Source organism: Metalysinibacillus jejuensis (genome assembly GCF_003057615.1).
Lineage (GTDB): Bacteria > Bacillota > Bacilli > Bacillales_A > Planococcaceae > Metalysinibacillus > Metalysinibacillus jejuensis.
Genome location: NZ_QAFW01000001.1, coordinates 114146 through 171816 on the forward strand (window position 1 = coordinate 114146; position 57671 = coordinate 171816).

General features: G+C 40.2%; 63 protein-coding genes (2 of these 63 running past the window's edge). 60 read left to right on the forward strand and 3 right to left on the reverse strand.

Annotation, left to right across the window (positions count from 1 at the left end):
• The 6 genes from pknB to DDE80_RS00620 form a co-directional block, all read left to right on the forward strand.
• A protein-coding gene (gene pknB / locus DDE80_RS00595; RefSeq protein WP_108305749.1) for a Stk1 family PASTA domain-containing Ser/Thr kinase crosses the window boundary here: on the forward strand, positions 1–1403 show its 3' portion. The gene continues 577 nt to the left of window position 1, outside the view; 1403 of the gene's 1980 nt are visible here — the last part of the coding sequence; the start codon falls outside the window, past its left edge; it ends in the stop codon at positions 1401–1403.
• 11 nt (positions 1404–1414) lie between these two features.
• Complete coding sequence (rsgA, locus tag DDE80_RS00600; RefSeq protein ID WP_108305750.1) at positions 1415–2299, forward strand: ribosome small subunit-dependent GTPase A; 885 nt, start codon at positions 1415–1417, stop codon at positions 2297–2299.
• 2 nt (positions 2300–2301) lie between these two features.
• Complete coding sequence (gene rpe / locus DDE80_RS00605; RefSeq protein WP_108305751.1) at positions 2302–2967, forward strand: ribulose-phosphate 3-epimerase; 666 nt, start codon at positions 2302–2304, stop codon at positions 2965–2967.
• Positions 2964–3611 (forward strand): thiamine diphosphokinase, encoded by a 648-nt coding sequence (locus tag DDE80_RS00610; RefSeq protein ID WP_108305752.1) that lies wholly within the window; start codon positions 2964–2966, stop codon positions 3609–3611. Before rpe ends, DDE80_RS00610 begins: the two co-directional genes overlap by 4 nt.
• 3 nt (positions 3612–3614) lie before the next feature.
• Entirely contained in the window at positions 3615–4754 is a 1140-nt protein-coding gene (locus tag DDE80_RS00615; protein ID WP_108305753.1) for an MFS transporter, read from the forward strand.
• Between the two features lie 238 nt (positions 4755–4992).
• Positions 4993–6528 carry an AbgT family transporter gene (locus tag DDE80_RS00620; RefSeq protein WP_108305754.1) on the forward strand — a complete coding sequence of 512 codons (1536 nt, stop codon included), beginning with the start codon at positions 4993–4995 and terminating at the stop codon, positions 6526–6528.
• An 89-nt stretch (positions 6529–6617) separates the two neighbouring features.
• On the opposite strand, the gene rpmB is transcribed toward DDE80_RS00620, so the two are convergent.
• Positions 6618–6806, reverse strand: a complete 189-nt coding sequence (rpmB, locus tag DDE80_RS00625) for a 50S ribosomal protein L28 (protein ID WP_036141262.1) — start codon at positions 6804–6806, stop codon at positions 6618–6620.
• Positions 6807–7053: 247 nt separating this feature from the next.
• On the opposite strand from rpmB, the gene DDE80_RS00630 reads away from it, so the two are divergent.
• Together DDE80_RS00630 and DDE80_RS00635 are read left to right on the forward strand one after the other, a co-directional pair.
• The gene (locus DDE80_RS00630; RefSeq protein ID WP_108305755.1) at positions 7054–7416 is read left to right on the forward strand and encodes an Asp23/Gls24 family envelope stress response protein; all 363 of its coding nucleotides are present in this window, start codon (positions 7054–7056) and stop codon (positions 7414–7416) included.
• A gap of 16 nt (positions 7417–7432) precedes the next feature.
• Positions 7433–9067, forward strand: coding sequence for a DAK2 domain-containing protein (locus DDE80_RS00635; protein ID WP_108305756.1), 1635 nt, complete (start codon positions 7433–7435; stop codon positions 9065–9067).
• A gap of 37 nt (positions 9068–9104) precedes the next feature.
• On the opposite strand, the gene DDE80_RS00640 is transcribed toward DDE80_RS00635, so the two are convergent.
• Positions 9105–9419, reverse strand: coding sequence for a DUF5713 family protein (locus DDE80_RS00640; RefSeq protein ID WP_108305757.1), 315 nt, complete (start codon positions 9417–9419; stop codon positions 9105–9107).
• 130 nt (positions 9420–9549) lie between these two features.
• Here DDE80_RS00640 and sdaAB point away from each other — a divergent pair, with 130 nt between their 5' ends.
• The 20 genes from sdaAB (at position 9550) to ylqF (ending at position 28237) form a co-directional block, all read left to right on the forward strand.
• Positions 9550–10212 (forward strand): L-serine ammonia-lyase, iron-sulfur-dependent subunit beta, encoded by a 663-nt coding sequence (sdaAB, locus tag DDE80_RS00645; RefSeq protein ID WP_108305758.1) that lies wholly within the window; start codon positions 9550–9552, stop codon positions 10210–10212.
• An 11-nt stretch (positions 10213–10223) separates the two neighbouring features.
• Positions 10224–11120, forward strand: coding sequence for an L-serine ammonia-lyase, iron-sulfur-dependent, subunit alpha (gene sdaAA / locus DDE80_RS00650; RefSeq protein WP_108305759.1), 897 nt, complete (start codon positions 10224–10226; stop codon positions 11118–11120).
• Complete coding sequence (recG, locus tag DDE80_RS00655; RefSeq protein WP_108305760.1) at positions 11113–13158, forward strand: ATP-dependent DNA helicase RecG; 2046 nt, start codon at positions 11113–11115, stop codon at positions 13156–13158. Before sdaAA ends, recG begins: the two co-directional genes overlap by 8 nt.
• 86 nt (positions 13159–13244) lie before the next feature.
• Positions 13245–13817, forward strand: a complete 573-nt coding sequence (gene fapR / locus DDE80_RS00660) for a transcription factor FapR (RefSeq protein ID WP_108305761.1) — start codon at positions 13245–13247, stop codon at positions 13815–13817.
• On the forward strand, positions 13814–14800 hold the full coding sequence (plsX, locus tag DDE80_RS00665) for a phosphate acyltransferase PlsX (RefSeq protein WP_108305762.1): 987 nt from the start codon (positions 13814–13816) through the stop codon (positions 14798–14800). The genes fapR and plsX overlap by 4 nt, the downstream gene beginning before the upstream one ends.
• Before the next feature lie 14 nt (positions 14801–14814).
• Complete coding sequence (fabD, locus tag DDE80_RS00670) at positions 14815–15756, forward strand: ACP S-malonyltransferase (protein ID WP_108305763.1); 942 nt, start codon at positions 14815–14817, stop codon at positions 15754–15756.
• Positions 15756–16490 carry a 3-oxoacyl-[acyl-carrier-protein] reductase gene (gene fabG / locus DDE80_RS00675; RefSeq protein ID WP_108305764.1) on the forward strand — a complete coding sequence of 245 codons (735 nt, stop codon included), beginning with the start codon at positions 15756–15758 and terminating at the stop codon, positions 16488–16490. The genes fabD and fabG overlap by 1 nt, the downstream gene beginning before the upstream one ends.
• Positions 16491–16548: 58 nt before the next feature.
• Positions 16549–16782 (forward strand): acyl carrier protein, encoded by a 234-nt coding sequence (gene acpP, locus DDE80_RS00680; RefSeq protein ID WP_427901783.1) that lies wholly within the window; start codon positions 16549–16551, stop codon positions 16780–16782.
• Between the two features lie 177 nt (positions 16783–16959).
• Positions 16960–17718 (forward strand): ribonuclease III, encoded by a 759-nt coding sequence (rnc, locus tag DDE80_RS00685; protein WP_108305766.1) that lies wholly within the window; start codon positions 16960–16962, stop codon positions 17716–17718.
• A complete protein-coding gene (gene smc / locus DDE80_RS00690; RefSeq protein WP_108305767.1) occupies positions 17719–21276 on the forward strand; it encodes a chromosome segregation protein SMC in 3558 nt (1185 codons plus the stop codon).
• Positions 21276–22523 (forward strand): signal recognition particle-docking protein FtsY, encoded by a 1248-nt coding sequence (ftsY, locus tag DDE80_RS00695; RefSeq protein WP_108305768.1) that lies wholly within the window; start codon positions 21276–21278, stop codon positions 22521–22523. Before smc ends, ftsY begins: the two co-directional genes overlap by 1 nt.
• A gap of 74 nt (positions 22524–22597) precedes the next feature.
• Complete coding sequence (locus tag DDE80_RS00700; RefSeq protein WP_108305769.1) at positions 22598–22930, forward strand: putative DNA-binding protein; 333 nt, start codon at positions 22598–22600, stop codon at positions 22928–22930.
• A 12-nt stretch (positions 22931–22942) separates the two neighbouring features.
• A complete protein-coding gene (gene ffh / locus DDE80_RS00705; protein ID WP_108305770.1) occupies positions 22943–24301 on the forward strand; it encodes a signal recognition particle protein in 1359 nt (452 codons plus the stop codon).
• A 94-nt stretch (positions 24302–24395) separates the two neighbouring features.
• Entirely contained in the window at positions 24396–24668 is a 273-nt protein-coding gene (rpsP, locus tag DDE80_RS00710) for a 30S ribosomal protein S16 (protein ID WP_108305771.1), read from the forward strand.
• Between the two features lie 15 nt (positions 24669–24683).
• On the forward strand, positions 24684–24914 hold the full coding sequence (locus DDE80_RS00715) for a KH domain-containing protein (protein WP_108305772.1): 231 nt from the start codon (positions 24684–24686) through the stop codon (positions 24912–24914).
• A 57-nt stretch (positions 24915–24971) separates the two neighbouring features.
• On the forward strand, positions 24972–25490 hold the full coding sequence (gene rimM, locus DDE80_RS00720; protein ID WP_108305773.1) for a ribosome maturation factor RimM: 519 nt from the start codon (positions 24972–24974) through the stop codon (positions 25488–25490).
• The gene (gene trmD / locus DDE80_RS00725) at positions 25491–26213 is read left to right on the forward strand and encodes a tRNA (guanosine(37)-N1)-methyltransferase TrmD (protein WP_108305774.1); all 723 of its coding nucleotides are present in this window, start codon (positions 25491–25493) and stop codon (positions 26211–26213) included.
• Between the two features lie 129 nt (positions 26214–26342).
• A complete protein-coding gene (rplS, locus tag DDE80_RS00730) occupies positions 26343–26687 on the forward strand; it encodes a 50S ribosomal protein L19 (RefSeq protein ID WP_108305775.1) in 345 nt (114 codons plus the stop codon).
• A 100-nt stretch (positions 26688–26787) separates the two neighbouring features.
• Positions 26788–27330, forward strand: a complete 543-nt coding sequence (gene lepB, locus DDE80_RS00735) for a signal peptidase I (protein ID WP_108305776.1) — start codon at positions 26788–26790, stop codon at positions 27328–27330.
• A 46-nt stretch (positions 27331–27376) separates the two neighbouring features.
• Positions 27377–28237 carry a ribosome biogenesis GTPase YlqF gene (gene ylqF, locus DDE80_RS00740; protein ID WP_108305777.1) on the forward strand — a complete coding sequence of 287 codons (861 nt, stop codon included), beginning with the start codon at positions 27377–27379 and terminating at the stop codon, positions 28235–28237.
• Positions 28238–28260: 23 nt separating this feature from the next.
• On the opposite strand, the gene DDE80_RS00745 is transcribed toward ylqF, so the two are convergent.
• Positions 28261–28602, reverse strand: coding sequence for a hypothetical protein (locus DDE80_RS00745; RefSeq protein ID WP_108305778.1), 342 nt, complete (start codon positions 28600–28602; stop codon positions 28261–28263).
• 103 nt (positions 28603–28705) lie between these two features.
• Between DDE80_RS00745 and DDE80_RS00750 the strand changes: the two genes are divergently transcribed.
• From DDE80_RS00750 to fliP, 32 genes are all read left to right on the forward strand, one after another.
• Positions 28706–29485 (forward strand): ribonuclease HII, encoded by a 780-nt coding sequence (locus DDE80_RS00750; RefSeq protein WP_108305779.1) that lies wholly within the window; start codon positions 28706–28708, stop codon positions 29483–29485.
• On the forward strand, positions 29482–31335 hold the full coding sequence (locus DDE80_RS00755; protein WP_108305780.1) for a hypothetical protein: 1854 nt from the start codon (positions 29482–29484) through the stop codon (positions 31333–31335). Before DDE80_RS00750 ends, DDE80_RS00755 begins: the two co-directional genes overlap by 4 nt.
• Positions 31332–31622 (forward strand): EscU/YscU/HrcU family type III secretion system export apparatus switch protein, encoded by a 291-nt coding sequence (locus tag DDE80_RS00760; RefSeq protein ID WP_108305781.1) that lies wholly within the window; start codon positions 31332–31334, stop codon positions 31620–31622. The genes DDE80_RS00755 and DDE80_RS00760 overlap by 4 nt, the downstream gene beginning before the upstream one ends.
• 200 nt (positions 31623–31822) lie before the next feature.
• The gene (sucC, locus tag DDE80_RS00765) at positions 31823–32983 is read left to right on the forward strand and encodes an ADP-forming succinate--CoA ligase subunit beta (RefSeq protein ID WP_108305782.1); all 1161 of its coding nucleotides are present in this window, start codon (positions 31823–31825) and stop codon (positions 32981–32983) included.
• Positions 32984–33000: 17 nt separating this feature from the next.
• Positions 33001–33903: a succinate--CoA ligase subunit alpha gene (sucD, locus tag DDE80_RS00770; RefSeq protein WP_108305783.1), complete on the forward strand. Its 903-nt coding sequence runs from the start codon at positions 33001–33003 to the stop codon at positions 33901–33903.
• Between the two features lie 65 nt (positions 33904–33968).
• The gene (dprA, locus tag DDE80_RS00775; protein ID WP_108305784.1) at positions 33969–34859 is read left to right on the forward strand and encodes a DNA-processing protein DprA; all 891 of its coding nucleotides are present in this window, start codon (positions 33969–33971) and stop codon (positions 34857–34859) included.
• 81 nt (positions 34860–34940) lie between these two features.
• On the forward strand, positions 34941–37025 hold the full coding sequence (gene topA / locus DDE80_RS00780; RefSeq protein WP_108305785.1) for a type I DNA topoisomerase: 2085 nt from the start codon (positions 34941–34943) through the stop codon (positions 37023–37025).
• Positions 37026–37043: 18 nt separating this feature from the next.
• The gene (gene trmFO, locus DDE80_RS00785; RefSeq protein WP_108305786.1) at positions 37044–38354 is read left to right on the forward strand and encodes an FADH(2)-oxidizing methylenetetrahydrofolate--tRNA-(uracil(54)-C(5))-methyltransferase TrmFO; all 1311 of its coding nucleotides are present in this window, start codon (positions 37044–37046) and stop codon (positions 38352–38354) included.
• Positions 38355–38555: 201 nt separating this feature from the next.
• Complete coding sequence (gene xerC, locus DDE80_RS00790) at positions 38556–39455, forward strand: tyrosine recombinase XerC (RefSeq protein ID WP_235612242.1); 900 nt, start codon at positions 38556–38558, stop codon at positions 39453–39455.
• Between the two features lie 14 nt (positions 39456–39469).
• Entirely contained in the window at positions 39470–40012 is a 543-nt protein-coding gene (gene hslV, locus DDE80_RS00795; protein WP_108305788.1) for an ATP-dependent protease subunit HslV, read from the forward strand.
• Complete coding sequence (gene hslU, locus DDE80_RS00800; protein WP_108305789.1) at positions 40013–41404, forward strand: ATP-dependent protease ATPase subunit HslU; 1392 nt, start codon at positions 40013–40015, stop codon at positions 41402–41404.
• A gap of 88 nt (positions 41405–41492) precedes the next feature.
• Positions 41493–42272 carry a GTP-sensing pleiotropic transcriptional regulator CodY gene (gene codY / locus DDE80_RS00805; protein ID WP_108305790.1) on the forward strand — a complete coding sequence of 260 codons (780 nt, stop codon included), beginning with the start codon at positions 41493–41495 and terminating at the stop codon, positions 42270–42272.
• Positions 42273–42660: 388 nt separating this feature from the next.
• Positions 42661–43053, forward strand: coding sequence for a flagellar basal body rod protein FlgB (gene flgB / locus DDE80_RS00810; protein WP_108305791.1), 393 nt, complete (start codon positions 42661–42663; stop codon positions 43051–43053).
• Positions 43054–43055: 2 nt separating this feature from the next.
• The gene (gene flgC / locus DDE80_RS00815; RefSeq protein WP_108305792.1) at positions 43056–43517 is read left to right on the forward strand and encodes a flagellar basal body rod protein FlgC; all 462 of its coding nucleotides are present in this window, start codon (positions 43056–43058) and stop codon (positions 43515–43517) included.
• A gap of 16 nt (positions 43518–43533) precedes the next feature.
• On the forward strand, positions 43534–43842 hold the full coding sequence (fliE, locus tag DDE80_RS00820; RefSeq protein ID WP_108305793.1) for a flagellar hook-basal body complex protein FliE: 309 nt from the start codon (positions 43534–43536) through the stop codon (positions 43840–43842).
• Positions 43843–43902: 60 nt separating this feature from the next.
• A complete protein-coding gene (gene fliF, locus DDE80_RS00825; protein ID WP_108305794.1) occupies positions 43903–45492 on the forward strand; it encodes a flagellar basal-body MS-ring/collar protein FliF in 1590 nt (529 codons plus the stop codon).
• 17 nt (positions 45493–45509) lie between these two features.
• Positions 45510–46526: a flagellar motor switch protein FliG gene (gene fliG / locus DDE80_RS00830; RefSeq protein ID WP_108305795.1), complete on the forward strand. Its 1017-nt coding sequence runs from the start codon at positions 45510–45512 to the stop codon at positions 46524–46526.
• Complete coding sequence (gene fliH / locus DDE80_RS00835) at positions 46510–47298, forward strand: flagellar assembly protein FliH (protein ID WP_345788839.1); 789 nt, start codon at positions 46510–46512, stop codon at positions 47296–47298. The genes fliG and fliH overlap by 17 nt, the downstream gene beginning before the upstream one ends.
• Before the next feature lie 5 nt (positions 47299–47303).
• Positions 47304–48629: a flagellar protein export ATPase FliI gene (fliI, locus tag DDE80_RS00840; RefSeq protein WP_108305797.1), complete on the forward strand. Its 1326-nt coding sequence runs from the start codon at positions 47304–47306 to the stop codon at positions 48627–48629.
• A complete protein-coding gene (gene fliJ / locus DDE80_RS00845) occupies positions 48629–49072 on the forward strand; it encodes a flagellar export protein FliJ (protein WP_108305798.1) in 444 nt (147 codons plus the stop codon). Before fliI ends, fliJ begins: the two co-directional genes overlap by 1 nt.
• A gap of 4 nt (positions 49073–49076) precedes the next feature.
• Positions 49077–49664, forward strand: a complete 588-nt coding sequence (locus tag DDE80_RS00850; RefSeq protein ID WP_108305799.1) for a MotE family protein — start codon at positions 49077–49079, stop codon at positions 49662–49664.
• 15 nt (positions 49665–49679) lie between these two features.
• Positions 49680–50894, forward strand: coding sequence for a flagellar hook-length control protein FliK (locus tag DDE80_RS00855; protein WP_108305800.1), 1215 nt, complete (start codon positions 49680–49682; stop codon positions 50892–50894).
• A 2-nt stretch (positions 50895–50896) separates the two neighbouring features.
• Positions 50897–51610 (forward strand): flagellar hook assembly protein FlgD, encoded by a 714-nt coding sequence (flgD, locus tag DDE80_RS00860; protein ID WP_108305801.1) that lies wholly within the window; start codon positions 50897–50899, stop codon positions 51608–51610.
• A gap of 23 nt (positions 51611–51633) precedes the next feature.
• Positions 51634–51996 carry a TIGR02530 family flagellar biosynthesis protein gene (locus DDE80_RS00865; protein WP_427901786.1) on the forward strand — a complete coding sequence of 121 codons (363 nt, stop codon included), beginning with the start codon at positions 51634–51636 and terminating at the stop codon, positions 51994–51996.
• Positions 51997–52084: 88 nt separating this feature from the next.
• Complete coding sequence (flgG, locus tag DDE80_RS00870) at positions 52085–53074, forward strand: flagellar basal body rod protein FlgG (protein ID WP_108305803.1); 990 nt, start codon at positions 52085–52087, stop codon at positions 53072–53074.
• 62 nt (positions 53075–53136) lie between these two features.
• Positions 53137–53361 (forward strand): flagellar FlbD family protein, encoded by a 225-nt coding sequence (locus DDE80_RS00875; RefSeq protein WP_108305804.1) that lies wholly within the window; start codon positions 53137–53139, stop codon positions 53359–53361.
• Positions 53348–53791 (forward strand): flagellar basal body-associated FliL family protein, encoded by a 444-nt coding sequence (locus DDE80_RS00880; RefSeq protein ID WP_108305805.1) that lies wholly within the window; start codon positions 53348–53350, stop codon positions 53789–53791. Before DDE80_RS00875 ends, DDE80_RS00880 begins: the two co-directional genes overlap by 14 nt.
• Before the next feature lie 32 nt (positions 53792–53823).
• On the forward strand, positions 53824–54819 hold the full coding sequence (gene fliM, locus DDE80_RS00885; protein WP_108305806.1) for a flagellar motor switch protein FliM: 996 nt from the start codon (positions 53824–53826) through the stop codon (positions 54817–54819).
• Positions 54812–56086, forward strand: a complete 1275-nt coding sequence (gene fliY / locus DDE80_RS00890; RefSeq protein WP_108305807.1) for a flagellar motor switch phosphatase FliY — start codon at positions 54812–54814, stop codon at positions 56084–56086. The genes fliM and fliY overlap by 8 nt, the downstream gene beginning before the upstream one ends.
• A gap of 20 nt (positions 56087–56106) precedes the next feature.
• The gene (locus DDE80_RS00895) at positions 56107–56469 is read left to right on the forward strand and encodes a response regulator (RefSeq protein ID WP_108305808.1); all 363 of its coding nucleotides are present in this window, start codon (positions 56107–56109) and stop codon (positions 56467–56469) included.
• Between the two features lie 4 nt (positions 56470–56473).
• Positions 56474–57139, forward strand: a complete 666-nt coding sequence (locus DDE80_RS00900) for a flagellar biosynthetic protein FliO (RefSeq protein ID WP_108305809.1) — start codon at positions 56474–56476, stop codon at positions 57137–57139.
• Positions 57136–57671: the 5' portion of a flagellar type III secretion system pore protein FliP gene (gene fliP, locus DDE80_RS00905; protein ID WP_201261473.1), read on the forward strand. It continues 136 nt past the right edge of the window; only the first 536 of its 672 coding nucleotides appear in the window; its start codon is at positions 57136–57138; its stop codon lies off the right edge, out of view. Before DDE80_RS00900 ends, fliP begins: the two co-directional genes overlap by 4 nt.

Consider the following 57671-nt stretch of genomic DNA (forward strand, 5'->3'; position numbering starts at 1 on the left):
TTTATGCATTAGGGATAGTACTATATGAACTGTTAACAGGGGAACTCCCTTTCTCAGGAGAGTCAGCTGTAGCCATTGCATTGATGCATTTGCAAAGTCAAACACCTTCTGTGCGTGAGATTGATGCAAGCATTCCACAAAGCTTAGAAAACGTTGTACTACGTGCAACTGCCAAGGATCCTTTTAATCGTTACGCATCGGTAGAAGCAATGTATGAGGATTTAGAAACGGTCTTATCACCATCCCGTGAGCATGAAGCGCCGTTTGCTGTAGCGGTAGATGATGATGAAACTAAGGCTATGCCTGTTATTAAAGATGTACCTGTTAATAAAACAACCGACTTAAGTAAAACGGTTGAGCTTGAAACAACGCCGCCAGCAACGGAAGAACCTAGCCATAACAAAAAACGTTGGCGCTTTATTTTAATCGGTTTATTTATTGCGATAGCGCTACCGCTTATTGCGGCATTCTTCTTTACGGACACGTTTCAGCCGAAAAAGACACCTGTACCAGATGTCGCTGACTTAACTGTAGAGGCTGCGACAAAACTGATTGAAGAAGCAGGTTTTTTAGTAGGAGAGACAACTGAGCGCCATGATGCAGAAATCGAAGAAGGTAAAGTGATTGAAACATCACCTAAGGCTGGTACATTACGCATGAAAAATGCAGATGTTGACCTTATTATTAGCAAGGGCGAGGCGCTAGTAGAAATGCCGGATTATACAGGACGGAAGTATGAGCAATTGAAAAAGAGCATAGATAAAGAAAACTTCAAAAGTGTACGCATTGAAGAAACCTATGATGATACCGTAGTCGCTGGCGTTATTATTACGCAAGATCCGATGCCAGGTAAGGAAGTATCGATTAAAAATACTGATGTTGTACTAACGGTGAGTAAAGGTCAAGATAGCATTACAGTAGCGGATTTAACGGGCTATAATCATGCAGGGCTCGAAAATTATGCGCTAACATCAGGGCTTAAAGTACATGTTGGTAGTGAAGAATTTTCGGATAGTGTTCAAAAGGGGAACGTCATTCGACAGTCACCACAAGCAGGTTCTAGCTTAGCTAAAGGTTCTACCATTAGTGTTACTTTATCAAAGGGTCCAGCAGCTAAACCGACAAAAACGTATATTCAGACGATTGAAATCCCATATGAAATGAATGTGGACGAGGACAATGACGATGAGGAGGAAAAGCCAAAAGCACCGAAGCAAAAGGTAGCGATTTATGTGCAAGATAAAACACATACGATGGCAGATCCACTCGAAACTATTGAAATTGATGAAACAACAAAGTACCGTGTTCGTATGGAAGTTGAACAAGGGCAAAAAGCAAGTTTCCGTATTATTAGCGATGGTAAAGTTATCGCTGAAGAAACGGTAGCTTATGATGATATTTAAGGAGGAGTTAAATGGCTAAAGGACAAATTCGTAAGGCATTGAGCGGGTATTATTATGTTTACGATGACGGCGAGCTTATACAGTGTCGTGGTCGCGGTATTTTTCGTAATAGAGGCGAGTCGCCACTTGTAGGAGATATAGTGGAGTACAGCAACGAAACCGCAGGCTCAGATGGTGCAATTGAAGCGATACTACCACGTCATAATGCATTAGTGCGCCCTCCAATTGCCAATGTAGATCAAGCGATATTGGTATTTTCAGTGAAAGAACCTGATTTTAATACCATTTTACTCGACCGTTTTTTGGTCGCGTTAGCGTCCTACCAAGTAACACCTATAATTTGTTTAACTAAAATGGATTTATTAACAGCGGAGGAAAAGCAACAAATTAACGTATATCAGCAAGCTTACGAGAAAATTGGCTATACGGTTATTACTGCCTACAAAGATGAGCCTCATTTATTGGAGAAGCTTAGCCCACTATTAGCGCATAAAACGACTGTACTCGCTGGACAATCAGGGGTTGGCAAATCCACATTATTAAATACCTTATTGCCACAGCTTGCTTTGAAAACAGGAGAAATCTCGCAAAGCTTAGGGCGCGGTAAGCATACGACGCGCCACGTTGAGCTAATTGAAGTAGCAGACGGTTTACTCGCTGATACACCGGGATTTAGTTCATTTGATTTTAATACGATTGAACGTGAAGCATTAACGTATTGCTTTCCCGAAATTGCGCATTACGCAGAAGATTGTAAATTTAGAGGTTGTTTGCATAAGCAAGAACCAAAATGTGCAGTAAAAGTTGCCGTAGCAAATGGCGATATTGAAGCATATCGCTTTAAACATTACGAACAGTTTTTGCAAGAAATTATGGACAGAAAGCCGAGGTACTAATCATGATAAAAATTGCCCCTTCTATTTTAGCAGCAGATTTTGGGAAATTAGTAGAGGAAGTAAAAGATGTAGAGCGTGCAGGCGCTGATTTAATTCACGTAGATGTAATGGACGGTCACTTTGTACCAAATATTTCATTTGGCGCTATCGCTATGGATGCAATTCGTCCGCATACTGATTTACCGCTAGATGTTCATTTAATGATTGAAAATCCCGATCAATATATCGAGCAATTTGCTAAAGCGGGTGCTGCTTATATTACGGTGCATGTAGAAGCATGCAAGCATTTACACCGTACGATTCAGTTAATTCGTTCATTCGGGGTAAAGCCAGGTGTGGTATTAAATCCACACACACCAATCGAGTCAATTCAGCATGTGCTAGAGGATATTGACATGGTGTTATTTATGACGGTTAACCCTGGTTTTGGTGGTCAGAAATTTATTCATTCCGTGGTGCCTAAAATTGCAGCACTTTCTGCCATTATTAAAGAACGTAACCTTGACATTGCTATTGAAATTGACGGTGGTATTAATGAAGAAACAATTGTACCTTGTGCCAAAGCAGGTGCAACTATTTTTGTTGCAGGTTCAGCAATTTATAATAAAGAAGACCGCGCCAAAGCATTACAAACCATTCGTCAAGCAGGAGAGCTTGCGTTAGTATGACGCGCGTTGTCATTTGTGCGGGAGGTCCAGTTGAAGAACTGTGTGACCTCCTTTCTTATGTAGATAAAGAGACGATTGTAATTGGCGCAGATCGTGGTGTTCTTTATTGTTTAGCCCAAGGGATTACTCCGCACGATAGCATAGGCGACTTTGATTCAGTAACGCCTGAAGAATGGCAACAACTTAAACAAACGACAACGAATATTACGCGTTACCCAGCTGAAAAAGATGAGACAGATACTAATCTCGCTTTACAAAAAGCTTTACAGTATAACCCGATGGAAGTAATGGTAACGGGTGTTACAGGTGGGCGTTTGGATCATTACGAAGCTGTTTTACGCAAGATTTATGCGTTGCAATTGCAGTTTCCTCATGTCATCTGGCGTATTGTAGCTAAGCATAATGAAGTGCGATTTTTGCTACCTGGCACAACACATATTAAACCGAGCAAATTTCCATACGTCTCGTTTTTTGCGTATGGTGGCGATGTGCAAGATGTAACAATTCGTGGGTTAAAATATGAAACAACGAATGAACGAATGCCAATGACGAGCGGTTTATTTACGAGTAATGAATTTATTGCGAGTAGCGCAACGGTGACTTTTCACCAACAAACAATTTTAATGATTATGAGTGGAGATTAATTTATGCAAGCACATCAGCGTTTAAAAGGATTTAACCTTGTATATTTCGGTATGCTTGCGTTATTTATTCCCTTTTTACCAGTTTTTCTAAGTGAACAAGGACTAACAACGAAGCAAATTGGTTTTATTGTAGGTACAGGCGGTTTTGTCACAATTATTACGCAACCTTTATGGGGGATGATTAGTGATAAAACAAAGGCGATGCGTCGTGTTATGCTATTGCTTTTATTGCTTGCGACGATCCTTGGCTATTTATTGTTTACTGCCGAACAGTTCGGATGGCTCATTGCTTATTCAATGGGTGTGTATTTTTTCTTGATGGCATTAGACCCTTTAACCGAAAGCCTTAATTTTACGATTGCTGAACGCGCTCAAACGAGTTACGGAGCTATTCGTACATACGGTGCCCTCGGCTATGCTTTAGCCTCTCTCACAGCTGGTTATGTAATGAACTGGTTTGGGATGAATAGCATCGCCATCTTTTTTGTTTTACTTGGGATGGTAGGGTTGCTTATTATGGTAACGATGCCGAATGTAGCTGGCTCTTCATCACCTGTCACATTCGGCGCTTTGATGACATTTTTCCGCGATAAAAAAACGATGTTATTTTTACTATTAGTATTTATTAGTTCGGTGCCTGCACGCATGAATGATACATTTTTAGGCGTGCATATTCGAGCGTTAGGTGGTACAACAGAGCAAGTAGGTCAAGCATTTTTCTTTGCGGCAGGTAGTGAGATTTTAGTGTTTGCTTTAAGCTTTTGGTGGTTGAAAAAGGGGAAAGAGTTATTAACGATTACGATAGCGGCCTTTTTCTTCTTCTTGCGTTTTTTACTATCGGCCTTTGTAGCTGATCCGCAAATTATTGCTTTTTTACAAGTGTTACAAATGCTAACATTTCCCGTGTTTTATACAGCAGCAATTCAGTATTTATACCGTATTGTGCCTGAGGAGTGGCGTGCTACCGGCCAAACGATTTTAGCTTTATTGTTCTTTGGTGTCTCAGGTATTATTGCATCGTATGCAGGTGGTATTTTATATGATGTAGTAGGAGGCAAGCTTTTCTATTTAACGCTTGCTAGTCTGTCCTTAATTGGCACATTATTTGGTAGTTTGTTATACAGAAAATTTGAATTTCATTAAAATATTTTGCTATCTTATCTGCGGATAAGGTAGCTTTTTTTATATGATATTTGGTTTTTATGTTAAATTTTCGGTTGTTAAAAGGTAGAATTATCAAAAAAACGACTTATAAGAGAAAAAATTAAGAATAATAAGCATTTTTTGAATAAATAAAGTAATTCGGGGAGAGGAAATATCATGCTATATTGGATGATGATAAAATTCGACACTATGTTGAAGTAATTAAAGGAGGCCGTTTATGGAAACGGAAAAAAGAAGTTTTTTTCAAAAGTTCCTCAATGTAATTGAGAGGACGGGTAACCGTTTACCTCACCCTGTCACACTATTCTTTTTATTAGCTGTTGGTGTGCTAGTTTTATCAGCAGTTGTATCTTGGCTCGGTATTTCAGTTGAGCATCCTGGTAAACCGGGTGAGACGGTTGAAGTTGTTAACTTACTAAATGGTGAAGGTATCCATTATATCTTTACAAATTTAGTACCAAACTTTACAGGCTTTAAGCCGCTAGGTGTTGTACTTGTAACGATGCTTGGTATTGGTGTAGCTGAAGGTTCAGGCTTAATTAGCGCAATTTTACGTGGCTTTGTCATGTCAGTGCCAAAACGTTTTATTACACTCGGTTTAGTATTTGCGGGAATTATGTCATCTGTAGCTTCAGATGCAGGTTATGTTGTATTGCCACCATTAGGTGCGATTTTGTTCCTCGCTTTAGGACGCCATCCAATCGCTGGTTTAACAGCAGCATTTGCTGGGGTATCAGGTGGTTTTAGTGCCAACTTATTATTATCTGGCACCGATGCATTACTTGGTGAGTTTACGATTATGTCAGCTGAGATTATTGACCCAGCTTACGCAGCCAATATGACGATTGCAATGAACTATTACTTCATTGCAGCATCTGTGCTTGTTTTAACATTCGTAGGTGCTTGGGTAACAGAACGTATCGTAGAACCTCGTTTAGGTGAGTATCAAGGTAAACATACGGAAACAATGGATAAACTAACACGTGCAGAAATTAAAGGTATTGTATGGGCATTTGTAGCCGCACTTGTTGCATCAGTGCTATTTGCCTTACTTGTGTTAGTACCAGGCGCACCGCTACGTGGTGTAGAAGGTGAGATGCCAATTGTTAAGTCACCATTTATGAAAGATGGATTAGTGCCAATCTTAGCGATTTTATTCCTTATCCCAGGTATTGTTTATGGTATAGTTACAAAAACGATTCGTAGTGATAAAGATGTAGCTAAAATGATGGCAGATACGATGTCTTCAATGGGTATGTTTATTGTACTATCATTTGTTATCGCACAATTTGTAGCGTACTTTACAACATCAAACTTAGGTTTAGTGCTTGGTGTTTACGGCGCAGAATTTTTACAAAGTATTAGCTTAACGGGCATCCCGTTACTTATTCTCTTTATTTTAATTGCGGCATTTATTAACTTATTTATTGGTAGTGCTTCAGCTAAGTGGGCAATCATGGCACCTGTTTTTGTGCCAATTATGATGCGACTTGGTTATTCGCCAGAGCTTACACAAATGGCTTACCGTATTGCTGACTCATCGACCAATATTATTTCGCCGTTAATGACGTATTTTGCGATGGTTATTGCCTTTGCTCAGAAGTACGATAAAAAAATGGGAATTGGTACATTAATTTCGGTAATGTTCCCGTATTCAATGTTCTTCTTATTATTCTGGACAATTACACTAATTGTATGGATGCTTCTAGGTATTGACTTAGGACCAGGTGCACCAATTTACTATACGCCATAATAAAAATGAGCTGCGTGCATGCAGCTCATTTTTTGTACAACGAAAAAAGACGCAGCGACTAATCGCTACGTCTTTTTTATAAGCGTCTATTAAACGCGCTCTACTTTACCTGATTTTAATGCACGAGCAGAAACCCATACACGTTTCGGTTTACCATCAACTAAGATACGAACTTTTTGAAGGTTGGCACCCCAAGTACGTTTGTTAGCGTTAAGAGCGTGCGAACGGTTGTTACCAGTACGCGCGCGACGTCCAGTAATGACACATTGTTTTGGCATGTTGTGTTCCCTCCTTACTGTAAATGCTGAAAAGTTTTCAGTTCGATATTTCACATACCATAATAATTTAACATACAGTTAAAATCAGTGCAAGACATTTTACACAACCTTTCAAGAAAAAAGCCTTTACACCATAAAATTGTGACAGCAAACTATCGCGAATAATGGTGTGACGTGTTATATTGCTTAAAGCAAAATGAAAATGGTACAATAGATTTTAGTGAAAATGAGTCAAGGAGGCATTATTATGGCAATCGAACTGAAAAGTGAATTTGGCCAAATTGATATTTCTAATGATGTAGCTGCACAAATTGTAGGTAGCGCGGCAATTGAATGTTACGGTATTGTAGGTATGGCGTCTAAACATCAAATCAGAGATGGCTTAACAGATATTTTACGTAAAGAGAATTTTGCTAAAGGGGTTATTGTACGCCCACAAGCGGATGGCTTACATATTGATATGTATATTATCGTAAGCTACGGCACAAAAATTTCTGAAGTCGCTTATCAAGTACAATCCAAAGTAAAATATACAGTAAATAAAACACTAGGCATGGACGTAAAAGCAGTAAATATTTATGTGCAAGGCGTACGTGTTATGAACGTGTAAGGAGGAACTTTTACTAATGCAGTTTTTAGACGGAATAAAGTTTGCTGAGATGGTACAAATGGGTGCGCATCATTTATACCAAAATGCAAACTACGTAGATTCTTTAAACGTATTTCCAGTGCCAGATGGTGATACAGGTACAAATATGAATTTATCAATGACTTCAGGTGCTAAAGAAACAGAGGCGCAAGCAAGCTCACATATTGGTAAAACAGCGCAAGCTTTATCAAAAGGCTTATTAATGGGTGCGCGTGGTAACTCAGGCGTTATTTTATCACAGTTGTTCCGCGGCTTTGGTAAAGCGATTGAACAAGCTGAACAAATTGATGCGAAACAATTTGCACAAGCTTTCCAAGCAGGTGTTGATACAGCATATAAAGCGGTAATGAAACCGGTTGAAGGTACAATTTTAACAGTGGCACGTGTAGCAGCGGAAAAAGGCATGCAATTAGCTGAAACAGAGACAGATATTGTTGCTTTAATGGAAGGCTTTACAAAAGAAGCAAAAATTGCACTAGATAGCACACCAGATTTATTACCTGTACTAAAAGAAGTCGGTGTAGTAGATAGTGGTGGTCAAGGGCTATTATTCGTATATGAAGGTTTTTTAGCCTCATTAAAAGGCGAAGCTTTACCTGCTAAAAACGATGCATCTTTAAATGATTTAATTAATGCAGAGCATCATCGTGTACAAGACTTTATGAGTACAGAAGACATTGAGTTTGGGTATTGTACAGAAATTATGGTGCGCTTCGAAGACGATAAAGAACCATTTAATGAAGACGATTTCCGTAATGCATTAGCAGAACTAGGTGACTCGTTATTAGTAATTTCTGATGATGAAGTAGCAAAGGTGCACGTGCATACCGAAACGCCAGGTAACGTTATGACAATCGGTCAAAAATACGGTAGTTTAATTAAAATTAAAGTAGATAATATGCGTGAGCAACATTCAGCAATCGTTAACGAGGAGCAACCTGTAGCTAAAGAAACACATCCTTATGCAATTGTTACGATTGCAATGGGCGAGGGTGTAGCTAATTTACTGCGTAGCATTGGTGCATCTTATGTTATTGAGGGCGGCCAAACGATGAACCCTTCAACAGAGGATATTGTAAAAGCTGTTAAAGAAATTAACGCAGAGCGCGTATTGATTTTACCAAACAATAAAAATATTGTGATGGCAGCGGAGCAAGCAGTAGAGTTACTTGATATTGAAGCTGCAGTTGTCACAACGAAAACGATTCCACAAGGTATGGCAGCTATTTTAGCTTTCAACCCTGATGCGAGTGTAACAGAAAACAAAGAAACGATGACTGAAGCTTTTGCTGATGTAAAAACAGGTCAAGTGACATTTGCTGTGCGCGATACATCGATTGATGGTGTCGAGATCCATAAAGATGATTTTATGGCATTAGCGGAAGGCAAAATTGTTGCCTCTACTAAAACAATGGCAGAAGCGGCACAAACAGTAGCGACGCAACTAGTGGATGAGGATGCCGAAATTGTAACGATTATTTTCGGTGAGGATGCAACGGAACAACAGGCAGCTGATTTAGCCACATTCATCGAGTCGTTAAATGAAGATGTTGAAGTAGAACTGTTTAACGGTAAGCAGGCACTATACCCATTCATCATTTCAGTAGAATAAGACCAACAAGCGGTGACGTCATGTCACCGCTTATTTTTTACCAATCACGCTCACGCAATGCTTCCTCGATGTCTAGTGTAATGCTATAGTAATCAAGCATTGTCATTACAGTCTCCGCAATATCCTCACGTGCCACCGTTTCAATTTCACTATTATGCGCGTAAAATGTTTCAGCCAAATCGTTGATACTACTAACAGCCACATCAAGTGCTTGTTGCACACGTACTAAATCCTCGCTGTGATGTTGTATGATTTGCTCAGCTGTTTGTAAATAACTTTTAATGCGATCCACCAAAAAATTAGGGTAGTAATCATCCCGATACATATCTACTAAATAAAGTTCTTCCTTCATAAGCTAACCTCCCCTATAACCTGTCTATTATTTGTATCATAAACGCAAAATTTCGACAATATACACAAAAGTTCTTATTTTATTTGTTTCGTGATAAAATAATCGCAATGAAAATGAAGGAGGGTGCAAGATGAAATTTACATCCGTGTTTGATATTATTGGGCCTGTTATGATTGGCCCGTCATCATCGCATACAGCAGGCGCCGCACGTATTGGTCGAGTGGCACGTGATTTATTTGGTCGTCAACCAAAGCGCGTAACTATCCATCTTTTTGGCTCGTTTGCTGAAACGTATAAGGGGCATGGCACAGACGTAGCTATTATTGGCGGTCTGCTGGACTATGATACGTATGATGAGCGCATTAAAACCTCGTTTGCCGATGCAGAGGCGCAGGGGCTAGCGTTTGAGTTTATTCCTGAGACGGCGCATACAGAGCACCCGAATACAGCGCGTATTGTGATGGAAGACGATAAGGGTGAAATGTCTGTTGTTGGGATATCCATTGGCGGTGGTAAAATTGAGGTAAGTGAAGTGAACGGCTTTAAGTTACGCTTAACAGGTGGTATGCCAGCTATTTTAGTCGTGCATGATGACCGAGCAGGTTGCATTGCCAATGTAGCTAACTGTTTAGCGATGCATAGCGTTAATATCGGTCATATGGAAGTATCACGCATTGAACGCGGTTTAACAGCATTAATGGTCATTGAAGTAGATCAAAATATAGAAGACAGAGTGTTGCAACAAATATCCTTAATTCCGAATATTAATAAAGTATCAAAAATCAATACGTAGGGGGCACAACGATGGATGTATTATTTCACAACGTTAGAGAGTTAGTAGAGCGTGCCGAAACGGAACAGAAGTCAATTGCTATGCTTATGCAAGAACAGGAAGCAGCGATTAGTGGACGCACTGTAGCAGAGATTCGTGCTCAAATGAAAAATAACTTAACGGTTATGGCAACAGCTGTTGAAAGAGGTTTACAAGGCGTGCAATCTGTCACAGGCCTAACAGGTGGTGACGCTGTGCTGTTACAAAATTATATTGCGAGCGGCAAAGGCTTAGCAGGGGATATGCTACTAGATGCGGTAAGTAAAGCAGTAGCGACAAATGAAGTGAATGCGGCGATGGGAACGATTTGTGCAACGCCAACGGCAGGTTCCGCTGGTGTAGTGCCAGGGGTATTATTTGCCGTTAAGCATAAGCTTAATCCTACAGAGGAGCAGATGATTGATTATTTGTTTACAACAGGGGCATTCGGTTTTATTGTAGCGAATAATGCTTCCATTTCTGGTGCAGCTGGCGGGTGTCAAGCGGAGGTCGGTTCCGCTGCAGCAATGGCAGCTGCAGGTGTAGTAGAAATGGCGGGAGGAAGTGCGCAACAAAGTGCAGAAGCCTTTGCGATTACGATGAAAAATATGCTAGGCTTAGTATGTGATCCTGTTGCAGGTTTAGTCGAAGTGCCATGTGTTAAACGTAATGCAATGGGAGCGGCTAATGCTATTGTAGCTGCTGATATGGCGTTAGCAGGTATTACGAGTCGCATTCCGTGTGATGAAGTAATTGGTGCAATGTTCCGCATTGGACAATCGATGAGCCCAAATTTAAAAGAAACGGCTCGAGGCGGTCTAGCGGCAACGCCAACCGGTCGTGCAATAGCAGCAAAAATATTTGGAGGAGCTGTTATGCAAGGTGAGTGAAGGCATACAACAATCGATAACTGTCCTTAAAGGTGTGGGTAAGGAAACAGCGGATAATTTACAGGCGTTAGGTATCGAGACGATTGAGGATTTACTATTTACCTTTCCTGCAAGGCATGAGGATGTGCGCTTAAAAGATTTGGCTGAAACACCCCATAATGAAAAAGTAACGGTAGAAGCACGCGTTGAGAGTGAGCCTACCGTTTTTTATACGGGAAGAAAAAATCGGTTGCAAGTGCATATTTTAGCGGGGCGTTATTTGGTAAAAGCGGTATTTTTTAATCAAGCCTATTTAAAAAATAAACTACACGTAGGGGATACCGTAACTATTACAGGTAAGTGGGATAAAGGTAGACAAAGCATAAGTGCAAGCCGTATCGAATTTGGCCCGAAAACGCAGCAAATGGATTTTGAGCCTGTTTACGCTTTGCGTGGCAAAGTAACAAAAAAGCGCTTTACTACGTTTATTCAAACGGCATTGCAAACTTACCAAGAGGTTATCCCAGAAACGTTACCTTTATTTTTACGTGAAAAATACCGTTTATTGCCGATTGTAGATGCCTTATATGCTGTACACTTTCCTAAGAGTGTACAGCATGCCAATCAAGCGCGACGCCGCTTCGCCTATGAAGAATTACTTCACTTCCAATTGCGCATTCAAGCGTTACGAAAACTGCGCTTAAATGAAGAAGGCGGTAGAGCAATTTCTTATAATTTACCACTTGTTAAAGCGCTCATTACACGTTTGCCGTATGAGTTAACAGGTGCACAAAAACGTGTGGTCAATGAAATATTTCGTGATATTAAATCCCCTTATCGTATGAATCGACTTTTGCAAGGGGATGTTGGCTCTGGGAAAACCGTCGTAGCAGCACTCGCCTTATATGCTGTTGTAACGGCAGGTTATCAAGGTGCATTAATGGCGCCTACCGAAATTTTAGCAGAACAACATAGCGTTTCTTTAGCAGAGTGGCTCGCCCCTTTAGGCGTTCGACTCGCTATGCTTTCGGGTTCTACTAAAACAAAAGTACGTCGTGAAGTATTAGCGCACTTAGCGAGCGGAGAAATTGATATCGTCATCGGTACACATGCGTTAATTCAACCAGATGTCGAGTTTAAACAATTAGGTTTAGTCATTACGGATGAACAGCATCGGTTCGGCGTGTCCCAGCGACGTATACTGCGTGATAAAGGAGAACAACCCGATGTGCTTTTTATGACAGCAACCCCGATACCGAGAACGTTAGCTATTACAGCTTTTGGGGAGATGGATGTATCAGCCATTGATGAAATGCCTGCAGGGCGTAAAGTAATTGAAACTCATTGGCTACGCCCTGAGAAGATGTCCGCTGTTTTTGAAAGGTTAACATTAGAACTACAAGCGGGGCGTCAAGCGTATGCCATCTGCCCACTAATTGAAGAGTCAGATAAACTTGATGTGCAAAATGCGGTAGAGTTATATGAGCAACTCGCTAGCTTTTATGAAGGTAAATTTACAGTAGGATTAATGCACGGACGCTTGCCTACAGATGAAAAAGAGCGTGTTATGCGAGATTTTTCGAACGGTGATATTACGGTATTAGTCTCAACAACAGTAGTAGAGGTAGGTGTAAACGTACCAAATGCAACCTTTATGCTTATAACAGATGCCGAACGTTTTGGCTTAGCACAACTGCATCAGTTGCGCGGACGGGTAGGTCGTGGTGAGCACCAGTCGTATTGTGTATTATTAGCTGATCCTAAAACGGATGAAGGCAAAGAGCGTATGATGGCTATGACAGCTACGAACAACGGTTTTGAATTAGCTGAAAAAGACTTAGCACTTCGCGGACCGGGTGACTTTTTTGGGCGTAAACAGAGTGGATTGCCTGAATTTAAGATGGCAGATCTTGTGGAAGACTACCGTATTTTAGATGTAGCAAGGCAAGATGCGGTAGATTTATTACAGCGTGATGATTTTTGGCAAAACCCTCTCTATACCCCACTACAAGAAATGCTAAAGCAGAGCGGGGTGCTAGATGGTGAGCGATTTGATTAAAAAATGGCTTGCAATCTAATTTATGAATTATTATACTGATGTTAGTACCAAGTGCTAATATCTGATAAAAGAAGGTGGCAGTTGACGTGAGAAAACCGAAGAAAGAACGTCAGCAATTGTTAGTAGAAACGATTACTGACAATCCATTCGTTACAGACGAGCAGTTAGCCACGCAATTTGATGTTAGCGTGCAGACGATTCGTTTAGATCGTATGGAGTTAGCAATACCTGAGTTACGTGAGCGAATTAAGGATGTAGCGGCAAGGACATATGAGAACGAAGTAAAATCTTTACCGCTTGACGAAGTAATCGGGGATATTATCGATATTGAGCTTGATAAACGAGCGTTATCTATTTTTGATGTGGGCGAGGAGCATGTATTTCAGCGTAATGGCATTGCTAGAGGGCACCATTTATTTGCCCAAGCGAATTCATTAGCGGTAGCAGTCATTGACGATGAATTAGCATTAACCGTATGTGCTGAAATCTTCTTCACAAAGCCTGTACGTGCAGGTGACCGCGTGATTACAAAAGCGGTAGTAACTAAACAAAACAGTGAGAAAAACCGAACGCATGTAACGGTAACTTCTACTGTGGATAATAAAAATGTCTTTAAAGGCGAATTTGAAATGTATCGTACAAGAGGTGACAACGAATGATTATTGCAGTAGATGGCATGGGTGGCGATAATGCACCACAAGCCGTAATTGAAGGCGTATACCAGGCATTAGAGGCGTTCCCTGAATTAACGATTCATTTATATGGACAGCAACAAGTGATGCAACCGTATTTAAAGGCACATGAACGAATCCAAATTGTAGCGTGTTCGGAAGTTGTTGAGGCAACGGATGACGCGGCACGTGCGGTACGCCGTAAAAAAGATTCTTCAATGGCGCGCATTTTACAAGCGGTTAAAGAAGGGCAAGCGGACGCTTGCTTATCAGCGGGGAATACGGGTGCATTAATGGCAGGTGGGCTATTTCAAGTAGGGCGTATTGAAGGTATTGCACGACCTGCATTAGCGACAACGCTTCCTACAATTGATGGTAAGGGCTTTTTAATGCTAGATTTAGGTGCTAATGCTGACCCAAAACCCGAGCATTTAGCGCAGTATGCAGTGATGGGCAATGTTTATGCACAAAAGGTACGTAAACTAGCTACACCACGTGTTGGGTTACTCAATATTGGTACAGAGGAACAAAAAGGCAATGAGCTAACTAAGGCAGCATTTCCGTTAATTCAACAAGAAGCACTTAACTTTGAGGGCAATGTGGAGTCACGTGAGTTATTAAACGGTGTAGCAGATGTGGTTGTGACAGACGGCTTTACTGGCAATATGGTGTTAAAGTCTATTGAAGGTACAGCTGTAACTATGTTTACGATGCTAAAAGAAGCCTTCACGTCTTCTACTAAAGCTAAGTTAGGTGCTGTGTTAGCCAAGGACGGTTTACGCGGTATTAAAACCAAAATGGATTATACCGAGTATGGTGGTGCAGCGCTATTTGGTTTAAAAGCACCTGTTATTAAAGCGCATGGCTCATCAAACGCCAAAGCAATTTTTAGCGCGTTACGTCAAGCTAAAGAAATGGTGGAGTATGATGTAACAGCTACAATTCAACAAACGATTGCAAAATCAAACTAAAGGGGTTTTTTATAATGGCAACAATCGCATTTATTTTTCCGGGGCAAGGCTCACAAACTGTCGGGATGGGGCAGCAATTTGTAGCGGAGCATGAAGATAGTAAAGCAATTTATGAGACAGCAAACACGGCGCTAAATTATGATTTAGCTAAGTTAATGCTTGAAGGACCTCAAGAAGAGCTAACATTAACGTATAATGCACAGCCTGCATTACTAACAACAGGTGTTATGGTAGCAGAGCGCTTAAAGCAAGCTGGTATCGCGCCTCACTATGTTGCAGGGCACTCATTAGGAGAATATAGCGCACTTGTTGCGTCAGGTGTTATGCAATTTACAGATGCGGTTGTTGCTGTACATAAGCGCGGCTTATTTATGGAAGAAGCCGTACCAGCAGGTGAGGGCGCAATGGCAGCCATTTTAGGTATGGATGCTGACAAGTTAACAAGTGTGACAGAGCGCATTACTAAACAAGGTGATACAGTGCAACTGGCTAACTTAAATTGCCCAGGACAAATTGTAATTTCTGGTACTAAAGCTGGTGTGGATAAGGCTTGTGTTTTAGCGAAAGAGGAAGGCGCAAAGCGTGCGATTCCATTAGTAGTGAGTGGACCTTTCCACTCGTCGTTAATGACACCAGCAGCAGAAAAACTAGGTGCGGTACTTGCACAATTGCCATTAACAGAAGGAGCTGTGCCGCTGATTGGTAATGTGACAGCAGATGTTGTAGCGGTGAGTGATATGCAACAAGAGCTTGTCGCGCAAGTTTATAGCCCTGTACGTTGGGAAGAAAGTGTGCGCAAAATGATTGACTTAGGCGTGGATACTTTTATTGAGTGCGGGCCTGGTAAAGTATTATCAGGTTTAGTGAAAAAAGTAGACCGTTCTGTAACAACATACTGCGTGTATGATGAAGCGAGTTTACAAGCAGTAGTAGAAGCGGCAAAGGAGTGGGCATAATGACAAAAACAGCAGTAGTAACAGGTGCATCGCGCGGTATTGGTCGTGCGATTGCATTAAAGTTAGCACAAGACGGCGCCAATGTTGTCGTTAACTATAGTGGCTCACAAGCAAAAGCTGAGGAAGTTGTAGCAGAAATAAAAGCGCTTGGACAACAGGCAATTGCTGTGCAAGCTAACGTGGCAGATGCAGATGAAGTAAAAGCGTTGATGGGTGCTGCAATGGATGCTTTCGGTTCAATTGATATTTTAGTTAACAATGCAGGTATTACACGTGATAATTTGTTAATGCGTATGAAGGAAGACGAGTGGGATAGCGTAATGGCTACGAACTTAAAAGGCGTATTTTTATGTACAAAAGCTGTAGCACGTCAAATGATGAAACAGCGCGCAGGCCGTATTATTAATGTTGCTTCAATTGTAGGCGTTGCAGGTAATGCGGGTCAGGCAAATTACGTAGCAGCTAAAGCAGGTGTTATCGGTTTAACAAAAACGACAGCAAAAGAGCTAGCTGCACGTAATATTTTAGTGAACGCTGTAGCCCCTGGCTTTATTGCAACCGATATGACAGAGGAGTTACCACAAGATGTTAAGGATGCGATGCTTACGCAAATTCCTCTAGCTAAACTTGGGCAACCAGAGGACGTTGCTAATGTGGTTGCTTTCTTAGCGTCAGAAGGCGCAAACTATATGACAGGCCAGACGCTTCATATCGACGGCGGCATGGTAATGTAAGTAAAGCTGTTAAAATCACACGATTTTTATTATACTCAATTGAGGGGAGGTGAATGACTTGACAGTATTAGAGCGCGTAACTAAAGTAATCGTTGACCGTTTAGACGTTGAAGAGAACAAAGTAACACCAGAAGCTTCATTCCGTGAAGATTTAGGTGCTGACTCTTTAGACGTAGTAGAACTAGTAATGGAACTTGAGGACGAGTTTGAGATGGAAATCTCGGACGAGGACGCAGAAAAAATTACAACAGTAGGTTCTGCGGTATCATACATCGAAAGCAAATTAGGCTAATATAGTCTTGCGAGGCACTTTACATCGACGTGTTCGATAGGGAGTGCCTCTTTTGTCGCTTTATGAGTGTTAAGGGCTATAGGAAAAGTAGTTGACAAAGTGACGAAATACTTTTGCACTATTACATTAGAAAAGGTACACTTAACGTTAGAAACTGAGTAGAAAGGTAGAATGTGTATGATTAATAAAAGAAGAGGAACGGCCCAAAAACCAGGTGTCATTCCAGAAAAAGCACGCATGCAATTTGATTTATTACAACAGAAGTTGGCAATTTCTTTTGCAAATAAATCATTATTATACCAAGCATTTACACATTCCTCTTATGTAAATGAGCATCGCAGAAAATTATTTACGGACAACGAGCGCTTAGAGTTTTTAGGGGATGCCGTATTAGAGCTATCCGTCTCCAAGTATTTATTTGAAAAATATCCAAATATGAGCGAAGGAGAATTAACGAAATTACGTGCTTCAATTGTATGTGAACCTTCATTAGTTATTTTCGCCAATGAATTAAATTTCGGTCACTATGTATTGCTCGGTAAAGGTGAAGAGTTAACAGGTGGTCGTGAGCGTCCTGCGTTACTGGCAGACGTCTTCGAAGCATTCATCGGCGCATTATACTTAGATCAAGATTTAGATACAGTTGTGCAATTTTTAGCACGAGTTGTCTTTCCTAAAGTAGATGTTGGTGCATTTTCGCATGCGATGGACTTTAAAAGTCAATTGCAAGAAATGGTGCAACAAGCGAGTAGTGGCACATTGAGTTACGAAATTATCGATGAGCGAGGTCCTGCGCATAATCGTACGTTCGTATCGAGTGTCTTATTAAATGACCAAGAGCTAGGTGTAGGGCGTGGCAAATCGAAGAAAGAAGCAGAGCAACAGGCAGCTCAATGCGCGATGCTCGTTATTAAAGAACAGCAAGGAGAAGGCTAAATGTATTTAAAACGCTTAGATATGGTAGGTTTCAAATCATTCGCTAAGCGTACGAGTATTGATTTTGTACCAGGGCTTACAGCAGTCGTTGGTCCAAATGGTAGTGGTAAAAGTAATGTTACGGATGCGATACGTTGGGTATTAGGTGAGCAGTCCGCTAAATCTTTACGCGGCGCTAAAATGGAAGATATTATTTTTTCCGGTAGCGATGCGCATCGTTCGGTTAACGTAGCAGAAGTAACGCTCATTTTAGATAATAGCGATGAACGCGTAAAGCTACCGTATAATGAGGTTAGCGTTACGCGTCGTGTACATCGCTCGGGCGAAAGTGAGTATTTACTTAATAATCAAGCTTGTCGCTTAAAAGATATTACAGACCTCTTTATGGATTCAGGCTTAGGAAAAGAAGCGTTCTCTATCATTTCGCAAGGCCGTGTCGACGAAATATTAAACAGTAGGCCGCAAGATCGCCGTGCGATATTTGAAGAGGCTGCGGGAGTTTTGAAGTATAAGCTACGAAAGAAAAAAGCGCAGCATAAATTATTCGAGACGAGTGAAAATCTTCTGCGTGTGTTAGATATTTCAAAAGAGTTAGCGCTACGCCTTCAACCATTAGAAGAGCAAGCAGTGAAAGCACGCGACTACTTACAAATGACAGAAGACGTAAAAGAATATGATATTGCAGTAATGGTAGCAGATGCTACTAACCATTTAACAGCTATGCAAGAAGCGAAGCAACTTGTAGACAATTATGAAGGTAAAGCGCTAGCCTTAGCTAATCAAATAGAAGAAATCGAAAGTGAATTATCACAGCTAACAGCTAAGAGAGAAGAGATGGCTACACAGTATGATGTAGTTAATGCTACATTAATGGAGGCTAGCACAGAAGTAGAGCGTTTAACAGGTTATCAAGCTGTTAGTGCAGAAAAGGAACAAAACCGCAAACAGCGTCTTGATGACTTAACAAAAGCTAAGCAAACATTACGTGAGCAACTCTTAGAATGGCAAGATAAGAAGCAACAGGCGAATGATGAGTATGCCAAACATCAACAGCAAATGAAAGCTTACGACTCTCAAATTAAACAGTTTGAGCATGTGTTACAACGCTCGGTAAAAGAGCTAGAGCAAGAAATTGAAATTCATCGCAATCATTATATTGATTTAAAAAATGAGCAAGTAGCTGTGCAAAATGATAAAAAGCATATTGAACAGCAAATTGAGCGTCACCAAACAACAGATTCTCGTGTACGTACGCAAACAGATGAAGCGAGTCATGCACTGTTAGCGTTAACAGAGCGCTATGAAGAAGTGAGTGTTAAGTACGAGCAGTTAACACAATTAAAAAATAGCTTAACAGCGCAATTAACAGAAAAACGCGCAGTGTTACTTGATCAACAAACGAAAACCGATAACAAACAAAAAATGTTATTTGAAGCTTATCAACACCAGCATCGCTTGAAAACACGTAAAGAAACGTTAGAAGAGCTAGCCGCTGATTTCTCAGGTTTTTATCAAGGTGTACGCGCAGTATTGCAAGCGCGCGACGAGGCATTGACAGGCATTGACGGTGCAGTAGCAGAGCTTATTCATGTGCCAAAACAATATACAGAAGCCATTGAAACTGCGCTCGGTGCAGCAAGCCAGCATATTATTACAACAGATGAGCGCGCAGCACAACAGGCTATTCACTATTTAAAACGTAAAAAAGAAGGCCGTGCGACATTTTTACCGCGTACGGTTATTCAACCACGCTTTGTGCCAGCGGACATTGTGGCGAGTATTAAAGCGCACCCTGCTTTTATTCAGATAGCAGCTAGTTTAGTAAAAGTTGATGAGAAGTATGCGCGTGTTGTGCAAAACTTACTTGGTGGTGTCATTGTAGCGCGCGATTTAGAAGGTGCAACAGCTATTGCCCGCATAGCAAATTTTCGCTACCGTGTAGTAACGCTCGATGGAGATGTTGTCAACACCGGCGGTTCATTAACAGGGGGCGCAGCAAAGCGTCAATCAAATGTCTTCTCTCGAAAAACAGAGCTAGAGGAGCTAGCTGTTAAACTTTCTACTATTGTCGAGCAAATTACCAAGGCTGAGCAAGATGTACAACAATCACAACAACGTAATCAAATGCTTAAAGAACAAGTAGTTGCTTTAACACAACAACTTGAAGAAGTAACGCGCCAAGCGTATGAAACACAAACGACGCAAACCGCTTTACAAAATGATAAAAAACATTTACAAGCGCGCGTAACAAGTGTTACGACGACACAAAATGATACAGAGCAGCAGCTTATGACATTGTCGAATGAACGTCAAAAGGCGACGGCGCGCATCGAAACTATTGAACAACAGCTCCTTGTGATTGATCAACAAGTAAAAACCTTGTTAGCGTTAAAAGAAAAAAGCGAGACAGAGCGCGATTCATTGCGTCAACAATTGGACGAACTGCGTCCGAAATTTGCCGTTACTAAGGAAAAGCGTAATCAAGCGAGTGAGCTTGTCGCACAATGTGACGTGACAATTGCTAAGCTACAAAAAGAAGTCACTGATATTTCCTCGGAAATAACGTGGTTTACAACGCAGGCAAATGAGCAAGATGCGCCGCAAGTCATCGCGCAAAAGATTGCGCATTCTCAAACGTTAAAACAGCAAAGTGAAGCGAAGCTCGTGCAGCTACGACAACAGCGTCAAGAAAACGAACAAACAATCCAACAGCGTCAAGAAACTTTACGTGAAATTCGCTTATCGCATCAAAGCTATAACGAGCAGTTACACAATAGTGAACTTAAAATGGAACGTGAAAAAAGTCGTATCACATATATCGAACAACAACTGTTAGAACAGTACGATTGGGATTTGCGCTCACAACAAGATGTGCCTGTATTAACGATTGACTTAGAGCAAGCGCGACGTCGCGTGAAATTATTGAAACAGTCAATCGAAGAATTAGGCACTGTAAACGTCAATGCGATTGCAGAGTATGCTGAAGTTAGCGAACGCTACCGCTTTTTAGAAGCACAACGTCAAGATTTATTAGAAGCGCAACAAACATTAAACGATGCAATTGAAGAGATGGACAGCGAAATGACCGCGCGCTTTAAAACAACGTTTGAAGAAATTCGCACGCATTTTCATGCCGCTTTTCGCGAGTTATTTGGCGGGGGAAAAGCTGATTTAGTATTGATTGATCCAACTAATTTATTAGAAACAGGTATCGAAATCATTGCACAACCACCAGGGAAAAAACTGCAAAACTTATCGTTACTATCAGGCGGTGAACGTGCACTCGTGGCAATTGCTATATTATTCGCGATTTTAAAAACGCGCCCCGTACCATTTTGCGTGTTAGATGAGGTTGAAGCAGCATTAGACGAAGCTAATGTAACACGCTATGTAGAATATTTACGCAAGTTAAGTGATGACACACAGTTCATTGTCATTACACACCGCAAAGGTACAATGGAAGGGGCCGACGTTCTGTATGGTATTACGATGCAAGAGTCGGGCGTATCGAAGTTAGTATCCGTAAAATTAGAACAATATGAAGAGGAGCGGTCATAATGAGCTTTTTTAAGCGATTAAAAGACAAGTTGATGGGTAATCCCGAAGAAGAGAAAAAAGAAATAGTGCAAGACGAAGCGGTCGAAGGTACGGAAGAAGCGAGTGAAGCGGAGCTACAACAAGAACATGTAGAAGAAGTGCTTCAACAGACAGAAGAAGTACCTAAAGCTCCAGAAGAAGTAGCGGAGATTGAAGAAGACGCAATCGAAGCTGAAGAAGTAGCGATCGAACAGCAAGAAGTAGAAGACGAGGAAGTGCAAGAAGAAAAAAAACCATCCGCTTGGTCGATTACAGCGAAATTTAAAGCAGGGCTTGCTAAAACACGCGATACCTTCACTTCAAAAGTGAATGATTTAGTAGCGCGTTATCGTAAAGTAGATGAGGACTTCTTTGAAGAACTAGAAGATGTTTTACTACAAGCTGACGTTGGCTTTGAAACGGTAATGGAATTAATGGACAAACTTCGCTTTGAAGTACAACGTCAAAACATTAAGGATACAGAAGGTATTCAAGCGATTATTTCGGAAAAATTAGTAGAGATTTATGAGCAAGGTGAAGAAAATACTGTAACACTTAACTTACAACCTGAAGGTGAATTAACGGTTATTTTATTTGTTGGGGTAAACGGTGTAGGTAAAACGACGACAATTGGTAAATTGGCTAACCGCTTGCAAAAAGAAGGTAAAACAGTAATGCTTGCAGCAGGTGATACATTCCGTGCAGGTGCTATTGACCAACTGCAAGTGTGGGGCGACCGCGTTGGTTGTGAAGTCGTGAAACAATCTGAAGGCTCTGATCCTGCAGCTGTAATGTTTGATGCAATCCAAGCCGCAAAAAAGCGCAATGTGGACGTATTAATTTGTGATACAGCTGGTCGCTTGCAAAATAAAGTCAATTTAATGAATGAATTAGAAAAAGTACACCGTGTTATTTCACGTGAAGTACCAAACGCACCTCACGAAGTACTATTAGCACTAGATGCGACAACAGGTCAAAATGCTTTAGTACAAGCTCAAACTTTCAAAGAAGTAACAGACGTTACAGGTATCGTACTAACAAAGCTTGATGGTACTGCTAAGGGCGGTATTGTGTTAGCGATTCGTAATAAGCTTCACATCCCTGTGAAATTTGTAGGGTTAGGTGAGCAAATGGATGATTTACAACCATTTGATGCAGAGCGCTATGTGTATGGTTTATTTGCTGAAGGACTTGAACAAGAGCTTGAAAAAATGACAGAAGAAGCATAATCAAGTATATTACCTTGACAGCTAAGCGCGTCGTTCGATATGATACAGTAGATTAACGACAGGAGAGAAATGGAATGCTACTTGAAAAAACAACGCGCATGAATTTCCTTTTCGACTTTTATCAAGCATTATTGACCGATAAACAACGTAGTTATATGGAACTTTATTATTTAGATGATCACTCTTTAGGAGAGATTGCAGATTCCTACGGTGTTTCACGTCAAGCGGTATATGATAATATTAAACGCACCGAAAAAATGCTTGAAGGCTATGAACAAAAATTATGCCTATTTGAGAAATTCGAAAAACGTAAAAGTATTTTACAAAAGTTACTAACAACAATCGAACAAAACGGTAATAATGAAGAGCAAAAAAAGCTCGTCGAACAGTTAAAGGAATGGGATTAGGAGGCGACTTAAGTGGCGTTTGAAGGATTATCGGAACGACTCCAGGAAACGATCCAAAAAATTAAAGGTAAAGGTAAGGTAACCGAGCAAGATGTTAAGGCGATGATGCGTGAAGTGCGCTTTGCCCTAATTGAAGCAGACGTTAACTTGCAAGTAGTAAAGCAATTCGTTAAAAACGTTAGTGAACGTGCGGTAGGCTCAGATGTTATGAAGAGCTTAACGCCCGGGCAGCAAGTTATTAAAATTGTACAAGATGAACTAACGACGTTAATGGGTGGCGAGCAGAGCCCGATTAAATTTAATACGAAGCCCCCGACTGTTATTATGATGGTCGGCTTACAAGGTGCGGGTAAAACGACGACAACAGGCAAACTCGCTAATGTACTGCGTAAAAAATACAACCGCAAACCATTGCTAGTAGCGGCGGATGTTTATCGCCCGGCGGCAGTACAACAATTAGAGACGCTTGGGAAACAGTTATCGATTCCTGTTTTTTCAATGGGTACAGAAGTATCACCTGTTGAAATTGCTGAAAAAGCAATTGAACAAGCGAAAGAAGATCATAACGATGTTGTTATCATCGATACAGCAGGACGTTTGCACATTGATGAGACATTGATGCAAGAGTTAAAAGATATTCGCGCGCTTAAAGAGCCTGATGAAATTTTCTTAGTCGTAGATGCGATGACAGGTCAAGACGCAGTGAATGTAGCGAATAGTTTTAACGATGCTTTAGGCATTACGGGCGTCATTTTAACGAAGCTAGATGGTGATACGCGTGGTGGTGCTGCGTTATCGATTCGTTCTGTTACACAAAAGCCAATTAAATTTGTTGGTATGGGTGAAAAAATGGATGCTTTAGAGCCGTTCCATCCAGAACGTATGGCATCACGTATTTTAGGTATGGGTGATATGCTATCGCTAATCGAAAAGGCGCAAGCTCAAGTAGATGAAGATAAAGCAAAAGAGCTAGAAGAAAAATTTAAAACACAAAGCTTTACGTTTGATGATTTTATCGAGCAGTTGCAACAAGTGAAAAAAATGGGCCCGCTTGATGAAATTTTAAAAATGATTCCAGGGGCTAATAAAATTAAAGGGTTAGAAAACGCTAAGGTCGATGACAAGCAAATGGCGCATTTAGAAGCGATTATTTATTCGATGACACCAGCGGAAAAAACGAACCCAGATATCATTAACTCGAGCCGTAAAAAGCGTATTTCACGAGGTTCAGGTCGACCGATTCAAGAAATTAATCGCCTGTTAAAGCAGTTTGAGGAAATGAAAAAAATGATGAAGCAAATGACAGGTATGGCTTCAGGTAAAGGTAAGAAAAAAATGAAATTACCTGGATTTGACTCGTTATTTAAGTAAAAAAATAAGTGTGTTAAGAAAAAACACTTTACAAACAAACCAAACATTGATAATATACTATCTTGTGTGAAACTTATTCGGAGGTGCAAAGAAAATGGCAGTTAAAATTCGTTTAAAACGTATGGGAGCTAAAAAATCTCCTTTCTATCGTATCGTAGTAGCAGACGCTCGCGCGCCACGCGACGGTCGTCAAATCGAAACAGTAGGTACTTACAACCCACTTACTCAACCAGCTACACTTAAAATCGATGAAGAGAAAGCTCTTAAATGGTTAGCTAACGGTGCAAAACCATCTGATACAGTTCGTAACCTGTTCTCAGATCAAGGCATCATGGAAAAATTCCATAACCAAAAATTCAGCAAATAATCGGAGGTGACGTCTTTGAAGCAGCTGATTGAAACAATCGTTTTACCGTTAGTCGATTATCCTGATGATGTACGCATTACAGCAGAAGAATCGGATAATCGCATTGTTTATCAACTTTTTGTTCATCCAGAGGATCGAGGGAAAGTCATAGGCAAGCAGGGGCGCGTTGCAAAGGCAATTCGTACAATTGTTTATTCAGCAGCAGGCAGTCACCATAAGAAGACTTACGTCGACATAGTGGATTAGAAAAGAGAGGAGCTTGCAAAAGTTCCTCTCTTTTTATTTATAAAAAGAGGTGAATACATGGAATGGTTTAATGTAGGTCGTATTGTCAATACGCATGGTGTGCGAGGAGAGGTGCGAATTTTATCGACGACTGATTTTGAAGAGGAACGATTTTACGTTGGCAGTCGCTTAGCTGCTTTTAAGAAAGGTGACAAGAAGCCAACGTGGTTAACAATCGCTACAGTTCGTCGGCATAAAAACTTTATTTTATTAACGTTTGAAGGCATACATAATATAAATGATGTATTGCCATATAAAGAGGGATTATTAAAAATTACGAAAGATCAAATGGAGGAAGATGTGCTCACTGAACACGAATATTACTTCCATGAGATTATCGGTTGTAAAGTAGTGTCAGAAGAAGATGGCGATGTTATTGGTGAAATTATAGATATTTTACAAACAGGCGCCAATGATGTTTGGGTCGTTAAAGGCGCAAAGAAAGAACATTATATTCCTTATATTGAAGATGTCGTACGTGAGATTAATGTAGAGGATAAAGTAATTACAATTTATGTGATGGAAGGGCTTTTGTAAATGAATATTCATGTGCTAAGTTTATTTCCAGATATGTTTAGTGGTGTGTTTGGTTCTTCGATTTTAAAGAAAGCGCAAGATAAAGGAGCCGTTACATTGCAAGTCACAGATATTCGTGAATTTGCCTATGATAAGCATCGTCAAGTCGACGACTATCCTTATGGTGGTAGCGCTGGTATGGTACTGAAGCCAGAGCCGATGTTTGAGGCAGTCGAAAAGATTGCGGCAGGACGTCAGCCAAGGGTCGTATTATTATGCCCACAAGGCGAACGCTATACGCAACAAAAAGCAGAAGAGTTTGCACGAGAAGAAGAGCTTATTTTACTATGTGGTCATTATGAAGGGTATGATGAGCGCATTCGCGAATATTTAGTAACGGATGAAATATCTATCGGTGATTATGTATTAACAGGTGGCGAAATTGGTGCGATGACAATTGTCGATAGCGTCGTACGTCTTTTACCTGGCGTATTAGGGCAAGAGGCTTCTCATGTTAATGATTCATTTTCGACAGGATTATTAGAACACCCTCATTATACACGTCCCGCTGACTTTAGAGGTATGAAAGTACCCGATATTTTACTGTCTGGTCATCATGCAAATATTGAAAAGTGGCGTGAACAACAATCGCTAAAGCGCACGTATGAGCGACGCCCAGATTTGTTAGAAAATTATCCATTAACTGATGAACAGCGCGCCTATTTAGCAACGCTAAAAAAATGAAAAAACACTTGTAAGCGCTAGTTTTTTATGGTATCATTCACTTTGTACTTCTTTGTAGAAGTACCGCATTACGATGTTCCGCTGCAACTAGTATTGTAAGAGCGTCTGTATATAAGGAGAGAAAACGTAATGACAAACATTATTTCAGAAATTACAAAAGAGCAACTTCGCACAGACCTACCTACTTTCCGTGCTGGTGATACAGTTAAGGTACACGTTAAAGTAGTAGAGGGTACTCGTGAGCGTATCCAAGTATACGAAGGTGTTGTAATCAAACGTCGTGGTGGCGGCATTAGCGAAACTTTCACAGTTCGTAAAATTTCTTACGGTGTAGGTGTTGAACGTACATTCCCTGTACACACACCAAAAATCGCTCAATTAGAAGTTACACGTCGCGGTAAAGTACGTCGCGCTAAACTTTACTACCTACGTAACCTACGTGGTAAAGCAGCACGTATTAAAGAAATTCGATAATCAAGCTGAAAAAGGAGTTCGCCTGCGAACTCCTTTTCTTTTTGCTTGTCATAAAGAATAATTATCTACTACAATGTAGAGTAGTAAAGGAGTGGCATACATGGCTGAGAAAGAAGTAGCCCCAAAAAATGAATTTTGGGAATGGACGAAAGCATTGTTGATTGCATTTGCAGTAGCAGCGCTTGTGAAGTATTTTTTATTCACACCGATTGTGGTGGACGGGGAGTCGATGACGCCAACACTGCAAGACCGTGACCGTATGATCGTTAATAAAATTGGTTATACTATTGGTGGACCAAAACGTTTTGATATTGTGGTCTTCCATGCACCAGCTGGCAAAAACTATATTAAGCGTATTATTGGCTTACCTGGCGATAAGGTAGAGTATCGCAATGATCAGCTATATATTAATGATGAGCCACTCGATGAGCCATATTTAGAAGAAAAGAAAGCGTTGTTATTAGACGGTACGCTCACTGAAGACTTTGTGGAGCAAGTGCCAGAAGATACGATTTTCGTAATGGGAGACAATCGCCGAGGAAGTACGGATAGCCGTCATATCGGCCCTGTAGAAAATGAAAAAGTTATCGGTAAAACGAGCATTGTCTTTTGGCCATTTAAAGAAATTCGTACGGTAAAGTAAAAGGGAGCCGCGTGCTTCCTTTTTTTCAAGAAAGGATGTAAGAAATATGACGATTCAATGGTTTCCTGGGCATATGGCGAAAGCCCGCCGTCAAGTGACAGAAAATTTAAAGTTAGTAGATATTATTTTTGAGCTTGTAGATGCGCGCCTACCGCTTTCTTCACGCAACCCGATGTTAGATAGCATTATTCATCAAAAGCCGCGCCTACTCATTCTAAATAAGGCTGATATGGCAGATGAACATGAGACACAAAAGTGGGTGACTTACTTTGAAGAGCGCAATCAAGTAGCGGTTGCAATTAATTCACTTGAAGGTAAAGGTTTGCAAAAAGTAACGAAAGCTGCGCAAGGCATTCTAGCGGAAAAGTTTGACCGTATGCGTCAAAAAGGAATGAAGCCACGTGCGATTCGCGCAATGATTGTTGGCATACCTAACGTCGGAAAGTCAACGCTCATTAATCGCTTAGCGAAAAAGAATTTAGCAAAGACCGGTAATATGCCAGGTGTTACAAAAGCACAGCAGTGGATTAAAGTAGGTAAAGATATTGAATTGCTTGATACACCTGGGATTTTATGGCCAAAATTCGAAGACCAAGAAATTGGCTACAAGTTGGCACTTACAGGAGCAATTAAGGATACGGTAACGAATATGGAAGATGTGGCAGTTTACGGACTTAAGTTTTTAGCTACACGTTATCCAAATCGTTTGCAAGATCGCTATGGTTTTAGTGTTCTACATGAAGATTTAGTCGAGACGTTTGACCATATCGGTAAGTTACGCCGCGTATTTGGACAAGGCGGCGAAATCGATTATGATCAAGTGGCTGAAATTATTGTACGTGATGTACGTGGTTTAAATTTTGGTCGTTTAACATTTGATTTTGTTGACGAAATGTTGCAAGAATAACAAAAAGGACTAGCTCATTGCGGCTAGTCCTTTTTATGTGCGAAAAAAACAGGGGCATGTGCATTTAACTGTTGCATTAGCGTTTTGCTACGTTCGCTATGCATTTGCTTCATTTCGCCGTTGGTTAATCGTTCCTTGTCGTCGTGCTTTTTACTTTCTTGTTCTACACGTAGCCAAAAGATTAGTTTTTGTGACAATAGCACGCGTACACCATTAGGCTTTACTAAATACACACGTTCAAAGCCATCCTCAAATACTGTAATTTTAGGACCGTCGTCTTGTGGCTTTTGCGCTTGTTCGTAATATTTGCGTTGGTCAGCGATAGCGCCATTGACGATGCGATTAGCGATTTGTGCAATTTCCATTCCTCTCACCTCAAGTAATGTATCGGATTAGAGAGGTTTTTCTTTTAGAAAACGATAAAATAACCGATAATAGGCATACGAATAAAGATTGAGGGGCGTAATTATGAAAACAGTAAAAGAAATTACACAAGCATTAAAAGAAGCGAATAGAGAAGAAGATTGGGTATTAGCATTAGCAAGTGATGAGCGTGCGGGTGTTCAAAAAGCATTGAAGCAGTTTTATGGTCGTTTAGCTAAAGCGCAGGAGGCACAGCAAGCACACGCTGAACGCGTCGTGTTTGACGATGTGTACCGCGCACAGTACGGTCCGCTAATTGCAGGTGTGGACGAAGCGGGACGTGGACCGCTAGCAGGACCTGTTGTTACGGCAGCGGTTATTTTGCCAAAGGACTTTGAGGTGTTTGAAGGTATCAATGATTCAAAGCAACTTACAAAAGAACAGCGCGCTAGCTATGCCGAAGTAATTAAGGCGCATGCAGTTGCTTACGCCATTCATTTTCAACCTGTGCAAGTAATTGATGCCATAAATATTTATGAAGCTACAAAGCGCTCTATGGCTCGCAGTGTAGGCTTATTAAAAGTGCAACCAGCAGGTGTGCTACTTGATGCTATGACGATTGCTACTTCCTTACCGCAACAAAATATTATTAAAGGAGATGCAAAAAGCTTAAGCATTGCTGCCGCTTCTATTTTAGCGAAAACCGCACGTGATGCTTATATGGATGAACTCGCATTAACTTATCCTAATTATGGCTTTGAGCAACATGCAGGCTACGGTACAAAGCAACATCTCGAAGCGCTGGCGAAGTACGGTGTAACACCAGAACACCGCTCGTCATTTGAACCGATTAAATCGATGGTCCAAGGAGGTTGGATAAAATGAATATGTCATTTCAAGCGATAACATCGAACGCTGGTGTGCAAAATACACAACAGCCGTTAGCGCTTCGACAAGGACAAGTATTTCATGGCACAATTAAGCAACTTTTTCCTGATCAAATGGCAGAAGTCCAAATTGGTGGGCATAAAATGGTTGCTAAACTTGAAGCACCGTTAAAAGCAGGAGATGCGCACTTTTTTCAAGTTACAGGCACCGCACCTCAAACAGAATTAAAAGTAGTAACCGGTCCTATGGGGCCTCAAATGTCACAGTCGCAACAAATGAATCAATTGCTTGATACGATGAATTTACCTAAAACGGCAGATATGCAAAAAGTAATGGCACATTTTATGAAGGAACAAACACCGATTGCAAAGGAACAACTTATTCAAGCAGAAGCCTGGTTGAAAAATTTAAGTGGACCAGAAAAACAACAGGCTTTAGTGGCATTAACGAAAATGGTGGAACTTAAAATGCCATTTACGAATGAAGTGTTTTCTGCTTTAATGAACGGTCAGAAAACATCAGGTATGACATCATCCCTTCAGCAAATTGCGACGTTGTTACAAAATGATACGTCACTTCCTGCGGATATGCGCCAAACGATGTTAGGTCAAATCAATCAGCTCGCTAAACCATTTGCGACAGAAACGGGCGGTGTGATGCTCGCTAAACTCGTGCAAACCTTACAAAATCCAAATGCCGCTATTGCGGATAAATTACAAGCGCTTCAAGTGCTAAAACAAGCAAATATTGTACCGCAAAATGCTACGGTGCAAAACTTCGCCACAACCCAAGGCGCGCAAATACCGACTAGTGCAGGGGCAATCGTAGGAGATGTGATGCAAGCGACACCTGCAACGATCAAAAATAGTACGGCTCAAATGCAAACATGGGTAGCTAATCAAACGACCTTAACAGATGCGCAAAAGCAACAAATTATGCAGTTAACGGAGCGTTTTACGCAATTGCCGATGACGACACAGACCATTCAATCATTTGGGAAGGCGTTGCAAAGTCAATTATTGGACGCTTTTAGTACAAATGCAACACAACAAATTTTTGGGCAAGATCAAGGGGCGAAAGAACAGCTATTATCATTACTACGTCCTGTCACAACCCAAAATCAGCAACAAATTTTTGAGCAACTTGCGCAACAATTGGCTAAGCCCCAACCAGCATTTATTCAAAATTTAGTAACGACTGCTGAAGCGGAAGTTACACAAGCAGTAGACGGTAAGGCAATGGCACATGCGATGCAACACGTCATGAAAGGGCTAGGCTTAAGTTATGAAGCGATGCTGAATCAAAAGGCGGCAGATACACAAGCGATTGCACAAATGCTAAAACCACAGTTGCTAAGCTTATTAGAGCAGCCTATTTCTCAAGAGATGCGTCAAGCAGGTGAAGTGCTATTATCACGTATGAATGGTATGCAACTTTTATCAGGGGAAAACGGACCGCAACAACAGCTGACAATGCAAGTGCCGCTTTCTTTTTTGGGTAAACATACAGAAGCCACATTGCAATGGAGTGGCCGTACAAAAGAAGATGGTAAAATTGATGCCGCGTATGCGCGTATTTTATTTTATTTACAAATGGACTCTTTGCAAGAAACAATGATTGATATGCAAGTACAAAATCGTATCGTAACGGTAAATTTATTTAATGATAATCCAGCATTAAAGGCACTTGCTGTTCCTTTTCAAGCGATGCTGAAGGAAGGTTTGGCTAAAAAAGATTACCAATTATCAGCAGTAGTCGTCAAAACATTTGAAGAGCAAAATACACCTAAACCACGTGTACTAAAACAGACTACTACACCTGCGACAGGGGTGGACTATCTCGTATGAATGATCAACAACATAAGCGGAAAGAGGCAATTGCGTTAACGTATGTTCCTGGAGAAAGTGCAGGACCTAAAGTTGTGGCAAAAGGTAAGGGCAAAATTGCTGAAAATATTTTAGCGAAAGCAAGTGAGCACGACATTCCTGTACATGAAGACCCAAGTTTGGTTGAACTGTTAGGACAACTTGATTTAAATGAAGCAATTCCTGAAGAGTTGTATCAAGCAGTAGCTGAAGTGTTTGCTTTTATCTATCGCGTAGATAAAGAACATAAATTAACGCGTAGACAATAAACTATACTATAAAAGAAAAACCATTAAGAGAAGTAGAGAAAAAAGTACTTTTCAGAATTAATTAACTACTTATACGATGATATTTGTGCATAAAAGATTATAAAATAAACATAAAAGACGAATATAGACATTATCAGAATCTTTGTATAGAATAGAAGTTGTGAGTAGAATCATGCAATTGTCTGATGGGAGGATGGAATATGAATATCCATGAATATCAAGCGAAAGAAATTTTGCGCAAGTACGGTGTAGCCGTACCAAAAGGTAATGTGGCTTTTTCACCGGATGAAGCGGTGAAAGTAGCAAAAGAACTTAACGCGGACGTGACAGTCGTTAAAGCTCAAATCCATGCAGGTGGTCGTGGTAAAGCAGGTGGCGTTAAAATTGCGCAAACGCTTGAGGAAGTTCGTTCTTATGCAAAGGAATTATTAGGTAAAATTTTAGTAACACATCAAACAGGACCTGAAGGTAAAGAAGTTAAACGTCTTTATATTGAACAAGGTTCAGATATTAAAAAAGAATATTATTTAAGCTTAGTCGTTGATCGTGCTACTTCGCGTGTAACATTAATGGGCTCTGAAGAAGGCGGTATGGATATTGAAGAGGTAGCAGCAGCTACTCCAGAGAAAATTTTCCATGAAGTCGTTGACCCTGTTTTAGGTTTAACAGCCTTCCAAGCACGACGTATGGCTTTCAATATGAATATCCCTACAAATCTTGTAGGTGGAGCTACAAAGTTAATGATGCGTTTATACGACGCATTTGTTGATACGGATGCTTCAACTGTTGAAATCAACCCATTAGCAATTACAGGGGACGGAGAGGTTATTGCATTAGATGCGAAGTTTAACTTTGACGATAATGCGTTATACCGTCATAAAAATATTGTGGAACTACGCGACTTTAACGAGGAAGATCCAAAAGAAATCGAAGCGTCTAAGCATGACCTTAGTTATATTTCATTGCACGGCAATATTGGGTGCATGGTAAATGGAGCAGGTTTAGCGATGGCTACGATGGATACGATTAGTTATTATGGCGGCACACCAGCTAACTTCTTAGACGTTGGGGGCGGTGCTACAGCAGAGAAAGTAACAGAAGCTTTTAAAATTATTTTATCAGACGAAAATGTAAAAGGTATTTTTGTTAATATTTTCGGTGGTATTATGAAGTGTGATGTTATTGCGGCGGGTGTTATTACAGCTGCTAAAGAAGTTGGTTTAGCTGTACCACTTGTCGTTCGCTTAGAAGGAACAAATGTAGAAATTGGTAAAAAGATGTTAAACGAATCAGGTTTAAATATTGTTGCAGCGGATTCGATGGCAGATGGCGCGCAAAAAATCGTCAAATTAGTAGGGTAATAAGGGGGATTTATAGGATGGCTGTTTTTATTAATAAGGACACAAAAGTAATTGTACAAGGTATTACGGGCGAAACAGCGCTATTCCATACGCGCCAAATGATTGATTATGGCACGAAAATTGTAGCGGGTGTAACACCGGGAAAAGGCGGTCTTGAAATTGAAGGCGTGCCTGTTTTTAACACGGTAGAAGAAGCGGTTAAAGCAACTGGCGCAACCGTATCAGTAATTTATGTACCCGCACCGTTTGCAGCAGATGCAATTTTAGAAGCGGTTGATGCTGAACTGGAATTAACCATTTGTATTACGGAGCATATTCCAGTATTAGATATGGTAAAAGTTAAGCGTTATATGGAAGATAAAAAGACACGTTTAGTCGGTCCAAACTGTCCGGGCGTTATTACGGCTGAAGAGTGTAAAATTGGTATTATGCCAGGTTATATTCATACAAAGGGCCATGTAGGGGTTGTTTCACGTTCTGGTACCTTAACGTATGAAGCTGTGCATCAATTAACACAAGAGGGTATTGGCCAAACAACAGCTGTAGGTATTGGTGGCGACCCAGTTAACGGTACAAACTTCATCGATACATTAAAGGCATTCAATGAAGATGAGGATACGTATGCAGTAGTTATGATTGGTGAAATTGGCGGTACAGCTGAGGAAGAAGCTGCAGAATGGATTCAAGCCAATATGACAAAACCTGTAGTGGGCTTTATCGGTGGTCAAACAGCACCTCCTGGTAAACGTATGGGCCACGCTGGTGCCATTATCGCAGGTGGTAAAGGTACAGCGAAAGAAAAAATCAAAGCGATGAACGCAGCAGGAATCGAAGTTGCTGAGACACCATCTGTTATTGGTGAGACATTAATTAAAGTATTAAAAGAAAAAGGGCTATACGAAAAATGTAAAACCCATTAATATGAAAGGTACAGCCGTGTGCTGTACCTTTTCTTTTGTTTGCGGTATTTGAGGAGGAAACTTTTATGGATACCGTAACGCAACACTTATTAGCACTTCACTATATTACCCCAGTGACAGTAAAAACGGCAGCTAACCTTATTGACAAGGGCTGGCTACAGCAATTTCATCAATTAACAACTAAACAAATAGCGCATGCTTTGCGTACAAATGACAAGCGTGCTTTGCACATTCAACAGCAATTTCTTGAAGTAAATCGAACAGACTTCGAAGCTTATTATGCTAAACAAGCGATAAAACCATTACCTTTCTACTTTCCGAATTACCCTAAGGGACTACTTTCGATTTATGATGCGCCAGCGGTACTGTATGCTAAAGGTAACGTTTCTTTATTGGCGCGTCCTGCAGTGGCAGTGATAGGTTCACGCCAAGCAAGCGATTATACAACGCGTGCTTTGCAACACATTTTACCTAGACTATGTGATGAAAAGATTGTAACCATTAGCGGGCTAGCGATAGGAGCGGATACGCTTGCGCACAAGCTAACAATCGAAAATAAAGGGCAAACAGTTGCTGTTTTAGGAAGTGGGTTTTATCATATATACCCTAGGCAAAATGAGCAACTAGCCAAGCATCTGAGTGAGCAACATCTTTTGTTAAGCGAGTACGCGCCTTATGTAAAACCTGCGAGGCATCACTTTCCGATGCGCAATCGCATTGTGAGTGGTCTTGCTCATGCGCTTATCGTAACTGAAGCGATGAAAAAAAGCGGCACATTAATTACGACAGAGTTTGCTTTAGATGAAGGCAAAGATGTTTTTGTTGTGCCAGGACCTATTGATTCAAAGCTTTCTGAAGGTACGAATCATTTGATTACAGAAGGAGCAATTCCGCTCATTAATAGCGAGCAAATTATTGAAGCATTACAAAGAAAAATAGAAAATGAGTTGCAATAAAATGAAATGTGTTATACATTTTGCAACAGGTGAACTTAAAAAAGCAGTAATAGTAAGCCTCTAACTAAGGGGGAAAAATAAATGGCAGATTATTTAGTAATTGTGGAATCACCCGCAAAAGCAAAAACAATTGAACGTTATTTAGGCAAGAAGTATAAAGTAAAAGCGTCGGTAGGGCATGTGCGTGACTTACCACGAAGCCAAATGGGCATTGATACAGAAAACAACTACACGCCAAAGTACATTACCATTCGTGGGAAAGGCCCTGTTTTACAAGAGTTAAAAACAGCGGCTAAAAAAGCGAAGAAGATTTATCTCGCGGCTGACCCCGACAGAGAAGGGGAAGCAATTGCTTGGCATTTAGCTACCGCGCTTAATATTGATATGGATTCGGATTGTCGTGTCGTATTTAATGAAATTACTAAAGATGCAATTGTCGAATCATTTAAACATCCACGCCCTATTAATATGGATTTAGTAGATGCGCAACAAGCACGTCGTATGCTAGACCGTCTTGTGGGGTACAACATTAGCCCGATTTTATGGAAAAAAGTTAAAAAGGGATTGTCTGCTGGACGCGTACAGTCCGTAGCTTTACGTTTAATTATTGACCGTGAAAATGAAATTAAAAATTTTATTCCAGAAGAGTATTGGACTATTGACGCTAACTTTATTAAAGGCGCAAAAGCATTTGATGCACTTTATTATGGTACAGCACAAGAAAAAGTAAAATTAACGAATGAACAAGAAGTGCAAGCCGTACTAAAACAGTTGAAAAATAATGACTTCACTGTAAAGAGCGTGACAAAAAAAGAGCGTAAACGTAATGCAGCGCCTTCGTTTACAACGTCTTCACTACAGCAAGAAGCAGCACGTAAGTTAAACTTCCGTGCGAAAAAAACGATGATGCTAGCCCAACAATTATATGAAGGTATTGACCTCGGGAAAAAAGAAGGCATCGTCGGCTTAATAACGTATATGCGTACGGATTCGACACGTGTGTCTGATACAGCAAAGACAGAAGCAGTTGCTTACATTAATGATAAGTACGGTGAAGAATTCATTGCAACAGCAGAACGCCAAACTAAAAAAGCAACGAATTCACAAGATGCGCACGAAGCGATTCGACCAACGAGCATTATGCGTGCACCTGAAGCGGTTAAAGCTGTGCTAAGTCGTGATCAGTTGCGTCTTTATCGTTTAATTTGGGAGCGTTTTATCGCTAGTCAAATGGCACCAGCCGTCTTAGACACGGTATCAGTAGACTTGCAACAAGGTGACGTAGTGTTCCGTGCAAACGGTTCGCAAGTTAAATTCCCTGGTTTTATGAAAGTGTACATCGAAGGCTCGGATGATCAAAAAGAAGAGAAGGCAACTTACTTACCGGAGATGGTAGAAGGAGATATTGTCAAGGCAGAAACGATAGAGCCGAAGCAACACTTTACCCAACCACCACCGCGTTTTTCTGAAGCACGTTTAGTAAAAACGATGGAAGAGTTGGGGATAGGGCGACCATCAACCTATGCACCAACGCTTGATACGATTCAGCGACGTGGCTATGTGACACTTGATGCAAAACGTTTTATTCCGACAGAGTTAGGTGAAATTGTTCATCAGCTAGTGCTCGAATTTTTCCCTGATATTTTAGATATTGAATTTACTGCTCAAATGGAGCGAGATTTAGACGAAATTGAAGAGGGAAATCGCAAGTGGGTAGAAGTTATTGATGAGTTTTATCAAGACTTCGAAAAACACGTAGAACATGCGGATGCAGAGATGGAAAAAGTCGTAATTAAAGATGAGCCAGCAGGTGAGGATTGTGAGAAGTGTGGTTCTCCAATGGTTTATAAATTAGGGCGTTATGGCAAGTTTATGGCTTGTTCGAATTTCCCAGAATGTCGTAATACGAAAGCGATTGTAAAGTTAATCGGCGTAAAATGCCCAAGCTGTGAGACAGGCGAAATTGTGGAGCGTAAAAGTAAAACACGCCGTATTTTCTACGGCTGTAACCAATATCCAGCCTGTGAATTTGTCTCGTGGGATAAACCGATTGCACGTCCTTGTCCGAAGTGTGAGTCGCTATTAGTAGAGAAAAAGTTGAAAAAAGGTATTCAAATTAAATGTACGAACGATGAGTGTGACTACGAAGAAACACCAGTACAATAAGAAAGTGCGGTAGAAAATATGACACAAGTAGTAAATGTAATTGGAGCGGGTTTAGCAGGTTCTGAAGCTGCTTGGCAATTAGCAGAGCGCGGTATTCAAGTGCGCTTATACGAGATGCGACCAGTAAAGCAAACACCTGCACATCATACGGATAAATTTGCGGAGTTAGTATGCTCTAACTCTTTACGTGCTAATAGTTTAACGAACGCTGTTGGTGTGTTAAAAGAAGAAATGCGTCAAATGAATTCAGTGATTATGCAAGCTGCAGACAAATGTGCCGTGCCAGCAGGTGGGGCATTAGCAGTTGACCGACATGAATTTGCGGGGTATGTAACAGATGCTGTGAAAAACCATCCGCTTGTTGAAGTTATCCATGAAGAAGTTACACAAATTCCAGAAGGCATTACGATTATTGCTACTGGTCCATTAACTTCAGAAGCGTTAGCTAAAGAAATTCAAGCACTTACAGGCCAAGACTATTTATACTTCTATGATGCAGCTGCACCAATTATCGAAAAAGATAGCATTGATATGAATAAAGTTTATTTAAAATCGCGTTATGATAAAGGTGAAGCAGCATATTTAAACTGTCCTATGACAAAGGAAGAGTTTACAGCGTTTAGAGAGGCGTTGATTGCTGCTGAAGTTGTACCACTTAAAGAGTTTGAAAAAGAGATTTATTTTGAAGGATGCATGCCGATTGAAGTCATGGCGACGCGCGGCGAAAAAACGATGTTATTCGGTCCAATGAAACCAGTGGGGTTAGAGGATCCGAAGACAGGTAAGCGTCCATATGCGGTTGTACAATTACGTCAAGACGACGCAGCGGGCACACTTTATAATATTGTCGGCTTCCAAACACATTTAAAGTGGGGGCCACAAAAGGAAATTGTTCAAATGATCCCAGGTCTTGAAAATGTAGAAATTGTACGTTACGGCGTAATGCACCGCAATACGTTTGTTAACTCACCAGAAGTGTTAGAAAAAACGTATCAAATGCGTGAACATAAGCATATCTTTTTAGCTGGTCAAATGACGGGCGTCGAAGGGTATGTCGAGTCCGCTGGGAGTGGACTTGTAGCGGGGATTAACGCGGCACATTTAGCGAAGCAAGAACCGTTAATTGTCTTCCCTAGTGAGACAGCATTAGGTAGTATGGCGCGTTATATTACAGAAGCGCATGCGAAAAATTTCCAACCGATGAATGTAAACTTTGGGATTTTCCCAGATTTACCACCAGGTCGTCGCTCTAAACCTGAGCGTGCGGAAATGCATGCTAATCGAGCATTAGAAGCCTTGAAAGATTTTAAAGCATCTACTATAATTTAAAACGATAGCTGCATAGTCGCTTGCGATTATGTAGCTTTTTCATGTGTTGCGTTACTTTTTGGACATAGTTTACAAGGAATTGCAATTAAAAAAAGATCAAATTATCTTTTTACTTGCACAATTCGCCTAATAGGTATAGAGTTTCCTTGTGTGTTTCAAAAGCTGGAGCAATACAACAAAGTTGGGATGGTGAGCATGGCTGTGAATATTTCAACAAATGAAGCAATGGCGCAATTTGTTTTATATATTACTGTCGAAAAAAACTTTTCTCCGCATACCATTTCAGAGTATCAAGCAGATTTACAAGATTTCTTTTCATTTTTACAAGCAGAAGCAATTATGTCTTGGTCGCAAGTAACGTATCCTGTAGCAAGACTTTATATTACGCAACTTTACGATAAAAAATTAGCACGTACTACGGTATCACGACGCATTTCAGCGATTCGCTCATTTTTCCGTTTTTTAAATAAAACGTATGATGTGGATGACAGTGCATTTCATTTGCTCTATCACCCTAAAAAAGAGCAACGATTACCGCAGTTTTTTTATGAGCAAGAGTTGGCTAAGCTTTTTGAAGTGGCACATGGCAAGGATAAAAAATCACAGCGCGATTTAGCTTTATTAGAGCTACTCTATGCAACGGGTATTCGAGTGAGTGAACTAACCGCGCTTACGTTAGAAGATATTGATTTCACATACAGTATCATACGAGTAACAGGTAAAGGGCGTAAGCAACGTATTGTTCCCTTTGGCGTTTATGCCAAAGAAGCATTAGCGTACTATATTGCGAATGGGCGTGAGCGACTTATGAAGTCAACAAATCATCCCTATGTATTTGTAAACATGCGCGGGGGAGCGCTAACTGCACGGGGTGTACGTTATGTGCTAACCGCTCTTATGGAGCAAGCTACCCTGCATAGTAAAATTCATCCGCATATGCTACGCCACACCTTTGCAACGCACTTGATTAACAACGGTGCAGACTTGCGTACGGTTCAAGAACTTTTAGGGCATAGTAGTTTGTCATCAACGCAAATTTACACCCATGTGACAACGGAGCATTTACGAAAAACATATATGAACGCTCATCCAAGGGCGTAACTGGAGGTATTGAAATGGGACAAATTCATGCAACCACAATTTTTGCGATTCATCACAATGGCGCATGTGCTATGGCAGGTGATGGACAAGTGACGCTCGGAAACGCTGTAGTAATGAAGCATACCGCGCGTAAGGTCAGACGTCTGTTTAACGGTAAAGTGCTAGCAGGTTTCGCTGGTTCAGTAGCGGATGCATTTACATTGTTTGAGATGTTTGAGGCGAAGTTAAATGAATATGATGGTAATTTACAACGAGCTGCTGTAGAAGTTGCTAAACAGTGGCGCGGTGATAAGATGTTACGTCAACTTGAAGCGATGTTACTAGTAATGGACAAATCGACGTTACTTCTTGTGTCTGGTACAGGCGAAGTTATTGAGCCAGATGATGGTATTTTAGCAATTGGCTCTGGTGGGAACTACGCACTTTCAGCAGGCCGAGCATTAAAGAAATACGCAGGAGATACATTAACAGCTAAGCAAATTGCAGAGGCAGCATTAACAACTGCAGCTGATATTTGTGTGTTTACGAATCATCAAATTATTGTGGAGGCGTTATAAATGACAAAAAACACGTTAACTCCAAGACAAATCACAGAGCAATTAAGTCGTTATATTGTAGGCCAAGATGAAGCGAAACGTGCGGTTGCCATTGCTTTACGTAACCGCTATCGCCGTTCGCAATTACCCGAAGCACTTCAAGCTGAAGTAGTACCGAAAAATATTTTAATGATCGGTCCAACAGGTGTAGGGAAAACAGAAATTGCGCGTCGTATTGCTAAGTTGACACAAGCACCTTTCATTAAAGTGGAGGCTACTAAATTTACTGAGGTAGGTTATGTTGGTCGTGATGTTGAATCGATGGTGCGTGATTTAGTAGAGGCTTCGCATCGTCTTGTTAAAGAAGAGCTTATGCAGGAAGTACAAGCACAGGCGGAGCAATTAGCAAATGAGCGTTTAGTAAAACTACTTGTGCCAACACAAAAGCGAAAGCAAGCAACGCAAAATCCATTTGAGATGTTGTTTGGTGGTCAAGCTACAAGTGAGCCTGATGAAGAAGAGGATACAACGGTACGTTCAAAGCGCGCGCAAGTTGCCATTGATTTACAAGCGATGAAGCTTGAAGAAGAGATGGTAACGATTAAAGTTGAAGAGCAAAACATGGCGATGTTCGATGCGTTACAGGGGGCTGGTATGAATAATAACCCTGGTATGCAAGACATGCTTTCGAGTTTAATGCCTAAGCAAATGAAGAAACGCCGTCTTAAAGTAAAAGATGCACGCCGTGTGTTAACACAAGAAGAAGCAGCAAAGCTTATTGATAGTGATGAGCTAACACAAGAAGCGGTAGTGCGCGCTGAGCAAACAGGTATCATATTTATTGATGAGATTGATAAAATTGCGAGCCGTTCTAATGGTAGCTCCTCAGCAGATGTGTCACGCGAAGGGGTACAACGTGATATTTTACCGATTATTGAAGGGTCGACTGTTACGACAAAATATGGTCCTGTAAAAACAGACTACATGCTCTTTATTGGTGCGGGGGCATTCCATATGTCTAAGCCTTCAGACTTAATCCCAGAGCTTCAAGGGCGTTTACCAATTCGAGTAGAGCTAGAAAAACTAACAAAAGATGATTTTATACGCATCTTGAAAGAGCCGGATCAGTCGCTGTTAACGCAGTATGAAGCATTGCTGGCGACAGAAGGTGTCACACTTGCATTTACCGATGATGCGATTGAGCGCATTGCTGAAATTGCGATTGAAGTAAATCAAGAGACCGATAATATCGGCGCACGCCGCTTGCATACGATTTTAGAGCGACTGCTTGAAGAGGTATCTTTTGAAGCTTCTGAAATTGCACCCGCTCATATTGAAATTACGCCCGCTTATGTCGACGGAAAGCTCGGCAAAATTGTAGGCGATAAAGACTTATCACAATTTATTTTATGATTTTAAGAGGAATTAGTTTCGCTAACTTGAAAAAACCTTTAGAATATTAAGAAAATAGCGAATGACTAATTTAGGAGGAACTATACAAATGGATTTATTAGCAAAAACACGTACAATTAACTCAATGTTACAAGCATCTGCAGGTAAGCCGGTGAACTTTAAAGAGATGGCAGATATTTTAGGAGATACGATTGATAGTAACGTTTACATCGTAAGCCGTAAAGGTAAGTTATTAGGCATCTCTATCCATCAGCAGATTGAAAATGAGCGTATGAAAAAAATGTTTGAAGAACGTCAATTCCCAGAGGAATATACGAATAACTTGTTTAACATTACCGAAACTTCTTCAAATTTAGATATTGATAATGTGCACTCTGCTTTCCCGATTGAAAACCGCGAGCTATTTGCTAATGGCTTAACGACTATCGTACCAATCATTGGTGGTGGTGAGCGCTTAGGTACATTAATTTTAGCGCGTCTTTTCGAGCAATTTGGTGATGAGGATTTGATTTTAGCAGAATATGGTGCTACTGTAGTTGGTATGGAAATTTTGCGTGAAAAAGCAGAAGAAATTGAAGAAGAAGCACGTAGCAAAGCTGTCGTACAAATGGCAATCAACTCACTATCGTTTAGTGAACTAGAAGCAATTGACCATATTTTTGAAGAACTAGATGGTACAGAAGGCTTGCTTGTAGCTTCTAAAATTGCTGACCGCGTAGGCATTACACGCTCTGTAATTGTTAATGCTTTACGTAAACTTGAAAGTGCTGGTGTAATTGAATCACGTTCTTTAGGCATGAAAGGCACATATATTAAAGTGCTGAATGATAAGTTTTTAGCAGCGCTTGCAGAAGTTAAAATGAAGTAACGGTGTGCAAAATAGATTCCATACACTCGTATGGAGTCTATTTTTTCGTAAAATATCTTATTTTTGACGAAATTATGAATAAAAAACGTAGAAACAGTAAAATAAAACTTTAGACTCATTAGTGTAGGAGTAAAGGCTGTGGACAAAAATACATATATGTGAAGAATGCTGATAGAATTAAGGTTTATTCAAAAAAACATTGTATAATAGCAATTGCAATAAAGCTCAAAACATAATTGTATATAAGGACAAACACCTAAAAGTAGTTACAATAACCTAACCATTCTAAAAAATGTGTAATAGACACTACAGCATAACTTAATTACAATTAGAGTATAGAAGATATAATCGACTGAAAACTGTAGTAAACGTAATAGGGGTGAAAATGATGAACTTGTTTGGAGGTACGATCCAATCGATTGAGCGGGGGTTAACGTATGCTTCGACGAAACAAAAGGTAATTGCACAAAATATTGCCAATGTGGATACGCCCAATTATAAAGCGAAAGACGTTAGTTTTAAACGTATGTTAGAACAACAAAAGCAAGCCGTACTACACGCTAATCGTACGGATGAGCGCCATATTGACTTTACTTTCAACAAAACTACGCCAGGGGTTTATAGTTATACCAATCTGCGTTATCGTAGTAACGGTAATGGTGTGGATATGGATAAGCAACAAGCGGAGTTAGCTGAAAACGTAATTTATAACAATGCCTTAATCGAGCGATTAAATGGTAAATTTAGAACACTCAATACCGTAATCAAAGGAGGTAAGTAACGATGACGATATTTCATGGAATGAATACAACAGCCTCGGCCTTAACGGCGCAACGACTTAGAATGGACGTTATTTCTTCTAATATGGCAGGTATGGATGTCACACGTGCTAAGCAAGTAAATGGCGAGTGGGAACCTTATCGCAGAAAAACGGTAACGATGTCCGCGGCTGAAGGCAAATTTTCTAATTTTTTGAATGTCGCAATGGGTAAGCAAATTAAAGGCGCTGAGGGAAATGGTGTTAAGGTAACTCGCATTAAAGAAGATAATGAAACACCGTTTAAACTAGTGTATAATCCAACACATCCTGATGCAGATGCAGAAGGGTATGTGCAAATGTCTAATGTAGACCCTTTGAAAGAAATGGTAGACTTAATATCAGCTACTCGTTCATACGAAGCGAATATTACCGTATTTAATGCCAATAAAAATATGTTGTCAAAAGCACTAGAAATAGGTAAATAAAAGGGAGTGAATACATATGCCAGTTAATTCTGTATCTATGATGGGGCCTACTACAATACAACAACCAGTTAAGCCTACCCTACATACTCAGCCTTACGAGGCTCAACAAAATTTTGCAGCAACTTTAAAAGATGCGATTGCCAATGTGAACGCACAACAAATCACGTCAGATGCAATGACTAATCGATTAATCAACGGTGGTAATGTAGAGTTACACGATGTTATGATAGCGTCGCAAAAAGCAAGTGTAACGTTAAATGCCACGATTGAAGTTCGTAATAAAGTGATAGAAGCCTACCAAGAAATAATGCGTATGAGTGTCTAATTACACGGTTATCGCGAGTTATTCATTGTTGGAGCATTCACTATAACCGGAGGATTCGTAATGGATGAACGACTAACTAAAATAAAAGACGACGCGAAAGCCTTTTGGCAAAGTCGTAGTAAGCGGCAAAAAGGTGTCATGATAGGCGGAGTAGTTAGTGTGCTTTTACTTGCCGCCGTCATCACTTTTTATGCCACAAGAACTAATTTTGTGCCACTCTATAAAGATTTATCAACCGCTGAAATTGGCGGGATTAAAGAAGCTTTAGATGCCCAAGCTACACCTTATGAAATAGGTCCTGGTGGGACATCTATTTTAGTGCCACAAGAGCAAGTGGATCAGTTATTAGTACAATTAGCCGCAGAAGGCTACCCGCAGACAGGTTTAATTAGCTATGACTCCATCGGTAATACTGGTTTTGGTGTTACGGATAATGAGTTCCAAGTGAAGAAGTTAGCAGCTACGCAAAATGAACTGCGTAACTTGCTGATGGTATTTGACGGTGTTAAAGGAGCTAATGTTATGCTGACGCTGCCGAAGCAAGATGTATTTGTAAAACCAGCGTTAGAGACGAATGAGACTCAAGCAGCGATTACGCTCAATACAGCACCAGGACAGCAATTTACAGATGAACAAATTGCGACGATGTATCGCATTGTCGAAAAAAGTGTACCTAATTTAAAACCTGAAAACATTCGTATTACTAACCAATACTTAGAGGATTTTTCAATTACACCAAAAGCTAGCGGCGGTGACCTTATCGCCACACAGCTAGATACGAAGAAGAAAATCGAAACGGATTTACAAAACCGTGTGCACGCGATGTTAGGAACATTAATGGGTCCTGAAAAAGTAGCGGTCGTTGTAACGTCAGATATTGATTTTAATAAAGTAAATGAAACAGGGGAGTATGTTGAACCTGTCGATGAAGAAAATATGGAAGGGCTAAAGATTAGCGTTCAGCGTATTACAGAAAACTATACGGGAACAGGCGCTAATGCAACAGGCACACCGGAAGCAGGACAACCGACGGATAATTTAATCAATTATCAAGAGGGCGCATTCGGTGACGGTGAGTACGAACGTATTGAAGAAACGATTAATAATGACGTTAACCGCATCCGAAGAGATATTGAAGAAGCACCTTATCGTATTCGCGACTTAGGCATTCAAGTAATTATTGAGCCGCCTACGCCAGATGATGCGAATTCTTTAGAGCCGCAAGTGCGTGATGATATTGAGGCTATTTTAGCTACAGTCGTACGTACGTCTCTTGATAAAGCTGCTGCTGGCGAATTAACAGAGGAAGCGTTGCAAGATAAAGTGACGTTAACCGTTCAAGAAATGCAAGGTAAAGTTGATTTTGCAGAGAACGAGAAACCAATCATTCCGTGGTGGGCATGGGTAGTTGGTGGTATATTATTAGCTGTTATTTTATTACTCGTATTCTTCATCCTACGCTCGCGCAAAAAAGCACAGCAGGAAGAAGAAGAGCTTATTTTTGAGGAACAAGAAGAACTTGTTGTGGACGACTTAGAAGACGAAGTCGAAACAGAAGCAACATTGCGCCGTAAACAGCTTGAAAAGATGGCCAAAGAAAAACCTGAAGACTTTGCTAAACTACTGCGAAGCTGGATTGCAGACGAGTAACTAGGAGGTTTCCTTAAATGTCTAAAACGAAGGACAAAGAATTAACAGGTAGACAAAAAGCAGCACTCCTTTTGATTTCAATGGGACCTGAAGTGTCTGCTGCGGTATATAAACATTTAGATGAAGAAGAAATTGAACGTTTAACACTTGAAATATCTAGTGTTAAACGTGTAGAGCCAGGCGTGAAAGAAGAAATCATTGAAGAGTTTCATAATATTGCGCTAGCGCAAGACTATATTTCACAAGGCGGTATAGGCTATGCCAAGACCGTTCTTGAGAAGGCATTAGGTGAAGAACAGGCGCAGACGATTATTAATCGTTTGACGTCTTCTTTACAAGTGCGTCCATTTGATTTTGCACGTCGCGCTGATCCTTCTCAAATCTTTAACTTTATTCAAAACGAACACCCACAGACGATTGCGTTAATTTTATCGTACTTAGAGCCTGAGCAAGCAGGTGTGATTTTATCTTCATTACCGCAAGAAGTACAAGCGGATATCGCTAAACGTATCGCGTTAATGGACTCAACGTCACCTGAAGTAATTAGTGAAATTGAATCGGTGCTTGAACGTAAGCTATCGTCTACCGTGACGCAAGACTACACAGAAACGGGCGGCGTAGATGCAGTTGTTGAAGTATTAAACGGTGTAGATCGTCAAACAGAAAAAACGATTCTCGATGCGCTTGAAATTCAAGACCCAGAACTTGCTGAAGAGATTAAGAAACGCATGTTTGTATTTGAAGATATCGTTACACTCGATAATCGTTCAATCCAACGTGTAATTCGTGATTGTGAAAATGAAGATTTACTATTATCACTGAAAGTTTCAAGTGAAGAAGTAAAAGAAATCTTATTTGGCAATATGTCACAACGTATGGCTGAAACATTTAGAGAAGAAATGGAAATTATGGGACCTGTACGATTGCGTGATGTAGAGGAAGCACAAACACGCATTGTAGGTACAATTCGACGCTTAGAAGATGCTGGTGAGATTATTATTGCTCGCGGTGGAGGCGATGACGTCATTGTCTAGAATTATAAGGTCAGTACATGTGCAACCGCAGGAAGATGAAGCACGTGAGATTAAGATTCAACGTATATTTGAAGAGCAAGCGCTACCTGAAATGAGTGAAGGTGAGTCACTAACGCTTGCAGATGTTTATCATGAACGAGATAAATTATTAGCAGAAGCAAGAGCGACACTTCACCAGGAGCAAGAAGCTTTTACTGAGGAGCGCATGCAACTTTTAGAAGAAGTTGAACAGCTACGTCAAGCTTGGGAAGAAGAGCGACCTCAGCACGTGCAACAAGCTTATGAGGAAGGTTTTGCACAGGGATACGAAGAAGGTATGCATAAAGCAGAAGCTGCTATGCAAGAAGCGCTTACCCAAGCAAATCAAGTCGTATCTCATGCACAAAGTAACGCCAGTGCTTATGTAGAGGCACAAGAGCAAGTGATTTTGTCTCTTGCATTAGAAGTAGCAGAGCATATTATGGGTACGAGTTTAGCGCAAGACGAAAATTATTTCGTACCACTAGTCAAGCGCGCCTTGAAAGAAGCACGCGAAATGAAAGAAATAAAAATTTATGTAGCCCCAAAATATTATGAAGTAGTAACAGAGAAACGTGATGAATTAGCAGAGATGTTTCCACCAGATGTACCTTTACTCATCTTTGTTATCGAAGAGTTTGAAGACACGGAATGTTATATTGAAACGAATCATGGGCGCATTGTCGTAACCATTGACGAGCAGTTGCAAGCATTGCGTAACAAGTTATTCGAGCTGTTAAGTCGCAAGGAGTGAAGCGTATGAAAGCGGAGCAATTACTTGGGCGTATTACGAGTATACCGACCTTTAAAAAATATGGTCGTGTAACACGTGTAGTAGGCTTAATGATTGAGTCACAAGGTCCGGAAAGTTCAATAGGAGATGTTTGTAAAATACATGTTCCTACAATTCGTGATGGTGACCAAGTGATTTTAGCTGAAGTAGTAGGCTTTAAAGATGAAATTGTCGTATTAATGCCGTATACATCATTACGAGAGATTTCAACAGGTTGCTTAGTAGAAGGTACGAATGCGCCTTTAGAAATTAAAGTAGGCACGGAATTAATAGGAAAAGTGCTCGATTCGATGGGAAAACCAATCGATGATACTTTATTGCCTAGTGGAATGGCTACAGTGCCTACTGAGCAAGACCCCCCAAATCCGTTAACGCGACCGCCTATTGATGAACGTTTAGAGGTTGGGGTTAAGGCCATTGATGGTATGTTAACCGTAGGTAGTGGACAACGTATTGGTATCTTTGCAGGTTCGGGTGTTGGTAAAAGTACGTTACTAGGAATGATTGCGCGTAATACAAAAGCAGATTTAAACGTTATTGCCTTAATTGGGGAGCGTGGTCGTGAAGTACGTGAATTTATCGAACGTGATTTAGGACCAGAAGGACTTAGTCGTTCGATTGTGGTGGCGGCTACTTCTGATCAGCCTGCGCTGATGCGAATTAAAGGTGCTTTTACTGCGACAGCGATTGCAGAGTACTTCCGTGATCAAGGGCTCAACGTCATGCTTATGATGGACTCTGTGACGCGTGTTGCCATGGCGCAACGTGAGGTAGGGTTAGCCGTAGGAGAGCCACCAGCAACGCGTGGTTATACACCATCCGTATTTGCGATTTTACCTAAATTATTAGAGCGTACAGGTACGAATTTAAAAGGCACGATAACCGCTTTTTATACTGTATTAGTAGACGGGGATGATATGAATGAACCGATTGCAGATACAGTGCGTGGTATTTTAGACGGGCATATTGTCTTAGACCGAACATTGGCCAATAAAGGACAGTATCCTGCAATTAATGTTTTAAAAAGCGTAAGTCGATTGATGAATCATATTGCCACGCCAGAACATCGGGCAGCAGCCGAACGTTTGCGTAACTTGTATTACACGTATGATAAATCAGAGGACTTGATTAATATAGGCGCATACAAAAGAGGCACCTCACAAGAGATTGATGAGGCGATTCACTATGAGCCCCTTATAACCGCTTATTTAAAGCAAGGTTTTATGGATAAAGTATCGCTAGAAGACAGCGTGCAAGAATTAATTCAATTATCTAATGGCGGTGGACGTTGATGTATCATTATCGTTTTCAGCAAATCTTGACCATTCGAGAACAAGAGAAAAATGAAACCGAAATGGCATATAAAGATGCTACGAAAGCTTTTGAGGAAGTAGCAACAAAATTATATGATTTATTAAAACGTAAAGAAGACCTACTTGCTTATCAACAGGAGCGATTAACGATTGGAGCTTCTATTGATGAAATTCATCACTATGCGCGCTTTATCGACAGTTTAGAAAAAACGATTGAGGACGTGCAACAAAAAGTTATTCAAGCACGTGCTAAAATGCAGTGGTATGAAGAGAAATTATTAGAAAAAAACCTTGAAGTACGAAAGTTTGAAAAGATGCGAGAAAAAGACCATGAGTTGTTCAAAGAAGAACAAAACCGTATCGAAATGAATTTTTTAGATGAAGTGTCATTGCAAACATATAATAAAAGAGAAAATAGGTGAGCGCATGGCTAAAGAAGAAGAGTCAACACCTGAAGTACAACCTAAAAAGAAAAGTGGCTTCTTTAAAAAGTTCTTTCTTTTCTTTTTAATACCTGTCACATTTATTATTGCTGTTCTATTAGTAGTGTCACAACTATTAAATGTAAATGTCTTCAATTTCAAAGACATGGACATTCCTTTCGTAGCTTCTGATAAAGAAAAAACGAAGGAACAGGCGATGAATAACGATGAAAAGGTGTTAGAGTTACAAGGTGTCATTGCAGAAAAAGAAGCGCAAATCGCAGAGATTCAAGCACAATTAAAGACATCTGAAGAAGCAAATGAAAAGCTGCTAACAGAACAAGAAAAAATCTTGTTTGAATTAGAGAAAGTAAAGCGAGAAAAAGACGATACTAAGAGTGAGTACAGTGAAATTGTTGCCACATATGAAAAGATGTCAGCCAAAGCAGCTGCACCTGCGATTGTTAAGTTGAGCGATGCGGAAGCCATTCGCATTTTATCAAGTTTAAAATCTGATACGGTAGCTAAGATTTTTGAAAAAATGACACCTGAAGAAGCAGCAAAATACACAGAGTTACTCGCTAAGCAATAAAAGGAGGTGATAAGGATGAACGTACAACTTATGCAGATGGTTCAAGTGAAAAAACCAGAAGCACCAGAAGTACCAAAACCTACAACAAACAATAAAAATGAATCATTCGGCACGATGTTTAATAAGGTAGTTAATCAACAGAAAACGCCAGAAAAAACAACTTCAGCGGTGGAACCCGCAGAGGAAACAGGAGCGGTATTGAAGGCGAAAAACGTCAAGGAACTGCTTGATATTTTAGGCTTACAAGAAATTGATGGTTTAATTTTACTAGATGATAAATTAATAAGTGTTGAAGAGTTAATGGGCAATCTATCTGCGCTATTACAACTTGTTAACTTAGACGAGCAAGATTTACAGCGATTTATGGTAGCTCTAACAAATCAACAAGATGCAGTAGAGGATGTGTGGGCTTTATTAAGCGCACTATCAACAGATGATTCAGGCATTCAAAGTAAGCTCTCTGCGATGCTACAAGGTGAACATGCCATGACACCAAAGGAAGCAAATCAATTTGTTGCGATGCTTAAGTTTATGCAAGTAGCAGCAAAAGATGTTGATTTGACGAGCATGCAAGAAGGCAAGTTACAGTCACTATCTACGTTGTTAGAAAACGTAGTGACGACGATGACAAAAACATCAACTGAAACGAAAGCGGCTTTGCCATTTGAAACAAAAGCGGCTTTGCCATTTGAGCACTTATTAACCCAAGCGAAAAGTGAAGTAAAACCTACAGGGCAAGAAGCATTAACGCAAAACACGATACAAACGCGTCCTAATACTTTCCAAGTAACTTTGCCACAAGCACAGCCAGGTCAGTCAGAAGCATTACTTAAAGAAATGCAAGCTATTATTAATAAAGCGCAAATCTCACAAAATCAAGGTGTTACAAGATTGATGATTAAATTGTATCCGGAAAATTTAGGAACATTACGTGTAGAACTTGTGCAGCAAAATGGTATTTTAACGGCGCGTATGCTAGCTTCAACAGCAGCAGGACGCGAAATGATTGATAATCAATTACATCAACTAAAACAAGCATTTGTGCAACAAGGTTTACAAGTAGAGCGCATTGATGTAGGACAAACTTTACAAGATACAGACCGTAACAATCGTGAACAACAAGGCTTCTTTAATCAGTTTTTCAAGCGTCAACAACAGGAGCAAGAAAATAAAAAAGAGCAAAAAGAGCAACAAAGCTTTGAAGAGTTTTTAGCGAATGAGGAGGTTTAAGTATGCCTGTAACGACAGTAGGTTATAACGGTAATAATGTCTCACGTAATAAACCGCTTGAGTCTGGTAAAATTACAGATGATTTATATTTAAGCAATTATAAAAAACCCGTAAAAGAAACAGGAAATTCGATGTTAGGGAAAGATGCGTTTTTAAAATTACTTATTACGCAACTTCAAAATCAAGATCCAACCAACCCTATGGATGACCGCGAATTCATTGCGCAAATGGCTCAGTTTTCATCGTTAGAGCAAATGCAAAAAATGACAAAAGCAATGGAATCTTTATTGTTATCACAACAGCAATCACAATTAATGAATTATACGACATTTATCGGTAAAGATGTGAAGTGGCATGAGTTAACAGAAGAGAAAGATACAGAAGGTAACTTTGTAGTAAAAGAAGGTAACGGCATTATTCAGTCGGTGCAGTTTAAAGACGGTGAAGCGATATTTACATTAGCTGACGGTAAAACGATTAGTGCGGGTAATATTTCAGGTGTATTAGGAAATGGTGCAGAAATGAATGCAAGTACAAATACATCACCACTCGTTCAGGCTAGCGCTATGATAGGTAAAAAAGTAACTTATCAAGAAGATGAGCAAGAAGTAGAGGCACATGTCGTATCTGTTTCAAATAAAGACGGTAAAATTTTATATGTGCTAGATAATGAGAAAAAAGTAGCGGGAGATGCGTTTACCGTAATCAGTGAATAAGGTGGGTGAAGCCATTGCGAAATATGGCCATACAACATTTGCCTTTGCAAGTGACGATACCTGCACCTAAAAAAAACATAGCTAAAACTGCAGACAGTTCTTTTATCGCCCATTTAGAGCGAGCGAGCGCACAGCAGTTAAAGTTAAGTAAACACGCTTCAGAACGTTTAGCACAACGCCAAATTACCATTACAGAAGGTGAGTGGCATAATGTTTCAACTAAAGTGCAAGAAGCAAGTTTAAAGGGTGTTAAAAACCCACTCGTTTTGATGGAACAAGCAGCGTTAATTATTAGTGCTAAAAACAGCACAGTAATTACGGCGATGGATCGCACCGAGGCAAAAGCGCAAATTTTTACGAATATTGACGGCACAATTGTGCTGTAGGGCTGGACCTTCTTAAGCTAAGGAAGCCTTAGCATTTGCTGACTGATAGACGCAAGTGCGACGACAATCGAAGGGAGAACAATATATTATGTTACGTTCCATGTATTCAGGGATTTCGGGTTTACGAAACTTCCAAACAAAATTAGACGTTATCGGTAATAATATCGCTAACGTTAACACACACGGCTTCAAAAAAAGTCGCGTAATCTTTAAAGATTTAATTTCACAAACACAATCAGGTGCATCAGGTGCTACAGCTACACGTGGTGGTGTTAACCCTAAGCAAGTAGGTTTGGGTGCACAAATGGCAGCGATTGATACGATGCACGGTGGAGGGTCAATGCAATCTACAGATAACGTACTTGACTTAGGTATTGAAGGCGATGGTTTCTTTATTGTAGCTGACTCTACAGGTTCGGGACGTGATGAAAATGGTAATATACAACCAGGCGATGATGATGGAGCGTTTACAGGCTTAGTTTATACGCGTGCTGGTAATTTCTATATGGATAATGATGGATATCTCGTTAATGCTGATGGTAAATATTTATATGGTCATGCGAATAGTACAATATATACTAAAATAGAGGGTATTGAAGGCGCTGACCCTAACGATGATAAAGAGTCTAGTTTTGATGAAGATAAAGGTGCGAATGGTCTTACTGGAACTACAGGTGATCTAAGTGGAGAAGATTTAGAATTGGGGCCTATTCGTATTCCAAAAGATGCTGAGAGTATGAGTATCGGTCAAGATGGTACAATTTCTTATGTAGATGCTGCAGGTAGTTTACAATATGCAGGTCAATTAATTATGGGTAAGTTTTCAAATCCAGGTGGTTTAAATAAAATCGGAGGTAACTATTATCAACCAACAGCTAACTCAGGAGAAGTTTTACAACAAGTTGCTACGGTAGCTGGTATGGGTACTGTACAATCTGGTTTCCTTGAAATGTCCAACGTTGACTTATCAGAAGAATTTACAGAGATGATTGTAGCGCAGCGTGGTTTCCAAGCGAACACACGTATTATTACAACGTCAGATGAGATTTTACAAGAACTTGTTAACCTAAAACGATAAGATAAGTACTGCATTGAGAAGGAGGGTCGGGCCGGCTCCTCTAGTGGTCCGGCCCTAATTCAATGATACAAGTAACTCGATTAAATGGTAAAACGTTTACAATCAACGCGTTATACATAGAAACTGTCGAGTCATTCCCTGACACCACAGTTAGGCTGACGACAGGATCGACAGTATTAGTAAAAGAATCTGAAGAAGAGGTGCGAGAAAAGGTTAGAGCCTTTTATTCCAATATACAAATACTATCAAACCCGCACCTACGAGGTGAAGATGATGAAGAAGAATAAGACGATGACGATTGTGATAATTGCGCTGGTCGTAGTTATCTTAATCGGTGTAGTAATTACGGTTGCGTTAATGATGCGCGGCGGTGATGACAAAGAAAAGAAAGAAACAAGGATTGAGCCATCAATTGAAGATATTTTATTAGCTTCGGTAGATGTCGAGGAAATTACAACGAACTTATCAGATAAGAAGTTTGTGCGCTTAACACTTAAGATTCAAACGTCTAGTGAAGAAGCTGCTGCTGAGTTGACACAACGTGATTTCCAAACGAAAAACATTTTAATTAAAGAGTTATCTGAAATGTCTTCAAAAGATTTAGAAGGTAAAGAAGGTAAATTATTGCTTGAAAATACGTTGAAAACCCAGCTCAATGAGTTGATGCGTATTGGTGAAATAACAGAAGTATCCATTACTTCTTGTATTATTAGTTAAGTAAATAAATGATGTAAATTGGAGGTGGGCAAATGGCGGGAGATGTATTATCCCAATCGGAAATTGATGCGTTGCTCTCCGCAATATCTACCGGTGAAATGACAGCTGATGATATCAAAAAAGAGGATGAAGAAAAGCGTGTAAAGGTTTATGATTTTAAACGCGCCTTACGTTTTTCTAAAGACCAAATTCGTAGTTTAACGCGTGTACATGAAAACTTTGCGCGTTTAATTACCACCTTTTTTTCCGCACAATTACGCACGTATGTGCAAATTACGGTAGCGTCAGTTGACCAAATACCATTTGAGGAGTTTGTTCGCTCAATTCCTAATATGACACTAATTAATGTGTTTGAAGTGCCGCCTCTTGACGGTAACATCCTAATGGAAATTAACCCGAACATTGCCTATTCTATGCTAGACCGTATGATGGGAGGAACGGGCGAGAGTCATAGTAATGTGGATAACTTAACAGAGATTGAAACAAAAATTATGACAAACTTATTCGAACGTTCTTTTGATAACTTACGAGAAGCATGGGAAAGTATTGCAGAGATTGACCCAATGTTAGTAGAATTAGAAGTAAATCCGCAGTTTTTACAGATGATTTCACCTAATGAAACAGTTGTCGTAATTTCACTGAACACTGTAATTGGTGAAACGAGCGGTATGATTAATATATGTATACCACACGTAGTGTTAGAACCAATTGTGCCTAATTTATCTGCGCGTTATTGGATGCAGTCTAATACAAAGGAAATGTCGCCAGAACAAATCAAAGCGCTTGAGACAAATGTACGCCGTTCAGAGTTACCTGTAAGTGTAGAACTTGGTACAGCAGATATTACGATTCAAGATTTCTTAATGATGCAGTACGGTGACGTATTACAATTAGATAAAAAAATTGATAGTCCGCTCGTATTGAAAGTAGGTAATTTACCGAAGTTTACAGTACAACCGGGTAAAGTAAATAAAAAATTAGCGGTGCAGATTATTGAACCATTGAAAGGAGGAGACGAAGATGAGTGATGAAATGATATCGCAAGAGGAAATTGATGCGCTATTACGAGGAGAGTCATTAACAGACAAACCTCTTCAAGAAACTGAAGCGGCTCCGTCAGAAGATAGTGATGAACTACGAGTAGAAGATTATTTAGATGAAATGGAGCAAGACGCGTTAGGTGAAATTGGTAATATTTCATTCGGTAGCTCTGCTACAGCACTGTCTTCATTGCTAGGTCAAAAAGTTGATATTACAACGCCTAGCTTATCCATGATAAATCGTAATAAATTAGAAGAGGAATTTCCTCATCCTTATGTAGCTGTTCAAGTAGAATATACCATTGGTTTGCTTGGTATGAACTTACTTGTCATTAAGCAATCAGATGCAGCGATTATTGCTGACTTAATGTTAGGCGGCGACGGTTTAAATCCAAATGAAGAGCTTGGTGAAATCCAACTAAGTGCTGTTCAAGAAGCGATGAATCAAATGATGGGTTCAGCTGCTACTTCAATGTCAGCCATTTTTAATAAAAAAGTTGATATATCTCCTCCCTCTATTGATTTAATGAACCTTACGAAAAAAGAGGGCGAAGATAATATACCAGAAGATGATTTACTGGTTAAAGTATCATTCCGATTACGTATTGGCACGCTAATTGATTCTAATATTATGCAATTATTACCATTGAAATTCAGTAAAAGTATTGTGGGCTCGTTATTAAATGGCGGTATGGAAGAGGAAGCACCTCAATTAACAGAAGAAGTAAGTGCACCACAGCCGACACCACCACCTATGCCAGAAGTACCAGTACAACAAGCACCACCTGAGCCGGCTCCTCAGTATCAACAGCCGCCAATGCAAGAGGCACCGCCGCAATATCAGCAACCGATGCAGCCGCCACCAATGCAACAAGCACCGCCGCAGTACCAGCAACCGATGTACCAACAGCCGCCAATACAACAAGCGCCGCCTGTTAATGTACAGCCAGCACAGTTTGCTTCATTTGAGTCAGCAAGCTTAGGGCAAAATGAAAATAGAAATCTAAATATGTTACTTGATATACCACTACAAGTTACGGTAGAGTTAGGACGTACGAAGCGTTCTGTAAAAGAGATTTTAGAACTATCTGGCGGTTCAATTATTGAGTTAGATAAGCTTGCAGGTGAGCCTGTAGACATACTTGTAAATAGTCGATTAATTGCAACGGGAGAAGTTGTAGTTATTGATGAAAACTTTGGTGTGCGAATTACAGATGTTTTAAGTCAAGCAGAGCGAATTAATCACTTACGATAAATGATTTGGAGGAAATAATTATGTCAAAAAGGATTTTAATTGTTGACGATGCAGCTTTCATGCGCATGATGATTAAGGATATTTTAACGAAAAATGGTTTTGAAGTAGTAGGTGAAGCTGCCGATGGTATGCAAGCTGTAGAAAAGTATAATGAGCTTAAGCCTGATCTTGTAACAATGGATATTACAATGCCAGAAATGGACGGTATTGCAGCGCTAAAAGAAATTAAAGCAAGCCACCCATCAGCAATTGTTATTATGTGTTCAGCAATGGGGCAACAAGCGATGGTTATCGATGCAATTCAAGCAGGAGCTAAAGACTTTATCGTAAAGCCGTTCCAAGCAGACCGTGTTATTGAAGCAATTCAAAAAGCGTTGAGTTGATTGTATGGCGTTTTTCAAACTAGCAAAAACAATGCTCTTGGCTTGTGCTTTGCTGATAGGTTTTTCACCTATCGCTTTAGCAGATGAGGGACTTACTACCGTTAAAGAAACAATAGAAGGCTCTAAAAATAAAGGAGACTCATCTGATTTACCATCAAAAAAAGCGCCAGCACTTGATGATCAACAGCAAGTGGCTGGTGTTCCTAGTTATACTTTTTTTGACTTTGTGAAAATTATGTTAGCGTTAGGATTTGTCGTTGTTTTGCTTTACCTTGTATTAAAATTTTTAAACACGCGCAATTTAAAATACCAGCAAAACCAAATGGTACAAAATTTAGGTGGTGTATCTGTAGGCGCACAAAAGTCCGTACAGCTATTACAAATTGGTTCTAAAATTTATGTAATTGGCGTAGGGGAAGATGTGCAATTGTTGAAAGAGATTACAGATGAAATCGAAGTTGATACACTTTATAAGCTGTATGAAGATAAACAAACGTTAGCAGCTGCACCTATTAAATTAAAAGAGTTGTTTAGTAAATTTAACAAGACTAAGGTAGAAGAAGAAGCAGAACAATTTAATGATTTACTTCAAAAGCGCATTCATGAAATTGAAAAAGAGCGCAGTGAGGGGATTAATAATTGGAAGGAAAAGGAGAAGGGTGATTTATGACGTATATGCTAGCGGCATTTAGCAATGGCATTGACCCAGCGAATGTCTCCACTTCTGTAAAATTATTATTACTTCTTACTGTGCTATCTTTAGCACCGAGTATTTTAATATTGATGACATCTTTTGCGAGAATAGTCATTATTTTGAGCTTCGTCCGCACAGCTTTAGCGACGCAGCAAATGCCACCTAACCAAGTTATTATTGGTTTAGCGCTATTTTTAACTTTTTTTATTATGGCGCCTACGTTTAATGAGGTAAATAAAGAAGCATTGCAACCATTATTTGCGGAAGAAATTCAACTAGAAGAGGCTTATGACAAAGCGAGTATACCTTTTAAATCATTTATGACAGAGCATACAAGGCAAAAGGATTTAGAGTTATTTATGAGCTATAACGGTATTACAGAGCCGCCAGCTACGATTGAAGAAATTCCGTTAACGATGTTAGTGCCAGCATTTGCGCTAAGTGAAATTAAAACCGCTTTCCAAATCGGTTTTATGATTTTTATACCTTTTTTAGTAATTGATATGAT

Excerpts from the sequence above, each read along its gene's own strand:
- flgD (WP_108305801.1), top strand. The coding sequence starts at position 50,897 with ATGCCTGTAACGACAGTAGGTTATAACGGTAATAATGTCTCACGTAAT.
- rsgA (WP_108305750.1), top strand. The coding sequence starts at position 1,415 with ATGGCTAAAGGACAAATTCGTAAGGCATTGAGCGGGTATTATTATGTT.
- hslU (WP_108305789.1), top strand. The coding sequence starts at position 40,013 with ATGACAAAAAACACGTTAACTCCAAGACAAATCACAGAGCAATTAAGT.
- fliI (WP_108305797.1), top strand. The coding sequence starts at position 47,304 with ATGAAAGCGGAGCAATTACTTGGGCGTATTACGAGTATACCGACCTTT.
- DDE80_RS00640 (WP_108305757.1), bottom strand. The coding sequence starts at position 9,419 with ATGAAGGAAGAACTTTATTTAGTAGATATGTATCGGGATGATTACTAC.
- ylqF (WP_108305777.1), top strand. The coding sequence starts at position 27,377 with ATGACGATTCAATGGTTTCCTGGGCATATGGCGAAAGCCCGCCGTCAA.
- rplS (WP_108305775.1), top strand. The coding sequence starts at position 26,343 with ATGACAAACATTATTTCAGAAATTACAAAAGAGCAACTTCGCACAGAC.
- fliE (WP_108305793.1), top strand. The coding sequence starts at position 43,534 with ATGCCAGTTAATTCTGTATCTATGATGGGGCCTACTACAATACAACAA.
- lepB (WP_108305776.1), top strand. The coding sequence starts at position 26,788 with ATGGCTGAGAAAGAAGTAGCCCCAAAAAATGAATTTTGGGAATGGACG.
- flgB (WP_108305791.1), top strand. The coding sequence starts at position 42,661 with ATGAACTTGTTTGGAGGTACGATCCAATCGATTGAGCGGGGGTTAACG.
- fliG (WP_108305795.1), top strand. The coding sequence starts at position 45,510 with ATGTCTAAAACGAAGGACAAAGAATTAACAGGTAGACAAAAAGCAGCA.
- fliJ (WP_108305798.1), top strand. The coding sequence starts at position 48,629 with ATGTATCATTATCGTTTTCAGCAAATCTTGACCATTCGAGAACAAGAG.
- fliM (WP_108305806.1), top strand. The coding sequence starts at position 53,824 with ATGGCGGGAGATGTATTATCCCAATCGGAAATTGATGCGTTGCTCTCC.
- DDE80_RS00755 (WP_108305780.1), top strand. The coding sequence starts at position 29,482 with ATGAATATGTCATTTCAAGCGATAACATCGAACGCTGGTGTGCAAAAT.
- DDE80_RS00875 (WP_108305804.1), top strand. The coding sequence starts at position 53,137 with ATGATACAAGTAACTCGATTAAATGGTAAAACGTTTACAATCAACGCG.
- rpe (WP_108305751.1), top strand. The coding sequence starts at position 2,302 with ATGATAAAAATTGCCCCTTCTATTTTAGCAGCAGATTTTGGGAAATTA.
- DDE80_RS00900 (WP_108305809.1), top strand. The coding sequence starts at position 56,474 with ATGGCGTTTTTCAAACTAGCAAAAACAATGCTCTTGGCTTGTGCTTTG.
- DDE80_RS00850 (WP_108305799.1), top strand. The coding sequence starts at position 49,077 with ATGGCTAAAGAAGAAGAGTCAACACCTGAAGTACAACCTAAAAAGAAA.
- fliH (WP_345788839.1), top strand. The coding sequence starts at position 46,510 with ATGACGTCATTGTCTAGAATTATAAGGTCAGTACATGTGCAACCGCAG.
- sucC (WP_108305782.1), top strand. The coding sequence starts at position 31,823 with ATGAATATCCATGAATATCAAGCGAAAGAAATTTTGCGCAAGTACGGT.
- dprA (WP_108305784.1), top strand. The coding sequence starts at position 33,969 with ATGGATACCGTAACGCAACACTTATTAGCACTTCACTATATTACCCCA.
- hslV (WP_108305788.1), top strand. The coding sequence starts at position 39,470 with ATGGGACAAATTCATGCAACCACAATTTTTGCGATTCATCACAATGGC.
- DDE80_RS00760 (WP_108305781.1), top strand. The coding sequence starts at position 31,332 with ATGAATGATCAACAACATAAGCGGAAAGAGGCAATTGCGTTAACGTAT.
- fabD (WP_108305763.1), top strand. The coding sequence starts at position 14,815 with ATGGCAACAATCGCATTTATTTTTCCGGGGCAAGGCTCACAAACTGTC.
- rnc (WP_108305766.1), top strand. The coding sequence starts at position 16,960 with ATGATTAATAAAAGAAGAGGAACGGCCCAAAAACCAGGTGTCATTCCA.
- plsX (WP_108305762.1), top strand. The coding sequence starts at position 13,814 with ATGATTATTGCAGTAGATGGCATGGGTGGCGATAATGCACCACAAGCC.
- DDE80_RS00610 (WP_108305752.1), top strand. The coding sequence starts at position 2,964 with ATGACGCGCGTTGTCATTTGTGCGGGAGGTCCAGTTGAAGAACTGTGT.
- fliF (WP_108305794.1), top strand. The coding sequence starts at position 43,903 with ATGGATGAACGACTAACTAAAATAAAAGACGACGCGAAAGCCTTTTGG.
- rpsP (WP_108305771.1), top strand. The coding sequence starts at position 24,396 with ATGGCAGTTAAAATTCGTTTAAAACGTATGGGAGCTAAAAAATCTCCT.
- sdaAB (WP_108305758.1), top strand. The coding sequence starts at position 9,550 with ATGAAATTTACATCCGTGTTTGATATTATTGGGCCTGTTATGATTGGC.
- DDE80_RS00865 (WP_427901786.1), top strand. The coding sequence starts at position 51,634 with ATGGCCATACAACATTTGCCTTTGCAAGTGACGATACCTGCACCTAAA.
- flgC (WP_108305792.1), top strand. The coding sequence starts at position 43,056 with ATGACGATATTTCATGGAATGAATACAACAGCCTCGGCCTTAACGGCG.
- sucD (WP_108305783.1), top strand. The coding sequence starts at position 33,001 with ATGGCTGTTTTTATTAATAAGGACACAAAAGTAATTGTACAAGGTATT.
- fabG (WP_108305764.1), top strand. The coding sequence starts at position 15,756 with ATGACAAAAACAGCAGTAGTAACAGGTGCATCGCGCGGTATTGGTCGT.
- DDE80_RS00895 (WP_108305808.1), top strand. The coding sequence starts at position 56,107 with ATGTCAAAAAGGATTTTAATTGTTGACGATGCAGCTTTCATGCGCATG.
- trmFO (WP_108305786.1), top strand. The coding sequence starts at position 37,044 with ATGACACAAGTAGTAAATGTAATTGGAGCGGGTTTAGCAGGTTCTGAA.
- ftsY (WP_108305768.1), top strand. The coding sequence starts at position 21,276 with ATGAGCTTTTTTAAGCGATTAAAAGACAAGTTGATGGGTAATCCCGAA.
- DDE80_RS00750 (WP_108305779.1), top strand. The coding sequence starts at position 28,706 with ATGAAAACAGTAAAAGAAATTACACAAGCATTAAAAGAAGCGAATAGA.
- DDE80_RS00620 (WP_108305754.1), top strand. The coding sequence starts at position 4,993 with ATGGAAACGGAAAAAAGAAGTTTTTTTCAAAAGTTCCTCAATGTAATT.
- sdaAA (WP_108305759.1), top strand. The coding sequence starts at position 10,224 with ATGGATGTATTATTTCACAACGTTAGAGAGTTAGTAGAGCGTGCCGAA.
- DDE80_RS00615 (WP_108305753.1), top strand. The coding sequence starts at position 3,615 with ATGCAAGCACATCAGCGTTTAAAAGGATTTAACCTTGTATATTTCGGT.
- DDE80_RS00880 (WP_108305805.1), top strand. The coding sequence starts at position 53,348 with ATGAAGAAGAATAAGACGATGACGATTGTGATAATTGCGCTGGTCGTA.
- codY (WP_108305790.1), top strand. The coding sequence starts at position 41,493 with ATGGATTTATTAGCAAAAACACGTACAATTAACTCAATGTTACAAGCA.
- fliY (WP_108305807.1), top strand. The coding sequence starts at position 54,812 with ATGAGTGATGAAATGATATCGCAAGAGGAAATTGATGCGCTATTACGA.
- topA (WP_108305785.1), top strand. The coding sequence starts at position 34,941 with ATGGCAGATTATTTAGTAATTGTGGAATCACCCGCAAAAGCAAAAACA.
- smc (WP_108305767.1), top strand. The coding sequence starts at position 17,719 with ATGTATTTAAAACGCTTAGATATGGTAGGTTTCAAATCATTCGCTAAG.
- DDE80_RS00700 (WP_108305769.1), top strand. The coding sequence starts at position 22,598 with ATGCTACTTGAAAAAACAACGCGCATGAATTTCCTTTTCGACTTTTAT.
- rimM (WP_108305773.1), top strand. The coding sequence starts at position 24,972 with ATGGAATGGTTTAATGTAGGTCGTATTGTCAATACGCATGGTGTGCGA.
- DDE80_RS00745 (WP_108305778.1), bottom strand. The coding sequence starts at position 28,602 with ATGGAAATTGCACAAATCGCTAATCGCATCGTCAATGGCGCTATCGCT.
- rpmB (WP_036141262.1), bottom strand. The coding sequence starts at position 6,806 with ATGCCAAAACAATGTGTCATTACTGGACGTCGCGCGCGTACTGGTAAC.
- trmD (WP_108305774.1), top strand. The coding sequence starts at position 25,491 with ATGAATATTCATGTGCTAAGTTTATTTCCAGATATGTTTAGTGGTGTG.
- DDE80_RS00630 (WP_108305755.1), top strand. The coding sequence starts at position 7,054 with ATGGCAATCGAACTGAAAAGTGAATTTGGCCAAATTGATATTTCTAAT.
- DDE80_RS00855 (WP_108305800.1), top strand. The coding sequence starts at position 49,680 with ATGAACGTACAACTTATGCAGATGGTTCAAGTGAAAAAACCAGAAGCA.
- flgG (WP_108305803.1), top strand. The coding sequence starts at position 52,085 with ATGTTACGTTCCATGTATTCAGGGATTTCGGGTTTACGAAACTTCCAA.
- DDE80_RS00635 (WP_108305756.1), top strand. The coding sequence starts at position 7,433 with ATGCAGTTTTTAGACGGAATAAAGTTTGCTGAGATGGTACAAATGGGT.